General features: G+C 63.4%; 37 protein-coding genes. 24 read left to right on the top strand and 13 right to left on the bottom strand.

From position 1 onward, the window contains the following. Together ACOI1H_RS11520 and ACOI1H_RS11525 are read left to right on the top strand one after the other, a co-directional pair. The coding region (locus ACOI1H_RS11520) for a glycosyltransferase family 4 protein (RefSeq protein ID WP_422437587.1) at window positions 1-702 on the top strand (702 nt) is incomplete at its 5' end. A gap of 89 nt (window positions 703-791) precedes the next feature. Continuing rightward, window positions 792-1730 carry a 2-hydroxyacid dehydrogenase gene (locus tag ACOI1H_RS11525; RefSeq protein WP_422437589.1) on the top strand — a complete coding sequence of 313 codons (939 nt, stop codon included), beginning with the start codon at window positions 792-794 and terminating at the stop codon, window positions 1728-1730. Window positions 1731-1734: 4 nt separating this feature from the next. Here the strand turns inward: ACOI1H_RS11525 and ACOI1H_RS11530 are convergent, their stop codons facing one another. Continuing rightward, window positions 1735-3351, bottom strand: coding sequence for a BCCT family transporter (locus tag ACOI1H_RS11530; RefSeq protein ID WP_422437590.1), 1617 nt, complete (start codon window positions 3349-3351; stop codon window positions 1735-1737). 238 nt (window positions 3352-3589) lie between these two features. Between ACOI1H_RS11530 and nagA the strand changes: the two genes are divergently transcribed. The 5 genes from nagA to ACOI1H_RS11555 all read left to right on the top strand — a co-directional run bounded on the left by nagA (window position 3590) and on the right by ACOI1H_RS11555 (window position 8767). Beyond that, window positions 3590-4717 carry an N-acetylglucosamine-6-phosphate deacetylase gene (nagA, locus tag ACOI1H_RS11535; protein ID WP_422437592.1) on the top strand — a complete coding sequence of 376 codons (1128 nt, stop codon included), beginning with the start codon at window positions 3590-3592 and terminating at the stop codon, window positions 4715-4717. Then, window positions 4693-5637 (top strand): ROK family protein, encoded by a 945-nt coding sequence (locus tag ACOI1H_RS11540; protein WP_422437593.1) that lies wholly within the window; start codon window positions 4693-4695, stop codon window positions 5635-5637. The genes nagA and ACOI1H_RS11540 overlap by 25 nt, the downstream gene beginning before the upstream one ends. A 171-nt stretch (window positions 5638-5808) precedes the next feature. Then, window positions 5809-6651 carry a UTP--glucose-1-phosphate uridylyltransferase gene (locus ACOI1H_RS11545; protein ID WP_422437595.1) on the top strand — a complete coding sequence of 281 codons (843 nt, stop codon included), beginning with the start codon at window positions 5809-5811 and terminating at the stop codon, window positions 6649-6651. Further along, a complete protein-coding gene (gene otsB / locus ACOI1H_RS11550) occupies window positions 6648-7388 on the top strand; it encodes a trehalose-phosphatase (RefSeq protein ID WP_422437596.1) in 741 nt (246 codons plus the stop codon). The genes ACOI1H_RS11545 and otsB overlap by 4 nt, the downstream gene beginning before the upstream one ends. Continuing rightward, entirely contained in the window at window positions 7385-8767 is a 1383-nt protein-coding gene (locus tag ACOI1H_RS11555) for an alpha,alpha-trehalose-phosphate synthase (UDP-forming) (protein WP_422437598.1), read from the top strand. Before otsB ends, ACOI1H_RS11555 begins: the two co-directional genes overlap by 4 nt. A 4-nt stretch (window positions 8768-8771) precedes the next feature. Here the strand turns inward: ACOI1H_RS11555 and denD are convergent, their stop codons facing one another. From denD to ACOI1H_RS11570, 3 genes are read right to left on the bottom strand one after another with little or no spacing between them, the layout of a single operon-like run. Then, window positions 8772-9731, bottom strand: coding sequence for a D-erythronate dehydrogenase (gene denD, locus ACOI1H_RS11560; RefSeq protein ID WP_422437599.1), 960 nt, complete (start codon window positions 9729-9731; stop codon window positions 8772-8774). Further along, complete coding sequence (locus tag ACOI1H_RS11565; RefSeq protein ID WP_422437600.1) at window positions 9728-10057, bottom strand: hypothetical protein; 330 nt, start codon at window positions 10055-10057, stop codon at window positions 9728-9730. Before ACOI1H_RS11565 ends, denD begins: the two co-directional genes overlap by 4 nt. Window positions 10058-10067: 10 nt before the next feature. Then, a complete protein-coding gene (locus ACOI1H_RS11570) occupies window positions 10068-11108 on the bottom strand; it encodes an L-idonate 5-dehydrogenase (protein WP_422437602.1) in 1041 nt (346 codons plus the stop codon). A gap of 103 nt (window positions 11109-11211) precedes the next feature. Between ACOI1H_RS11570 and ACOI1H_RS11575 the strand changes: the two genes are divergently transcribed. From ACOI1H_RS11575 to ACOI1H_RS11655, 17 genes are all read left to right on the top strand, one after another. Next, window positions 11212-11970, top strand: coding sequence for an SDR family oxidoreductase (locus tag ACOI1H_RS11575; protein ID WP_422437604.1), 759 nt, complete (start codon window positions 11212-11214; stop codon window positions 11968-11970). A 12-nt stretch (window positions 11971-11982) separates the two neighbouring features. Continuing rightward, window positions 11983-12918 carry an NAD(P)-dependent oxidoreductase gene (locus ACOI1H_RS11580; protein WP_422437606.1) on the top strand — a complete coding sequence of 312 codons (936 nt, stop codon included), beginning with the start codon at window positions 11983-11985 and terminating at the stop codon, window positions 12916-12918. Window positions 12919-13042: 124 nt separating this feature from the next. Then, the gene (locus tag ACOI1H_RS11585; RefSeq protein WP_422437608.1) at window positions 13043-14824 is read left to right on the top strand and encodes an IlvD/Edd family dehydratase; all 1782 of its coding nucleotides are present in this window, start codon (window positions 13043-13045) and stop codon (window positions 14822-14824) included. A 9-nt stretch (window positions 14825-14833) separates the two neighbouring features. Further along, the gene (locus ACOI1H_RS11590) at window positions 14834-15565 is read left to right on the top strand and encodes an SDR family oxidoreductase (protein ID WP_422437610.1); all 732 of its coding nucleotides are present in this window, start codon (window positions 14834-14836) and stop codon (window positions 15563-15565) included. A gap of 111 nt (window positions 15566-15676) precedes the next feature. Continuing rightward, window positions 15677-16654 (top strand): cytochrome c oxidase subunit II, encoded by a 978-nt coding sequence (locus tag ACOI1H_RS11595; RefSeq protein WP_422437612.1) that lies wholly within the window; start codon window positions 15677-15679, stop codon window positions 16652-16654. After that, window positions 16651-19221: a cytochrome c oxidase subunit I gene (ctaD, locus tag ACOI1H_RS11600; protein WP_422437614.1), complete on the top strand. Its 2571-nt coding sequence runs from the start codon at window positions 16651-16653 to the stop codon at window positions 19219-19221. The genes ACOI1H_RS11595 and ctaD overlap by 4 nt, the downstream gene beginning before the upstream one ends. Continuing rightward, complete coding sequence (locus tag ACOI1H_RS11605) at window positions 19218-19616, top strand: hypothetical protein (RefSeq protein ID WP_422437616.1); 399 nt, start codon at window positions 19218-19220, stop codon at window positions 19614-19616. Before ctaD ends, ACOI1H_RS11605 begins: the two co-directional genes overlap by 4 nt. Then, window positions 19613-20170: a cytochrome c oxidase assembly protein gene (locus ACOI1H_RS11610; RefSeq protein WP_422437618.1), complete on the top strand. Its 558-nt coding sequence runs from the start codon at window positions 19613-19615 to the stop codon at window positions 20168-20170. The genes ACOI1H_RS11605 and ACOI1H_RS11610 overlap by 4 nt, the downstream gene beginning before the upstream one ends. After that, window positions 20167-21231 (top strand): c-type cytochrome, encoded by a 1065-nt coding sequence (locus ACOI1H_RS11615; protein WP_422437620.1) that lies wholly within the window; start codon window positions 20167-20169, stop codon window positions 21229-21231. Before ACOI1H_RS11610 ends, ACOI1H_RS11615 begins: the two co-directional genes overlap by 4 nt. A gap of 80 nt (window positions 21232-21311) precedes the next feature. After that, window positions 21312-21500 carry a hypothetical protein gene (locus tag ACOI1H_RS11620; RefSeq protein WP_422437621.1) on the top strand — a complete coding sequence of 63 codons (189 nt, stop codon included), beginning with the start codon at window positions 21312-21314 and terminating at the stop codon, window positions 21498-21500. 21 nt (window positions 21501-21521) lie between these two features. Beyond that, window positions 21522-24635 (top strand): formate dehydrogenase subunit alpha, encoded by a 3114-nt coding sequence (locus tag ACOI1H_RS11625; RefSeq protein WP_422437623.1) that lies wholly within the window; start codon window positions 21522-21524, stop codon window positions 24633-24635. Next, complete coding sequence (gene fdh3B, locus ACOI1H_RS11630; RefSeq protein ID WP_422437625.1) at window positions 24635-25231, top strand: formate dehydrogenase FDH3 subunit beta; 597 nt, start codon at window positions 24635-24637, stop codon at window positions 25229-25231. The genes ACOI1H_RS11625 and fdh3B overlap by 1 nt, the downstream gene beginning before the upstream one ends. After that, window positions 25228-26487, top strand: coding sequence for a formate dehydrogenase subunit gamma (locus tag ACOI1H_RS11635; protein WP_422437627.1), 1260 nt, complete (start codon window positions 25228-25230; stop codon window positions 26485-26487). Before fdh3B ends, ACOI1H_RS11635 begins: the two co-directional genes overlap by 4 nt. Then, window positions 26484-26627: a hypothetical protein gene (locus ACOI1H_RS11640; protein ID WP_422437629.1), complete on the top strand. Its 144-nt coding sequence runs from the start codon at window positions 26484-26486 to the stop codon at window positions 26625-26627. The genes ACOI1H_RS11635 and ACOI1H_RS11640 overlap by 4 nt, the downstream gene beginning before the upstream one ends. Before the next feature lie 102 nt (window positions 26628-26729). Beyond that, the gene (locus tag ACOI1H_RS11645; RefSeq protein ID WP_422437631.1) at window positions 26730-27239 is read left to right on the top strand and encodes a 2Fe-2S iron-sulfur cluster-binding protein; all 510 of its coding nucleotides are present in this window, start codon (window positions 26730-26732) and stop codon (window positions 27237-27239) included. Next, a complete protein-coding gene (locus ACOI1H_RS11650) occupies window positions 27236-28222 on the top strand; it encodes an FAD binding domain-containing protein (RefSeq protein WP_422437632.1) in 987 nt (328 codons plus the stop codon). The genes ACOI1H_RS11645 and ACOI1H_RS11650 overlap by 4 nt, the downstream gene beginning before the upstream one ends. Continuing rightward, window positions 28219-30414, top strand: coding sequence for a xanthine dehydrogenase family protein molybdopterin-binding subunit (locus tag ACOI1H_RS11655; RefSeq protein ID WP_422437634.1), 2196 nt, complete (start codon window positions 28219-28221; stop codon window positions 30412-30414). Before ACOI1H_RS11650 ends, ACOI1H_RS11655 begins: the two co-directional genes overlap by 4 nt. A 106-nt stretch (window positions 30415-30520) precedes the next feature. On the opposite strand, the gene ACOI1H_RS11660 is transcribed toward ACOI1H_RS11655, so the two are convergent. From ACOI1H_RS11660 to ACOI1H_RS11700, 9 genes are all read right to left on the bottom strand, one after another. Continuing rightward, window positions 30521-32419, bottom strand: a complete 1899-nt coding sequence (locus ACOI1H_RS11660; RefSeq protein ID WP_422437636.1) for an ExeM/NucH family extracellular endonuclease — start codon at window positions 32417-32419, stop codon at window positions 30521-30523. Between the two features lie 17 nt (window positions 32420-32436). Next, window positions 32437-33342 (bottom strand): lamin tail domain-containing protein, encoded by a 906-nt coding sequence (locus tag ACOI1H_RS11665; protein WP_422437637.1) that lies wholly within the window; start codon window positions 33340-33342, stop codon window positions 32437-32439. Then, the gene (locus ACOI1H_RS11670; protein WP_422437639.1) at window positions 33240-34688 is read right to left on the bottom strand and encodes an Ig-like domain-containing protein; all 1449 of its coding nucleotides are present in this window, start codon (window positions 34686-34688) and stop codon (window positions 33240-33242) included. Before ACOI1H_RS11670 ends, ACOI1H_RS11665 begins: the two co-directional genes overlap by 103 nt. Window positions 34689-34881: 193 nt before the next feature. Next, complete coding sequence (locus tag ACOI1H_RS11675) at window positions 34882-36126, bottom strand: M23 family metallopeptidase (RefSeq protein WP_422437640.1); 1245 nt, start codon at window positions 36124-36126, stop codon at window positions 34882-34884. A 178-nt stretch (window positions 36127-36304) separates the two neighbouring features. Then, on the bottom strand, window positions 36305-37129 hold the full coding sequence (locus ACOI1H_RS11680; RefSeq protein WP_422437642.1) for a carbohydrate ABC transporter permease: 825 nt from the start codon (window positions 37127-37129) through the stop codon (window positions 36305-36307). Beyond that, window positions 37126-38013 (bottom strand): carbohydrate ABC transporter permease, encoded by an 888-nt coding sequence (locus ACOI1H_RS11685; protein ID WP_422437644.1) that lies wholly within the window; start codon window positions 38011-38013, stop codon window positions 37126-37128. Before ACOI1H_RS11685 ends, ACOI1H_RS11680 begins: the two co-directional genes overlap by 4 nt. Before the next feature lie 60 nt (window positions 38014-38073). After that, the gene (locus tag ACOI1H_RS11690) at window positions 38074-39348 is read right to left on the bottom strand and encodes an extracellular solute-binding protein (protein WP_422437646.1); all 1275 of its coding nucleotides are present in this window, start codon (window positions 39346-39348) and stop codon (window positions 38074-38076) included. An 85-nt stretch (window positions 39349-39433) separates the two neighbouring features. Next, a complete protein-coding gene (locus tag ACOI1H_RS11695; protein WP_422437648.1) occupies window positions 39434-40507 on the bottom strand; it encodes an ABC transporter ATP-binding protein in 1074 nt (357 codons plus the stop codon). 3 nt (window positions 40508-40510) lie between these two features. Further along, window positions 40511-41982: alpha-N-arabinofuranosidase (locus ACOI1H_RS11700; protein WP_422437649.1), on the bottom strand; the 1472-nt coding region annotated here is incomplete at its 5' end.

Consider the following 41982-nt stretch of genomic DNA (forward strand, 5'->3'; position numbering starts at 1 on the left):
GAGATGTTTCCCTATCTTCCTGTCGATCGCGTGAAAGCAACATATCATTTGCCGCTTCAAAAGATTGCCGTGTCTTCATATATTGCTGAGGCAATAAGAGATCTCGGCGAGACCGAAAATATTTTTGTTGTTCCGAACGGAATTCGGATAGAAGACTTTACCGTTCCATTGCGTAAGAAGGGACCCTCTCCCGTGTTTGGGTTTCTTTATGCAAGCACGCCTCGGAAAGCCGTTGCTCGCGCCATTGATTCATTAGTGGTTGCAAAAGCCAGTGTGCCGGAGTTGACAGCTGTCGCGTTTGGAAATTCCGCCATTCATTCAAATCATGTCTTGCCCGATTGGGTCGAATACCACCAGAGTCCGGAACAACGCAGCATTCCCGAACTCTATGCGCGGTGTGACGGCTGGCTTTTTTCCAGCGATAGCGAGGGTTTCGGCCTTCCCATCCTTGAGGCGATGGCGTGCCGGACACCTGTCATCGCGACGCGGGCCGGGGCCGCGCCAGAGTTGGTCAATGACGGTAACGGCGCACTCGTTGCCTTTGACGCAGCGGATATAGCGGCGCAGATCGTTGCGCTATGCAACCTGTCCGACCAACGCTGGCAGGCCAAGTCGGATGCAGCCTACGCCACGGCGCAGCACCATACATGGGAGAAGGCGACGGACAGGTTGTTGACGCTTCTCACTGACCCGCCGGACTGATGATGCACGCCCGACCCGCGACGGCCGCCGGTTGACAGGCGGGGCGTTTATCGCGACACATCTGGTATACCATTTTCAAGGGATGAGACATGACCAAGACACTTGCCATCGGGTCCTACAATGCGACCGACCGGGCGGCCTTGACCGACGCATTCGACGCGCTGGTCATCGAGGATCCCTCGGCGTTGAGTGGGCTGTCGGACGCGCAACGAACGGACATCACCGCTGTCGCCTACACTGGTCATCACCGGTTTGGAGAGGCCGAGATGGCGTATCTGCCGAACCTTCGCGTCGTCGCCAACTACGGTGTCGGTTACGACGCGATCGACGTGAAGGATGCAGATGCGCGCGGCATCAAAGTGACCAATACGCCCAATGTGCTGAACGACGATGTCGCGGACCTCGCGATTGCAATGTGGTTGATGCAGGGACGAGAGATGCGTTTGGCAGAGCAGCGGGTGCGGAGCGGTGCCTGGGCCAAGGATGGACCTGCGCCCCTGAATCGCAAGCTGTCGGGCAAGACGGCGGGCATCATGGGGATGGGCCGGATCGGACGTGACATCGCCGACCGCCTCGCGGCGTTCAAGATGGATATCCACTATCACGCCCGCAGCGAGAAGCAGACGCCGGGCTGGACCTATCACGCGGACCCCGTCGATCTGGCGCGCGCCGTGGATTTCATGTTCGTGGCGCTTGTCGGCGGACCCGACACCGAGAAATACGTCAGCCGCGACGTGATCGCAGCGCTCGGCCGCGACGGGGTGATCGTCAACATCTCACGCGGGTCGGTGATCGACGAAGAGGCGCTTCTGGACGCTTTGGAGAGCGGAGGGATCGCCGGCGCCGGGCTCGACGTCTTCGTCGGGGAACCGCAGGTCAACCCGCGGTTCCTGAAGCTCGAGAATGTCGTGCTGCAACCGCATCAGGGATCGGCCACCGTTCAGACACGCGCGGCGATGGCGCAACTGCAGCGCGACAACATCGCGGCGCATCTGAAGGGGGCCGATCTGCTGACCCCGGTCAACTGATGCCCTAGCTCTCGAAATCCGCGACGGTCGGCCGCTTGCCTAGGGTGATGTGGTCGATCTCTTCCTGCTGCAGGCCAAGGATGATCGACGGGATCATCAGGCAGACCATCACGAAGATCGGCAGGCCGACGACGGTGATGACCTGTTGCAGGGCCGTGATGCCGGTATCCCCCGCCAAAACGATTAGCATGACTGCGACCAGTCCCTCGGACACGCCCCAGAACACGCGCTGCCTGACCGGTCCCGGCTTTGAATCGCCCGTGCACAGCATGTCGATAACCAATGACGCGCTGTCGGATGAAGTAGCGAAGAAGATGGCCACGACCACCACCGCCAGGCCCTGCACCAGAGGCACGAAGGGAAAGTGTTCGAAGAAGGCGAACATGGCCAGCGGCACGGACTCGGCCACCGCATCGCTGATCTGCCCGGCGCTGTCACCCATTGCTGCACGGGCGGCGGCACCGATGCCGTCGATCTCCATCGCTTGCCAGCCGAAGATGGCGAACCAGATCAGCGTGAACAGCGACGGGGCCAGCAAGACACCGAGGACGAATTCGCGGATCGTGCGGCCCTTGGAAATCCGGGCGACGAACAGTCCGATGAACGGCGACCAGGTCACGGTCCAGGCCCAGTAGAACACGGTCCAACCGCCCTGCCAGCCCCAGTCGTCCGTGACCGGGTTGCCGTCGGCCAGCATGTCGTTCCAGAAGGCAAGGCGCGGCAGGTTCGACAGGTAGAGGCCGAAGGTTTCGACGATGCCGCGCAGAAGGAACAGCGTGGAGCCGGTCAGCAGCACGAAGATCATCAGGGCGACGGCCAGACCGATGTTGATGTTCGACAGCAGCTTTACCCCGCTGTCGAGGCCCGCGACGATCGACACGACTGCCACGGCGGTCAACACCGACAGGATCAAGACCTTGAGTGTTACGCCGTCCTGCCAGCCGAACAATTCCGACAGGCCGGCGGCGATCTGCGACGATCCCAGACCGAGCGAGACCGCCACACCGAACAACGTGCCGAGCACGGCGAAGATGTCGATTGTCTTGCCGACGGGGCCATAGATCCCGTCCTTCAGCAACGGATAGAAGACAGAGCTGACACGGATCGGCAGGTCATAGCGGTAGATAAAATAGGCGAACGCAAGGCCCGGGAGGGTGAAGATCGTCCAGGTGTGCAGGCCAAGATGATAGATCGCGATGGACATGGCATCCTTGGCCGCCGCGGCGCTGTAGGGTTCGACCCCCGGCAGCGGCGGTGCCGAGAAATGAGAGATCGGCTCTGCCACGCCCCAGAACATCAGAACGGTGCCGATGCCGCCGGCAAACAGCATCGTGAACCAGGACAGGTTGGTGTATTCGGGGCGCGAGTCCCGGGGGCCAAGGCGGATGTGACCGAACCGCGACGCGGCCACCCAGATCAGAAAGCCCAGCCAGGCGTTGACCCCGAGGATGAAGAACCAGCCCAGATTGGTGACGATCCACGCGCGTCCCGTGGCGAACATGTCGCCGATCGGGGCCGGTGCCACGATCAGCGCCGCAACAAAAGCGACCATGATGCCAGCTGACATGAAAAAGATCGTGGGATCGGTCCGAAGACCCAGGCGTCGTGCGAGCGTGTCCAATGCACCTCTCCCTCTGAATTGTCGGGTCGGTTGGCACATCGGTGCCGATACCCTCTGCGAGGTGCCCGTCTTGTGATGGCCAACGCGACGTGTCGGACGCGTGTTCCGGACTTTTCGGGAAAGTTCGGATTATACCGGTCGCGACGTGTGTTCACGGGCGATCGCTGCACCCTGCACCTCTGCCAGATCGACTGCGCCTGCCATAGTCGGACGCGGCGTGGTCTGTTAGGTTGCGGCCATGACTGACACAACGGCTTATCACGCACCGCGCATCTTTGACGGAGAGACATGGCACGACATGGCCGCGCTTGTCGTGACCGATGCTCGCGTTGCGCGAATCGTGCCGCAAGCGGATGCACCGGCGGGCATGCGGATCGACCACATGCTGGCTCCGGGCTTTGTCGATCTGCAGGTCAATGGCGGCGGCGGGACGCTCTTCAACGACGCGCCGACACCGCAAGGCATTGCTACAATCTGCGACGCTCATGCGCGCCTTGGCACCACGGCGCTGATGGTGACACTGATCACGGACACCGTCGATGTGACGGTGAAGGCCATTGCGGCAGCCCAAGGCGCGCGGCATCCGGCGTTCCTTGGCTTGCACCTTGAGGGGCCGCACATTGCTGTCACGCGGCGCGGCACCCATGACGCGGCCTTGATCCGACCCATGACTCCGGACGACCTGAAAATGCTGATGCAAGCAGCAGAGGCACAGGCCCATCTGATCTGCACGCTCGCCCCGGAATCGGTGACCCCGGCGCAAATCGCGGCCTTGGTCGGTGCGGGTGCCGTCGTCAGCATCGGCCATTCGGACTGCGATTTTGACACGGCCCGCACCTGCGCCGACGCGGGTGCCACGATGGATACTCATTTGTTCAACGCCATGAGCCCGCTGGGCCACCGGACACCCAACCTCGTCGGCACCGCGCTGGACGACGGGCGCCTGTGGGCCGGGCTGATCGCCGACGGCCATCACGTCGACCCCGCCGCGCTGCGGATCGCGTTGCGGGCCAAGGCGGGGCCAGCGGGGGTGTTTCTTGTCTCGGACGCCATGTCCACCGTAGGCAGCGACGTGACAGAGTTGACGCTGAACGGGCGGCGCATCCGACGGGCCGGCGGCAGGCTGTCACTCGATGACGGGACGCTGGCCGGTGCCGATATCGCGCTGATCGATGCTGTGCGGTATGTGCATCTGACGCTGAACACGCCCTTGGAACAGGCGTTGGCGCTTGCCTCTTCTGCACCGGCGGCCGCATTGGGGCTGTTGGACCGGGGTCATCTGCGGCCGGGCGCGCGCGCGGATTTCGTCGCGCTGACACCTGAAATCACGACAGCGGCGACGTGGATTGGCGGTCGGCCCGCATGATCCTGTGCGGCGACATCGGTGGCACCACGATCAGGCTGGCCGAGGCGCTCAGCCCGCGGGACATCATGCTCCGGCAGCATGTCCCGACACCGACACAGGATTTCGAGGCCTTCGTCGCCGTGCTGCGGACAGCGGTGGTGCAGGCGAAAACCCCGCCGCGTGCGCTCGCGCTTTCGCTGGCAGGCGTCATCGACCCTGACACGGGCCTTGCCACGGTCGCGAACATTCCCTGCCTGTCGGGGCGTCCGCTTCTGGCCGATCTGACGGCGGCTTTGGGCTTGCCGGTGATCCTGGCCAATGACGCCGACTGTTTTGCTTTGGCCGAGGCGCAGATCGGTGCCGGGCGCGGTCATGCCGTCGTCTTCGGCCTGATCCTCGGCACCGGCGTCGGCGGCGGTGTCGTCGTGCACGGGGAACTGATTGCCGAGACCGGTTTCGCCGGAGAAATCGGTCACGGGCCAGTCGCGCAGCGCATCCTGGACGACCCTGCAGTGACGCTGCCCGCCTTTGCCTGCGGGTGCGGGTTGACCGGATGCCTTGACGCGGTCTGCTCTGCGCGGGGCATGGAACGGTTGCACCGGCACCTGCACGGACAGGATAGCGACAGTCGTGCCATCGTCGGGGGCTGGCAGGACGGCGACATCGCAGCCGCCCAGACGATTGCGGTCTGGCTGGCGGTGCTGTCGGGGCCGCTGGCGATGGTTCAGAACGTGCTGGGTGCTGGTATCATCGTCGTCGGAGGCGGTCTGTCCACCGCGCCCGCACTTGTCGCGGCGCTGGATGTGGCCGTGCGTGCCCGTATCCTGCGCCGCACCGACCGACCCCTTGTCGTGCCGGCGCAATGTGACGTCGAACCGGGACTGATCGGGGCGGCGATCCTGGGTCTTGCCTTGGCCGATAAAATCCCACGGCCCGTCTAAGCGCCATTGCCCGTTCCGAGCCTGCCGCAAAATTGCGCGCGATGACGCGATGGGCGGCGTAGCTCCGTTCAAGCTGATCAAACTGCCGCAAGGGTGGAACAGGTGACCCGCTGAAACGTTGTCTGCGTGCATCATGAACATACTCACACCCGTCGCCAAAGGAACATCATCATGTCCGTTCTGGATACCGTCGTCTTTCCAGTCGCAGGTCGTGGCACACGACTTCTTCCGTTGACGAAGTCGGTCCCGAAAGAGCTTTTGCCCGTCTACGACAAGCCGGTCCTGCAATTCGCAGTCGAAGAGGCGCTTGCCGCCGGTGCCAAACGGCTGGTCTTCGTCACCCATGCGTCCAAGCCTGCGATCGGGGATTATCTGCGGCCCGACGACTCGCTGACGGAGACGCTTCGGTCCGACGGCAAGGCCCGTCTCGCCGAAGCACTGGACGCCATCACCCTCGGTCGTGACGTCGAGGTGATCTTCACGGAACAGGACGAGCCTCTTGGATTGGGTCATGCGGTCCTGATGGCAGCCGACCATGTGCGCGGCGATGCCTTCGGCGTAATCCTGCCAGACGATGTAATTCTGGGCGAGCCCTGCCTGCCAGAGATGGCGGCGGCTTATGACAGCGGGCACATGATCGCGGCGATGGATGTGGCAGCGCAGGACGTAAAGAAATACGGCATCTTCCGCCCTCTGACCGACACGTCGCTTGGACGGGTCGTGCGGGCCAGCGCCTTGGTCGAGAAGCCTTCGCCCGAAGATGCGCCGTCGCGGCTGGCCGCCGTTGGTCGGTACATTCTGGATACGCGCATTTTCGATGCGCTGCGCCAGCTGTCCCCCGGTGCCGGTGGCGAATACCAGTTGACCGACGCCATCGCTGCGGACGCGACCTCGATGAACCTGACCGGTTACCGTTTCTCGGGCGAACGCCATGACTGTGGATCGCACGCCGGGTTGCTGGGGGCCGCCAACGCCCGCGCGGCAGAGGTGACGCAGGCTGTGGCAGCCGAATGACAGATGACAGGGCCACGCTTTCAAGGGTGACGCCAGACGATCTTTTCCTGTTCGTCGACTTTGACGGCACGCTGGTCGATCTTGCCGCGACGCCGGACGGGATCGACGTGCCGGATATGTTGCCCGATCTTCTGCGCCGGCTGCACGCGCGCCTCGACGGGCGGCTGGCGCTTGTGTCAGGGCGCGAGGTCGGCACGCTGGAACGTTTTCTGCCGGATTTTCCCGGCGACATCTTTGGGGCCCACGGGGCCGAGGCGCGTCGGGGCGGTACCCTGGTCCGTCACGCTCTGGTCGGAAGTTCGATCGTCGCGCAGGTCCAGCGGCAGGCGCAAGAGGCCGTCGAGGCGACCCCCGGCCTGACGTTGGAAACAAAGGGGACGGGTGCCGTCCTGCACTATCGCGCCGCGCCGCAGTCCGAGGCGGCGGCGCGCGACGCCGCACAACGCATTGCCGACGCGGCTTCGGACATGGAACTGCACGTCTCCAAGATGGCGTTTGAAATCCGGCCCGCCGACGCCAGCAAGGCCGGGGCGGTGCGCCGCGCGATGGAGGGTCAGCCAGCCGGGATCCGCCCGGCGGTGATTGGTGACGACGTCACAGACGAAGAAGCGATGGCCGTGGCACTGGAACGCGGTGGGCTTTGCGTCCGCGTCGGGTCAGGCGATACCTGCGCGCCACACCGTCTTGACGATCCGAAGGCCGTGCGTGCCGTGCTGGCGCAATGGGCAAGCCCATGACCGGGCGTCTGGTCGTCGTATCGAACCGGGTGCCGTCCGACGGACCGCCGTCCGGGGGGCTCGTGGTGGCGCTGCACGATTGCCTGACCGAAGAAGGGGGCACCTGGTATGGCACCTCGGGTCGGATTGCGCCGACGGCGCAAGACGAATTCACGGACGTGGCTGGCGATGGCTATGACATGCGGACCTTCGACCTGACGCAGGCCGAACATGACGGCTATTACCTTGGTTACGCCAACTCGGTCCTGTGGCCGTTGTGTCACCGGCGCGCCGACCTGATGGCCTTGAATTCCGGCGATTATGACACCTATCTTGGCGTCAATCGCCGGCTGGCGCGCATGATGGCGCGCGACTTGAAACCCGACGATCAGGTCTGGATTCACGACTATCACTTTCTGCCGCTGGCCGCCTGTCTGCGGGCCGAAGGTGTGACGGCCACGCTCGGATATTTCCACCACATCCCGTTTCCCGCGGTTCACGATCTGCTGGCGCTGCCGGAACACGAACTCTTTCCGCACTGGATCGCCAGCTTCGATCTTGTCGGCCTTCAGACGCAACGCGATGTCGCCGCGGCGCTCGAGATGTATCGCTCTCTTGCCGGGGCCGAACAGTTGCGCGACGGGTCGCTGCACTATGACAACCGCACCTTCGAGGTGCGCAGTTTCCCCATCGGGATCGACGCCAAATCCTTTGCGCAGGCGGCCGCTCAGCGGGACGGGCGCGACCTGCTGAACCTGGGAGCGAAGGAACGGCTGGTGATCGGCGTCGACCGGCTGGACTATTCCAAGGGCCTCGACAATCGGCTGCGCGCCTTCGGTGCCTATCTGGAAGCGCGAGAGGACAACGACCCGCGCGCCTCTCTCTTGCAGATCGCCCCGCCGACCCGAGAGGAAGTCGCCGCCTATCAGAACATCCGTAACGAGACGGAGCGGATATCCGGTCAGGTCAATGGCCTGCACTCCGATCTGGACTGGACGCCGATCCGCTACATCCACCGCGCCATTCCGCGAGAGACCATTGCACCGCTGTACCGGGCCGCTGACGTGGGATTGGTCACGCCGTTCTGCGACGGCATGAACCTGGTTGCCAAGGAATATGTGGCCGCACAGGACCCGGACGATCCCGGCGTCCTGATCCTGTCGCAATTCGCGGGGGCAGTGGAACAGATGCCATCCGCCGTGATCGTGAACCCCTATGACATCGGAGAGATGGCGCAGGCCCTGCGCACCGTCTTGGCCATGCCCCTTGCCGAGCGCCGCGCGCGGCATGACGACCTGTTAGCAGGGGTGCTGCGCGACGATGTCGGGCACTGGACGCGGACCTATCTCGACACGATGTCGCGACTGGCCGCCAAGCGTCTGGCGGACAAGGGCGACTGACGCCTTAAGGTTTGTCGTCGGCCAGATAGTGGCGGATATTGTCCTGAAAGCTGTCGTCCGCGGTCAGACCAAGACGGGTTGCCTTGCCGGCGTGGATATCCCAGCGCCAGCCAGACACGATGCGCTGTACATCCGGTTGCGGGGTCCAGTCGATCAATTCCGCAGGTGCAGGGCCGGCAACCTCTGTCATGGCGTCGATCATCTGGCCGATGCTCCATGTGCGACCCGGCATCTGCATGACGCGGTTCTGGCCAAGGTCGTCGGCCAACAGGTTCGCACCCTTGATCAGATTCTCGACGCATTTGCGGGGTGACAGGTAGTAGTGCAGGAAATCGGCGTCCACCGGGCAGATCGCCCGCTGGCCGTTCAGCGGTTCGCGAAAGATCGAGGACATAAAGCCCGAGGCAGCACGGTTCGGCAGGCCCGGCCGGACCGAGATGGTCGGCAGACGGAACGCGCGGCCGTCGATGAACCCCTTGCGGGTGTAATCGTTGATCAGGATTTCTCCGATCGCCTTCTGCCCGCCGTATGACGTCTGCGGGTTGGGATAGCTGTGATCGCCCAGCGGATCGGCGGCTTCTCCGCCATAGATCGCGATGGAGGAGGTGAAGACGACGACCGGCTGCGTGCCGAGTTGGCGGCAGCGTTCGAGGACGTTGTAGGTGCCGAAGAGGTTGATCTTCATGCCGGTGTCGAAATCCTCCTCTGCATGAGAGGAAACGATGGCAGCCAGCAGATAGATCACGTCGGTCTGTGGCGTGATGGCCAAGGCCACCGATGCGGGGTCCGCGATATCGCAGACGGTCGTGGCAACGGCAAAGGGCGCGTCGACCGGCGCAGGGTCCTTGATGTCGGCCAGGGTCAGGTGCGCGATCCTCTGGCCCCGCAAGGTGGCGATCCGGGCAAGGCTGGCCGCGAGCTTTTGGCCAACGACACCGCCGCCGCCGAGGATGAGGATGTTCATGGGGTGTCTCCATTTGGGATTGTGGCGGCAAGTGTGAGGCTGACAAACTTGAACCGCGATTCGGCCAAGGCGATCCGCGCGGCAAGGTAGCCGAGGCAGGCAAGAGACAGGCCCATCAGCATCGCGCGTGGCGACGGGACGTCAAGGATCAAGGCAGCAAGGCCGGTGATGACCGCGAGCAGCATGAGGTTCGTGCCGATGAACAGCCCGACGAGGTGGCGTAGCCCGGGATGAATCCCGAAGCCGGAATCGACCCTGACCCTGGACAGCCCGCCGGGACCCGACGGACCGATCAGGGACAGAACGGCTCCGGCATATGTCAGCACGGCCGGGCGGTCAGCATGGGCCGAAGACCAGTTGCACCTTCATTGCGCGCGTTCGGTCGTTGGCCGTGGCGAATGCCTCGGCAAAGTCGGCCAATGGAAAGCTGTGGGTCAGCAGCGGGGCGACGTCGATCAACCCGTCCTGCATCATGCGCACCGCCAGCGGAAAGGTCTCGTGAAACCGGAACGATCCGGTCAGTGACAGTTCGCGGGCGGTGATCATCATCATCGGCAGCGTCATGTCGCCGGACAGGCCAAGTTGCACGACCGTGCCGCGCGCGCGAAGCGTGGCAATGCCAGCGCCCAAGGCCGCTTGTGCGCCGGAACATTCGAACAGGACATCGAGGGTGCCTTTTGTGCCAAGGTAGGGCGACAGGGCGTCCGGGTCATTTGCGGTGTTCAGCGTCACGTCGGCGCCGCAGCGGCGGGCGATCTCCAGCACCGGGGCGGCGATATCGGTCGCGATGATCTGGGCGGCCCCCGCGCGGCGGGCGGCGAGGATCACGAGGATGCCGATGGGGCCGCAGCCCGTCACCAGCACCCGTTTGCCCAGCATGGGGCCGGCGCGGCTGACGGCGTGCAGCGCCACCGACAGCGGTTCGGCCATCGCGGCCTGCGACGCATCGAGTCCCGTCGCCACCACGCATTGCCCCGCCTCGACGATCAGGCTGTCGCGAAAGGCACCCTGTATATGTGGAAAAGGCATGGCAGATCCGTAGAACCGCATGTTCAGGCACTGGTTCGGCAGGCCGCGCAGACATTCGCTGCAGTTTCCGCAAGGGCGAGAAGGCGTGACGGCGACGAGGTCCCCGAGCGAGAGCAGTTCCACCCCCTCACTCAGTTCCGCGACGAAGCCCGCCACCTCATGCCCGAGGATCATTGGCTCGCGTAGCGTCACCGCGCCGAAACCGCCGTGATTGAAGTAGTGCAGGTCGGAACCGCAGATGCCGCCCCGCTGCATCGCGATACGGACCTGACCGGGGCCAAGGCTACCATCGGCCACGTCGGACAGGCGCAGATCGCGGGCGGCATGGGCGAAGAGGGCGCGGGGCATCTGGGCCGTCCTTGCATCGGGGAAAGAATGGTATACCATTTCATCAAGGCGGTTCGGTGGCGCATTGTCAAGGATGCCACCTGACACAGGACGGGGAGGTCCCATGACACTGTTCGATCTGACCGGACGCACGGCGCTGGTCACCGGATCATCCTTGGGCATCGGCTTTGCTCTGGCGCGCGGTCTGGCGCAGGCCGGAGCGCGCGTCGTGCTGAACGCACGCGACGCTGACCGGCTGACGGAGGCGGCAAATCGTCTGCGCGGCGAGGGGTTTGGCGTCGATACGCTGGTCTTCGACGTGACAGATGCCGCAAGGGCGCGGGTAGCAGTCGACGATTATGAAGCCGGGCGCGCCATCGACATCCTCGTGAACAATGCAGGGATGCAGCATCGCGGGCCGCTGGAGGATTTCGCCGTGGATGCCTTTGACCGGCTGATGCGGACCAACGTGAACTCTGCATTCTACGTCGGTCAGGCCGTCGGCCGGCACATGATCGCGCGGGGCGCGGGTCGGATCATCAACATCGCTTCTGTTCAAACCGCCTTGGCACGACCCGGCATCGCGCCCTACACCGCGTCCAAAGGGGCAATCGCCAACCTGACCAAGGGCATGGCGACCGACTGGGCGAAATACGGATTGAACTGCAACGCCATCGCACCCGGCTATTTCGACACGCCGCTGAATGCGGCACTGGTCGCCGATCCCGACTTCAGTGCCTGGCTGGAAAAGCGGACCCCGGCGGGCCGTTGGGGCAAGGTCGAAGAACTGGTCGGCGCGGCGGTCTTCCTGTCGTCCGATGCCAGCAGTTTCGTGAACGGACAGACGATTTTCGTGGACGGCGGCATAACGGCCAGCCTGTGAGGGAGCAATGACATGAACAAGCCGAAGATCGGATTCATCGGGGTTGGGTACATGGGCCACGGGATGGCCAAGAACCTGGTCCAGAAGGGTTATCCCTTGTTGGTCAAGGGGAACCGCAATCGCACGCCCATTGACAGCCTGACCGGCATGGGGGCGGTCGAGGTCGCGACAGCGCGCGAGATGGCGCAGGTCTGCGACATCATCCACCTGTGCCTCGGCAACTCGCCGCAGGTCGAGGCAGTGTTCGGCGGCGACGACGGGTTGCTTGCGGGCGCACGGGAGGGCCTGATCGTGATCGACACGACGACGGCGGACCCCACGTCGACCGCAAGACTGGCCGAGGCGCTAGCCGCCAAGGGCGGCACGCTGGTCGACGCGCCGCTGGGTCGCACGCCGAAGGAGGCAGAGGCAGGCACTCTCGACTGCATGGTCGGCTGCGATGCAGCGACGTTCGACGCGGTGAAACCTGTGCTGGATTGCTGGGCGGGAAACATCACCCACGTCGGGCCGTCGGGGTCGGGGCACAAGATGAAGCTGCTGATGAACTTCATCTCCATGGGCTATGCGTCGCTTTATGCGGAAGCGACCGTGTTGGGCGCTGCGGTGGGAATTCCCCCCGCCAAGGTGCGGCAGGTGATCGGCAGCAGCCGGCTGACGAACGGGTTCTTCGACACCTTCATGACCTACGCGGTGGACCGCGAGGAGGTCCACAAGTTCACCATAGCCAATGCGGCGAAGGACCTGCGTTATGTCGGTGCGATGGCCGATGCTGCGGGGCTGACGACGATCATGGCCTCGGCTGTGAAGCAGTATTTCGCGCAGGCAGAGGCGTCCGGGCATGGCGGGGATTTCGTGCCGTCGATCACTGACCGGGTGGGAGCGCTGAACGGGCTGGACATGCAAGCCGAGGCCGCGAAGGGGCGCGATCGATCTTTCACGAAAGATTAGGGGGCCAGCCCCCCGGCTGCGCCCCCCCGGGCTATTTTCGACCAGAAGTAGGAGCCGGTGATTTGGCTTGCATCTGGTATACCAAATTGCCAGCTTAGAATGACAAGGCAGAAGAGGCATCGCCATGACAGATACACGCGCGCGCAGGCGGTTCCGGTCGCAGGAGTGGTTCGACAATCCGAACAACCCGGGCATGACGGCGCTCTACCTCGAGAAATATCAGAACGGGACGTTCAGCGCCGAGGAATTGCAGGCCGAGCGTCCAATCATCGGCATCGCGCAGACAGGAAGCGACCTTGCCCCCTGCAACAAGATTCACGTCTTTCTCGCCGACCGGATCAAGGCTGGAATCCGCGACGGCGGCGGCATCCCGATGGAATTCCCGGTGCATCCCATACAGGAAACCGGCAAGCGGCCGACGGCGGCGCTGGACCGGAATCTGAGTTATCTCGGGCTGGTCGAAGTGTTGCACGGCTACCCCATCGACGGGGTCGTGCTGACCACCGGCTGCGACAAGACGACGCCCGCGATGCTGATGGGGGCGGCGACACTGGATTTGCCGGCCATCGCGCTGAACGGCGGGCCGATGCTGGATGGCTGGTGGAAGGGGAAACGCGCAGGCTCCGGCACGATCATCTGGGAAAGCCGGCGGCTGCTGGCCGAGGGCAAGATCGATTACGCGGAGTTCATGAAAAGGGCCTGTGCTTCGGCCCCGTCGCTGGGCCATTGCAACACGATGGGCACTGCCAGCACGATGAACGCGATGGCCGAGGCGCTGGGGATGACCCTGACAGGATCATCGGCGATCCCCGCACCCTTCCGCGAGCGGATGAACATGGCCTACGAGACCGGCAAGCGGATCGTACAGATGGTCCTCGACGATCTGAAGCCGTCGGACATCCTGACGCGAGAGGCGTTCGAGAATGCCATCGTCGTCAATACCGCGATCGGCGGGTCCACCAACGCGCCACCGCATCTGGCGGCGATTGCCCGGCACGCGGGTGTTGAGCTGGACGTGAAGGACTGGGAGACAGTGGGGTTCGACGCGCCGCTGCTGGTGAACATGCAGCCGGCGGGGGAATATCTGGGGGAAAGCTTCTTTCGCGCCGGCGGCGTCCCCGCGGTGATGGGCGAACTGGCGAAGGCCGGTATGCTGCACATGGGGGCGATGACGGTCACGGGGCGGACGATGGGCGACAACCTTGCGGGACTCGAGAGCGAGGATCTGGACGTCATTCGATCCGTGTCCGATCCGATGCGCACGAAGGCGGGGTTCCTTGTCCTGTCGGGGAATCTGTTCGACAGCGCCTTGATGAAGACCTCGGTCATCTCTCCCGGCTTTCGCGAACGCTATCTATCGCGGCCGGGGCAGGAAGGCGTGTTCGAGGGCCGCGCTGTCGTTTTCGAGGGTCCGGAGGATTATCACGACCGCATCAACGATCCGAGTCTTGGCATCGACGAAGACACGGTGCTGTTCATTCGCGGCGTCGGCTGCGTGGGGTATCCGGGCAGCGCCGAGGTGGTGAACATGCAGCCGCCCGATGCGCTGATCCGGGCGGGGATCAACCATCTGCCGACGGTGGGGGACGGGCGGCAAAGCGGCACGTCGGAAAGCCCCTCGATCCTCAACGCGTCGCCAGAGGCGGTGGTGGGCGGTGGTCTTGCGCTGTTGCAGACCGGAGACCGTGTGCGTCTGGACCTGAATGAAAGCCGGCTGGATGCGCTGGTGGACGATGCGGAATGGGCGCAGCGGCGCAGGGAATGGGTGGAGCCGGTGATCCACAACCAGACGCCGTGGCAGGAAATCTATCGCCAGCACGTCGGGCAATTGGCGCAGGGTGGGTGTCTGGAACTGGCGACGGCCTATCAGCGGATCGTCCACGACCTGCCGCGCGACAACCATTAGGGGGACGACATGGCGAGCATCATCATTACCGGGGCGGGGTCCGGTGTGGGCCGGGCCACGGCTCAGGCGTTTCTGGCGGCGGGCTGGGACGTGGCACTTGTCGGGCGGCGCGCAGGGCCGTTGCACGAGACGAAGGGCGACAGCAACGCACTGGTCCTGCCCTGCGACGTGACGGACGAAAAGGCGGTTGACGCGGCCTTTGGTACTGCGCGCGACACCTGGGGGCGGGTCGATGCGCTGTTCAACAACGCTGGCGTCAGCCTGAAGGGCGCACCGATCGACGAGTTGGCGGTGGCCGATATCCGCAACCTGCTGGAGGTCAACATAATGGGGGCCGTGATCGCGGCGCGGGCCGCCTTTGGCATCATGCGCAGGCAGGACCCGCAGGGCGGGCGGATCATCAACAACGGGTCGGTGTCGGCTTACGTCCCGCGCTGGGGGTCCGCGCCCTACACGACCAGCAAGCACGCAATCACCGGGTTGACGCGCACATTGTCGCTGGACGGGCGTGCCTTCAACATCGCCTGTGGACAGATCGACATCGGCAATGCGCTGACCGACATGGCCGTCGCCATGACCAAGGGCGTGCCGCAGGCCGACGGCAGCATGGCGGTCGAGCCGGTGATGGACGTGGCGCACGTCGCGCAGTCGGTGCTGCACATGGCAGCATTGCCACTAGGGGCCAACGTGCAGTTCATGACAGTGATGGCCAGCGCGATGCCTTTTATCGGTCGAGGCTGAGGTTCGTTCGCCGACATAAAGTGTCGCTTCAGGCTGGACAATGACGCATCGGTTTCTAGGTTCACGAACAGGTGACCGGAAAGGTGGCACCGCAGCGGGACCGTCGAACACATGAATTTCAAGTTCATCGCCCTGATCCCCGCCGTGATCCTTGGCGGATGTGTCGGGCGTCAGTCGGTACTGGACCCGGCTGGCCGCGATGCAACGACGCTGCTGACGCTGTTCACGGTGATGCTAGTCGGGCTGGTCGTGCTGTGGATCGCGGTGAACGGCATGATGCTGTTCTTCAACAAGCTGAGCCCGCGCGCCTATGACGAAGCCGCCGCGCGCAAGTTGATCGTTGGTGGCGGCATCGTCTTTCCGACCGTCGTGATCGCGGCGCTCTTGGCGTGGGGACTGTCGATCATGCCCGATCAGCGCGCGCCCGGCGACGGCCTGCGGATCGAGGTCATGGGAGAACAATGGTGGTGGCGCGTGGCCTACTGGCCTGAAGGCGCGGAAACACCCATCGTATCCGCCAACGAGATTCGGCTGCCGGTCGGCGCGCGGACAGAATTTACGCTGAACAGCGCCTACGTCATCCATTCGTTCTGGATTCCCGCGCTAGGCGGCAAGATGGACATGTTTCCGGGCCGCGACACGATGATCTCACTCGAACCGACCGAGGCCGGTATTTTCCGCGGCCAGTGCGCGGAATTCTGCGGGGCCTCTCACGCGCAGATGGCGTTCGAGGTCGTGACGCTGGAGCAGGCCGACTTTGACGCTTGGCTGACGGCAGAGGCGGCGGACGCCGTGGTGCCTGAAAGTGCTGTCGCGCTGCGCGGGGCTGAGGTGTTTCAGACGCAGGGTTGCGGGGCCTGCCACGCAATCCGCGGGACGCCGGCCGTGGGACAGGTTGGGCCGGACCTGACCCATGTGGGCAGCCGAGAGAGCCTTGGCGCCGGGATACTGGAACCGACGATCGAGAACATCGCCGCTTGGATCGCCCACACCGACGACCTGAAACCCGAGGTCGAAATGCCGGCCTATGACAACATGAATGCGGATGACCTGATGGCGTTGGCCACGTATCTGAAGGGCCTGAAATGAGATACTCCGGCACCGAACGTCCCCGGCCTGAAGGCCCATGGCCCCCGACCGAGGAGATGCTCGCTGAACCCGTCGACCCAGTCGCGCAAGAGGCGCGCGAGGCGCGGCTGCGCCGGGCGTGGCAGGCACCGAAGGGGCTAGCCTACTGGACGGCGGTCAACAATGACAAGGTCGGTGCCTGGTACTCGTTGACGGCGCTGTTCTTCATGCTGTGCGCCGGTGTCTTGGCGCTTTTCATGCGGGTGCAACTCGCGGTGCCCGAAAACGATTTTCTGGACGCCGATCGATTCAACCAGTTCTTCACGATGCATGGCTCTGCCATGATGTTCCTTTTCGCGGTTCCGATGTTCGAGGCGATCAGCATCCTGATCCTGCCCGCATTCCTTGGCGCACGCGACATGCCGTTTCCGCGTCTGTCGGCCTATGGCTATTGGTGTTTCCTGATCGGCGGCGTCTTTGTCCTGGGGTCGGTGCTGTTCGACGTCGGACCGCGCGGTGGTTGGTTCATGTATCCGCCGCTGACCACGCGGGACGACGGTATTGGTGCCGACATCTGGCTGCTGGGGCTCAGCTTCATCGAGGTCGCCAGCATCGCGGCAGCGGTAGAGCTGATCGTCGGCGTGCTCAAATGCCGCCCGCCCGGGATGCGCGTCAACCTGATGCCGCTGTATGCGTGGTATGTGCTGGTCGTCGGCGGCATGATCCTCTTTGCCTTTCCGCCATTGATTGCAGGCGATTTCCTGTTCGAGATGGAGCGATCCTTCGACTGGCCGTTCTTCGATCCGTCACGCGGCGGGGACCCGATGCTGTGGCAACACCTGTTCTGGATCTTTGGCCACCCAGAGGTCTACATCGTCTTTCTGCCGTCCATCGCGATCGCCGCCATGGTGATTCCAACCGTCGCCCAGCGCCCCATCGTCGGCTATTCGTGGATCGTGCTCAGCGCCGTCGGCGTCGGCTTCCTCTCGTTCGGCCTGTGGGTGCACCACATGTTCACGACCGGATTGCCGAACATCAGCCTCGGCTTCTTTTCCGCCGCGTCAGAGGCGGTGGTGATCCCAACCGGCATCCAGATCTTCGTCTTCGCCGCCACGCTGATGGTCGGCAAGGTGCAGAAGTCCCTGCCGATGCTGTGGATCGCCGGAGCCTTGGCGATCTTCACCCTGGGCGGGCTGACTGGCGTGATGTTGGCGATCGCACCCTTCAACTGGGCCGTTCACGACACCTATTTCGTCGTGGCGCACCTGCATTACACGCTGTTCGGAGGCATGATCTTTCCGGTGATGGCGGGGATCTATTACTTCTATCCCTTCATCCGCAAAGGCAAGATGATGTCCGAAACGCTGGGCCGCTGGTCGTTCTGGCTGACCTTCGTCGGGTTCAACGCCACGTTTCTGCCGATGCACTATACCGGCATGATGGGGATGCCGCGCCGGGTCTATACCTATGGTGAAAGCATGGACTGGGGCTGGCTGAACATGCTGTCCACGGTCGCCAGCTTCGCCATCGCGGCCGGAATTCTCGTCTTCGTCTACGATCTGCTGCGGCCCAAGCGTGATTTTGAAGGTCGCCAGCGCAATCCGTGGAACGCGGGCACGTTGGAATGGTCGCATGACGTTCCGGAACAGAACTGGGGCGTGCGCACAATCCCCTACATCACCTCGCGCTATCCGCTGTGGGACCAGCCGCAGCTCGTCGAGAGGATGGACGTCGGACGCTATTACCTTGGCGACACCGAATACGGCCACCGCGAAACGCTCGTGACGTCCGTGCTGGACGCAGAGCCGATGCATATCCAGCGGGTGACAGGACCCGCCTACATCACGATGCTCGCGGCGGCGTTCACCGGCGGGGCTTTCATCCTTCCGACGTTCCACATCTATGTGCCCGCGATCATCTGCGCGACTCTTGCCGTGGTCTGCGTACTGTACTGGCTCTGGACCTCGACCGCCCAGATCCCCGAGGCACCGACGGGTGACGTCGGGCTGGGGCTGACGCTGCCCCGCTATGCCTCCGGACCCGATGCGCCCGGCTGGTGGGCGGTGTGGATCACGATGCTGGGGGACGCGACGGCCTTTTCGTCTCTGGTCTTCGGCTTCTTCTTCTACTGGACGGCCAGCGACAACTTTCCGCCACAGGGGGCGACCCATGCCAGCGGCGCGATGGTCGCAGGCTTTGCCATATTGCTGGCGCTGTCTTGGCTGGCGACACGGGTCGCGCGGGGCGTGCATAGGGGCGGCAACGTCGCCCTTGCGCGCATCTTGATGGCCGCCGGAATCGTGTTGACGCTGACGGCCGGGGTCGCGGTCTATGGCGCGGTCAGCGCTCTGCGCCCGACGGAACACGTCTATCCCGCTCTGATCTGCGGGCTGGCCGTCTGGCTGGGCGCGCATCTGCTGCTGGGCGTGATCGGACAGGGTTATTGCCTGGCGCGCAGCTTCGCCGGACGCATGACACCGCTTTATGACGCGGACATTCAGAACGTCACGCTGCTGTGGCACTTCATCGCCTTGCAGGCGCTGGTGACGGCGGCCGTGATCGGCCTTCTGCCCGGATGGCTGTCATGAAGGCCGAAGGCAAGACAGAGTTCGGCACCGGCGTCGGGACGCTGATGAAGATCACTCTCGCGCCGACGATCTGGGCCTTCCACTTCGTCATCTGCTACGGTGCCGCAGCGGTCTGGTGCGAAAAGTGGGCCCCGCAGAGCGACATGGCACCGTTGCAAATCTGGCTGATCGGCCTGACGCTGGCGGCGCTGGCGGGGATCCTGATCTGCGGCGTCGCAGGATGGCGCGGGTGGACCTCTGGCGGGATCGGCATGAATCCCCACATCACCGGGCAGGGCGATACCGAAAGCCGCAACAGGTTTCTGGGTCAGGCCAGCGTCTTGCTGGCCGTCGTTTCGTTCATCGGCGTGATCTATGTCGTCCTGCCGATCCTGTTGGTCGGGACCTGCACATGAGGGTTTACGGCATCCTCGGGCTGACGCTGCTGTTGGCGATATGGGTCTGGCCGTGGGAGGAGTGGGTTGGCCTGTTTCCGGCCCACATGGTGCGCCACATGGGACTGGTCGCCGTGGCGGCACCCCTGCTGGTGATCGGCTTTCCGAAACTGACGGCGGTCTTTGCCATTTCGCCACTGGCGGCGACGGTGTTGGAGTTCATCGTGGTTTGGGGGTTCCATCTGCCCGCGCTGCACGAAGGCGCTGCATTCAGCCCACCTGCTTTCGTGGCTGAACAGGCGCTGTTCCTGACAACGGGCCTGTGCGTCTGGGCGGGCTGCCTGCGCAGCGGCGGCCTGGCCGGGGCCGGAGGGCTGCTCTTGACCTCGATGCACATGACCTTGCTGGGGGCCTTGCTGACACTTGCGCCGCGCGTTCTTTACGATCCCGGCTGCGTCGGATCGCTGGCAGAGCAGCAGCTGGGCGGGATGATGATGCTGGCGATCGGCACCCCGGTCTATCTGATTGCCGGGCTTTGGCTGACCGGCAGTGCGCTGAAGGAGGAGGCGGTATGACTCGCGTCTTGCAGACCCTTGCCGCGCTGGCGGTGCTGGGGGTTCTGGCCGGTACGGCGGTGATATTTGGCGGGCTTTACAACGTCTCTGCCCGGGTCGGGCATCTGCCTGGCGTCGCCGCGATCCTTCACACAACGTTCCGCAATTCCGTCCAGTTGCGTGCGCCAGCCGAAAGCGCGGTGCCAGATCTGGACGCCGCAGGCATGGTCGCGCTGGGGGCGGGCCATTTCGACGGCGGCTGCAAGGTCTGCCACGCGGCACCTGGACCGGAACGCCCGGCGGTGTCCGAGTACATGGTGCCTGCCCCGCCCCATATTACCGAAGCGGTAGGCACTTGGGAGGCCGGCGAACTGCATTGGATCGTGAGCGAGGGCGTGAAGATGTCGGGTATGCCCTTCTGGCCTGCGACACGGACCCACGATATCTGGCCGGTCGTTTCCTTCATGCTGGCGGTGCAGGACGGGATGGATGCACAGACCTATGCCGACCTGACCTACAAACCGATCGCACCGGCTGGCGCGCCGGACACTTTGCCCTATTGCGCGATGTGCCACGGCATCGAAGGGCGCAGTGACAATCCGTTGATCCCGCGCCTTGATATCCTGCCGCAGGCCTATTTGGAGCAGACCTTGCTGGCCTATGCCAACGGTACGCGTGACAGCGGGATCATGCGCGTTGCCGCCTCCAACGTGACCGAAGCCGAACTGATGGAACTGGCCGCCTGGTTCGGCGCACAGGCGGCCGTGCCCGGAGCGATGGATGAGATCGCCGACGCCGACCTGATTGCGCGGGGGGCGGTGCTGGCGCGTCAAGGCACCCGCGACGTGCCGGCCTGCGTGTCGTGTCACGGTCCGCAGGCCGGACCGCGCGCGGTCGACTACCCGCGCCTTGCGGGGCAAAGCGGAACCTATCTGAACGAACAGCTTTACCTGTGGCGCGCCGGAGCGCGGGGCGGCGGGCCGAAGGCAAACCTGATGAGAAAAGCCGCGCAAGACCTGAGCGATGATGACATCGCCGCGCTGTCGGCGTGGTTCGCGGCGCTACCTGCGGCAGATCAGTAGCGCAGCATTTGTGAACACCGTGCTGTTGTCGGGCGAAAGCTGTGGGCTAGTGTTCCCCTTATCCTAAATCGGTGATTGCCATGACTGATAAGCCCGATCCAATCCGCCGCCGCCTGCTTGCCGGTGTGCCCTTGGCCTCCGCCAGTATGGCGCTTGGGGCGACGGCTGCCGATGCCGGGGCTCCGGTCAATGCTCCGGTGGACCCGCGGCAGCCGCTGTTCGACACGACGGATCACGTTGCGACCTACTATCGCCTCGCCCGAAACTGACCCCCACGAAGGAAGACTGCGATGCTGCGCCGCCGCACGACACAGACCACCACGCCGCACCTGAAGTCCGGCACGTCACGGCGGGAATTCCTGCGCAATTCCGGACTGGCCGGGCTGGCGCTGGGGTCGGTCGGCGGTACCGCCGGGCGGGTCGCGCAGGCCCAGACGGCTGCGGTGCCGGACATTGGCACCACCTACCACAAGACCATTTGCCAGTTCTGTTCGGTCGGCTGCTCTCTGTGGGCCGAGGTCCAGAATGGCGTCTGGGTCGGTCAGGAGCCAGCCTTTGAGTCGCCGATCAATCAGGGGACGCATTGCGCCAAGGGCGCTGCGATGCGGGAGATCGCCATCGGCGAACGGCGGCTGAAATACCCGATGAAGAAAGTGGCGGGCGAATGGGTCCGCATCTCTTGGGATCAGGCCATTGCGGAGCTGGGAGAGAAACTGCTGGGCATCCGCGACGAGTTCGGCCCGGACTCCGTCTACTGGCTGGGGTCCGCGAAATACAGCAACGAACAAAGCTACATCTTTCGCAAGCTGGCGGCCTTCTGGGGGACGAACAACGTCGATCATCAGGCGCGCATCTGCCATTCGACGACCGTGGCCGGGGTGGCGAACACCTATGGCTATGGTGCCATGACAAACACTTTCAACGACATCCGCAACGCGAAAAGCATCCTCATCATCGGCGGCAACCCGGCCGAGGCGCATCCGGTATCGACGCTGCACGTATTGGCCGGCCGAGAGAATGGCGCGAAGATGATCGTCGTCGATCCCCGTTTTACCCGGACCGCCGCCCATGCCGACGAATACGTCCGCATCCGTCCCGGTGCCGACATCGCCTTCATGATGGGCCTGGTGCGCGAAATCTTCGTGCAGGGGTGGGAGGACAAGGAATACATCAAGCAACGCGTCTGGGGCATGGACCAGATCCGCGAAGAGGTCGAGCGCTGGACGCTGGAAGAGGTCGAGCGGGTGTCGGGCATCCCGCCGGAACAGACCGCAAGGGTCGCCCGGACCATTGCCGAAAATCGCCCTGGCACGCTGATCTGGTGCATGGGCCTGACCCAATCCACCGTTGGCAGTTCCAAGACGCGTGCGGCGTCGATCCTGCAACTGGTGCTTGGCAATATCGGCAAGTCTGGTGGCGGGGCCAACATCTTTCGCGGGCATGACAATGTGCAGGGAGCGACCGACATGGGCGTGTCCTGCGACACCCTGCCCGCCTACTACGGGTTGGACGAAGGTGCGTGGAAGCATTGGTGCCGCGTCTGGGACGTGGACTACGCCTGGATGCAGGGGCGGTTCGCCTCGCAGGAGTTGATGAACAAGGAAGGCATGGCGTTGTCGCGCTACATGGACGCGATCCTCGAACCTGCCGAGAACCTGGACCAGCCCAACCCCGTCAAGGCGATGATCTTCTGGGGGCATGCCGCCAATTCGATCACCCGCGGACCGGAGCAACGCGCGGCGCTGGACAAGGTGGACGTGTTGTGCGTGATCGACCCGCATCCGACGCAGGTGGCAATCATGTCGGACAAGACCGACAACGTCTATCTGCTGCCTGCGTCGTCGACGGCGGAGATCCACGGCACTGTCACCAATTCCAGCCGGTCGGTGCAATGGCGCGACAAGGTCTTCGATCCCCTGTTCGAGGCGAAGAGCGATTACGAGATCACCTATCTGTTCGCGCAGGCCTTCGGCTTTGCGGACGAGATGTTCAAGCATATCGGCGTGGTGAACAACGAACCTATCGCAGAGGACATGCTGCGCGAGATCAACGCCGGCACTTGGACCATCGGCTATACGGCGCAAAGCCCGGAGCGACTGAAGCTGCACATGCAGCATCAGGACAAGTTCGATTCCATCACGCTGAAGGGCATGTCGGAGCCGGTCTTGGGTGATTATTACTGCTTGCCCTGGCCCGCCTGGGGCAATGCAAAGGAAGGGCATCCGGGGACACCGATCCTGTACGACGCCTCCAAATCGGTGGCCGACGGCGGCCTGCCGTTCCGCGCCCGCTGGGGTGTCGAGCATGAAGGCGAGAACCTTCTGGCCGAGGATAGCTGGACGCCGGACTCCGCCATCTCCGACGGCTATCCCGAAGGCACGCTGGGCATGATCGACGCGCTTGGGTGGTCGGATGAACTGACGGCCAAGGAACGGCTCATCATCATCAGCATCGGCGCTGACCGGTTCCGACACGACATGCTGACCATGACCGAGGAGGATGCTCAGGATGTGATGGACAGGCTGACGCTTGCATCGCTGCAAGGGTCAGGCGAAAGCCCCGATGTCATCGACGAAAGCTGGGGCGGCGCGGATGGCGACACCGTGCAAACTGACCCGGACAGCGTCGTGCGACTGTTCGGTGACTATCCCGAAAATGCCTTGACCGCGATCGAAGCCTACCTGGCCGACAATCCGCAGGACAAGACTCCCGATGGCGCGAGCCTGCGCGACAAGATCCAGCGCGTGAACTGGAAGACCGACTTGTCTGGCGGCATCCAGCGGGTGATGATCGCGCACGGGCTGGCCCCATATGGCAACGGCAAGGCGCGGTGCGTTGTCTGGACCTTCCCCGATCCGATCCCGAAACACCGAGAGCCGTTGCTGACCGCGCGGCGCGATCTTTTGCCGGACTACAAGACCTACGAGGATCAGCGCAAATGGCGGGTTCCTGTCCTGTATGAAAGCATCCAGGCCATCGATTATTCAAAGGATTTCCCGATCCAGCTGACCTCTGGTCGGTTGGTCGAATACGAGGGCGGCGGCGACGAGACTCGGTCGAACCGCTGGCTGGCCGAATTCCAGCAACAGATGTTTGTCGAGATCAACCCGGCCGACGCCGGCCGCGCCGGTGTGACCGATGGCAACGATTGCTGGGTGGCATCACCGAATGGCCGGATCAAGGTCAAGGCGATGGTGACACGCCGGGTGGGCGAGGGGACAGTGTTCCTGCCGTTCCACTTTGCCGGGTTCTGGATGGGCGAGGACCTGACACCGAAATACCCGGCGGGAACCGAACCCTACGTCTTTGGCGAGGCGGCGAACACGATTCAGACCTATGGCTATGATATCGTTACACAAATGCAAGAAACCAAGGCGACACTCTGCCGAATCGAGGCTGTCTGATGGCACGTTTGAAATTCCTTTGCGACACGGACCGCTGCATCGAATGCAATGCCTGTGCGACATCGTGCAAGAACGAACACGAGGTCCCGTGGGGCATGGTGCGGCGGCGCGTCGTCACCATCGATGACGGTGAACCGGGCGAGAAGTCCGTAGCCATTTCCTGCATGCATTGCACCGATGCACCCTGCGTCGCTGTCTGTCCGGTCAGCACGCTATATCAGACCGACATCGGGGTGGTGCTGCACGACAAGGATACCTGCATCGGATGCGGCTACTGCTTCTACGCCTGCCCCTTCGGCGCGCCGCAGTTTCCGCGCGCGACCCTGTTCGGCACGCGCGGCATCATGGACAAATGCACCTACTGCGCCGGCGGCCCAGAGGAGAACGGGTCGGAGGCGGAGTTCGCCAAATATGGCCGAAACCGCATCGCGGAAGGCAAACTGCCGATCTGCGCCGAGGTCTGTTCGACACGCGCCCTTCTGGCGGGCGACGGTGAGGTCATTGGCGAAATCTACCGCGAACGGGTCGTCGCACGCGGGTTTGGATCGGGCGCTTGGGGCTGGAAAACCGCGTATTATCCGGAGCAGGACGCATGAGCAACGAGGTGCCAATGGGTGACGAGGTGATTGTCCACGGGCGCGATTTCGTCCGCTATCGCATCTGGGGCGGCATCGTGGCCGCCGTCCTTTTCCTAGCCTTGATCCTACAGGTCTATTTCATCTTCTTCGGCGATACCCGGACGGTCCCGGAAGTCCGCTGGGGCGTCGCCACCTATGAAGGCCGTGACATGGGCATGCAGGACACGGCCAGTGGCCTGCTGACCGGAATGACGTTGGCCGATCGCACCACGCTTCAGGCGGAACGCTACCAGACCGGCCCCGCCCCGGATGAGCCGCGACCCGATTACAGTGTCGTGCCAAACACGATGATGACGACCGCGCCGATGGACGACGGCGGCAAGTACACCGAAAGCTGGTCGATCTATGGCGACGACACCGGTGCGATCCAGCGTCCGGCGCAGCGTATCGTCGGCATTTCGTCCCTGCCCTATCCGAATGCAGCCCTGTTCGAACGCCCCTTCGCGCGCGACTGGCGGTTGGGGATTGCAGACATCGCGACGCATCTGGGCGCAATGGCGATCCTTGGCATGGGATTCCTTCTGGCGCTGATCCTGGCCGTGCGCGGCCGCGTGCCGATTGCGCACGGGCGCAGCGGCGTGACGGTCAAGCGGTTCAACCTGTTCGAACGCACGGTGCATTGGATGACGTCGCTCAGCTTTATTGCGCTGGCGTTGACGGGATTGACCATCGCCTTCGGCACCACGCTGCTGGCTCCATTCGGCGAACAGGTCCTTGGGATGGCGGGGTGGATATCGACATGGGGACACATGATGTTCTTTCCGTCGTTCGCCATCGGCATCGTGCTGATGGCAGTCCTCTGGATTCGTCGGAACATCCCTGAGAGGCGCGATCTGCACTGGCTGCGTGTGCTGGGCGGCATGGCGACGGACGGTGGTCCGAACCCGCCTGCCAAGAAATTCAATGCCGGACAGAAACTGATCTTCTGGTCCGCCGTCCTGGGCGGCGCGCTGATGGTCGCGTCAGGTGTCACGCTGATGTTTCCCTATTACTGGGCGACGCTCGGCACGCTGTCATGGGCCATGTTGGTCCATGCGGTCGTGGGCCTGTTACTGATCGCGATCTTCATCGGACACATCTACATCGGCACAGTGGGCATGCAGGGCGCGTTCTGGGCGATGTGGGGCGGCCGTGTGGACCGCAATTGGGCCAAGGAACACCATGAACTCTGGCTGGCCCGGATCGAGGGACGCGGCGGGAGGGACCTACCATGATGGCCTTTGGCATCGGTGGCGTGACGGCGGTGGTTCTGGCCGCGCTGACCTATCTTGGCCTGCAGGCCGGGACGGTCGCGATGACCGAACGCTTCGACCAGCCGAACCTGCATCTGCATGAGGAACAATTGCCGGATTGACGCAGGCCGGTATTCGCAGGGAACCACGTCGCGGCACGGTGGGTTGGAGGGGAGAGCAGCAGACACCGTCTGCCCCCGACATTCCCAACGAAGGATGGCCCGATGAAGACGAGCCTTACGATCAACGGCACGGCGCATGACCTTGACGCCGACAGCCGGACGACCCTGCTGGACGCCCTGCGCAACCACCTTGACTTGACCGGCACCAAGAAGGGCTGCGATCACGGTCAATGCGGGGCATGCACCGTCATCGTCAACGGACGGCGGATCAACTCGTGTCTCAGCCTCGCCTGCATGCATGACGGCGATGAGATCACCACGATCGAGGGGCTGGGACAGCCCGGCAACCTGTCCGACCTGCAGGCTGCCTTCGTCAAGCATGACGGCTATCAATGCGGCTACTGCACCCCCGGCCAGATCTGTTCCGCGACGGCCATGCTGCAAGAGGTCAAGGACGGCTGGCCCAGTCACGTCAGCGCATCGCTGGACGGCGACTATGACCTGACGCCCGAGGAAATCAGTGAACGCATGTCCGGCAATTTGTGCCGCTGCGCCGCCTATCCCAACATTGTCGACGCCATCCGCGATGCGGCGGGAAAGGGTGACGCATGAAACCCTTCGACTATATCCGCGCCACCGATACGTCCCACGCGACCGAAATCGCCTCGGTCGGGGGGGTCATCATCGCCGGTGGCACCAACCTTCTGGACCTGATGAAGCTGGAGGTCATGGCTCCCGACGCACTGGTCGACATCAACCGGCTGGACCTGAAAACGATTAACCGCACCGACGACGGCGGTCTGCGCATCGGCGCGCTGGTGTCGAATTCAGACCTTGCGGCCGACCGGACCGTCCGCGCCGATTATCCGGCGCTGTCGCTGGCCTTGCTGTCCGGTGCCTCTGGCCAGTTGCGCAACAAGGCGACGACCGGCGGCAACCTGTTGCAGCGCTCGCGGTGCTATTATTTCTACGACACGGCCATGCCCTGCAACAAGCGTGAGCCCGGCACCGGGTGTCAGGCGATGGACGGTGCCACGCGGCTGCACGCCATCCTGGGCACCAGTGAACATTGCATCGCGAGCCACCCCAGCGACATGGCCGTTGCCATGCGGATGCTGGACGCCGAGGTGGAGGTCGAATCCTCGCGCGGTGAAGTGCGAACCGTTCCGCTATCCGACTTCTACACTCTGCCCGGCGACACGCCGCATATCGAGACGGTGCTGAAATCGGGCGACCTGATCACAGCCGTCCTGTTGCCGGCGGCACCCGTGGGTCAGCAAACCTATCGCAAGGTACGCGACCGCGCATCCTACGCCTTTGCAATGGTGTCGGTCGCGGCACGGGTCCAGATGGACGGCGATACAATCGGGGACGTCGCTCTCGCATTTGGCGGCATCGGATCACAGCCATGGCGCGATGCAGACTGCGAGGCGGCGCTGAAAGGCCAGACCGCGACAAAGGACACCTTTGCCCGCGCCGCCGATATCTTGCTGGCCGACGCCGCCCCGCGCCGCGACAACGCATTCAAAGTGCCACTGACGAAGCGGACGCTGATTGCCACACTGACCGAACTTTGCGGAAAGGACACCGCATGACCATTCATCACAAGATGGACAAGCCCGATCACCGCAACCGTCTGGACGACATGGCGCAGGGGCTGTTGTCCACCGGCATGGACCGCCCTGACGGTCCGCTGAAAGTGACAGGCACCGCGACCTACGCCCACGAGGATCACCAGCCCGCCATGCTGCATGGCGTTCTGGCCCGTGCGACCATCGCGCGCGGCACGCTGGATGGCGTTCTGGCCGAAGCGGTCGAAAGCCTGCCCGGCGTGAAGGCGGTGATGTGGGGCGACAAGTTTCCCCGCAATCCCGCACAGGGCACGGCAAACGAGGCACCGGTGCAGGGTTCGTCCGAGATCTATTACATCGGTCAGCCGATAGCCCTTGTCGTGGCCGAAACGTTTGAACAGGCGCGCCACGGTGCCCAAGCGTTGGAACTTCAGATGACGCTCGGAAAGGCGGTCACGGACCCGCACGCCGACGATATCGCCGTCGAGCGTCCGAAGGATCAGCAGACGTCGCAGGGCGACCTCGATGCAGCGATGCAGGACGCGGCCTTCACCGTCGACCGGACCTACACGACGCCGGGCCATAGCTCTGCCCCGATGGAGCCGCATACCGCCGTGGCCTGGTGGGCCGGCGATCAGCTTTTCGTCCGCTCAAGCTCTCAGATGTTGAAGTACAACAAGAACGAGATCGCGGATGCGGTCGGCATTTCGCCCAAGGCGGTGCATATGAAATCGCCTTACGTCGGCGGCGGTTTCGGGTCGAAGCTGGGCATATCACCCGATGCGGTCACGGCCGCGCTGGCGTCGCGTGAACTGGGCGTGCCGGTGTCGGTGATGATGTCGCGTCAACAAGTGTTCGAGGCGACGATGCGCCGGTCCGAGACGGTGCAGCATTTCCGCCTCGCGGCTGACGCTGAAGGGCTGCTGACCGGCATCGGTCACATCGCCCGCGTGTCGCAATTGCCGGACGAGTCTTTTTCCGAACCCGTGACGCAGGCGACGCCTTTCCTGTATCGCGGCGAGAACCGCGAGACGGGCATTGAGATCGTGCGCGTGAATTCCACCTGCGCCGGGTCGGTTCGTGCGCCGGGCGAGGCTGTGGGCATCACCGCGCTGGAAATCGCGATGGACGAGCTGGCGGTTGCCAGCGGCATCGACCCGGTCGAGTTGCGTCGCCGGAATATCCCCGAACAGGACCCCAGCGACGGACGCGCCTTTTCCTCTCATAAGTTGGAGGACGCATTGGACGACGGGGCGCAATCCTTTGGGTGGGCCGACCGTGAAAAGGGTCGGTCGGATGGCGACTGGCTGATCGGCTACGGCATGGCATCCGCCGTCAGGGTCAACATGATCGGCAAATCCGCCGCCCGCGTGACATTGAACCCCGATGGCACGGTCCTGATCGAAACCGACATGACCGACATCGGCACCGGCACCTATGCGATCCTCACCCAGATCGCGGGCGAGTTGCTGGGCGTCAGTCAGGACAAGATCGAAACGCGACTGGGCGACAGCGACCTGCCCGAATCCGCAGGCTCTGGCGGGTCATGGGGCGCGTCATCCGCCGGATCATCGGTGTTCCTCGCGTGCGAGAAGATGCGGCAGGACATCGCGAAAAAGCTGGGCTGTGACGAGGGCGACCTGACCCTGAAGGACGGGATCGCGACCGCTGCCAACCAGCAGACGCCGCTGTCCGACCTGATCGGCGACGCGCCGATGATTGCCGAGGGCGAGATCGAGCCCGGCGAAACCATGACGGCGGTCCGTCAGGCAACTTTCGGTGCCTTCTTCGCAGAGGTGGGTGTGAATTGTGTGACCGGAGAGGCGCGCGTGCGCCGCATGCACGGCAGCTTTGCCGCAGGGCGCATCCTGAACCCGAAAACCGCGCGGTCGCAGTGTCTGGGCGGCATGACCTTTGGCATCGGGATGGCCCTGACCGAAGAGCTGATCCACGACGCCCGCGACGGCCACCTCGTGAACCGCGACCTTGCGGAATACCACATCCCGGTGAACGCGGACGTGCCGCAATTGACGGTCAACTTCCTTCACGAACGTGACCCCTACGCCAACCCGATGCAGGCCAAGGGTATCGGAGAGCTGGGCATCTGCGGGGCGGGGGCCTCCATCGTCAATGCAATTTTTGATGCGACCGGCGTGCGCGTCCGCGATCTGCCGGCAACGATGGACAAGATCTTGCCGGGTCTGCCTGACCTCTGACACACAATCCCGTAGCCCGAAATTGTCGGGCTGCGGGGTCAAGGCAATCGTGTCCCGGCCGACGCAGAAATAAAAATCTGCAAAGTCGACCGGTGCGACAGTGTCGTCAGACGCTGTTCATGTCCGCCGTGGTGCCAAGTTGCAGGCCGATCAGCAGCGGATCGTGATCCGATGCGGAATAGGGATCGGACCCGTTGAACCACGCCGGATCGTCGAATTCCGACGAATAGCCCAGAAAGCTCGGCTCAAGCGAGTTGATGTGCCATTCGGTGATCCCCGTCACCTGATCGGTCAGCGATCCGCTGGCAAGCGCCTGGTCCAGCGCACCGCGCTGTCCGTCGAAGGTATAGCTGAACGCATCCGCGCCGATCAGGCTGTCCAGAAGACTGGTATAGCCAGCCGCCTCGATCGCCTGCACCGGGTCTTCCTTGCCGTAGGCGTTCAGGTCGCCGATGATCAGGTAGTCGGGATCGTCCAGCCCGAAAGGGTCGCTGGCCAACCAGGCGGTCAACTGGTTCGCCGCATCGGTGCGGGTCGCGTTGAAGTTGCCCTGACCGTCGCCGATATCCGCATCATCGCCGGTGCCGGTGCCACCCTTGGACTTGAAGTGGTTGACGGCGATGGTCACGACTTCGCCGTTCATATCCTCGAAGGCCGCCGCGACGGTCGGACGGTTCTGCTGGCTCTCACCCTCTGGCGTATAGTCGAGGATGCCCGATCCCACCACGTTGACCGCGTCGATGCGGTAGATCAGGCCGGTGGTGATCGCGTCGGTGCCGATTTCGGCTCCGGTGCCGGTCGGATCGACAAAGGCGTAAACCTCTGCACCCGCACGGTCGTTCAGGGCGTCAACCAGCGTCGCTATGGCCGATCCGTCGCCAAAGCCGTTGTTCTCGATCTCTTGCAGGCCGATGACGTCTGCATCCAGCGCGGTGATGGCGTTGACCAGCTTCTCGGTCTGGCGCAGCAGATCCTCTGGCGTGGTGGCACCGCGTTCGTTCAACGTCGTGAAGAAGTTCAGCGCGTTGACGCTGGCGACCTGCAACGTGCCGCCGACATCTTCCGGCGCAGGTTCGCGGGCCAGCGTATTCGTCGTCTCGTCGATTTGCAGGATGCTGTCGGCCACCAGTTTGTATTCACCGAAGGCATAGGTCATCACGCCGGTCACAGGCGCGGTGATTTCCGCCCCGATGCGCAGGGTGCCACCGGCGGACAGATCATCGCCGATATCAAGGTATCCGTTGCCGTTGTCTCCGTCCGTCGCATTGGGAATGTAGCCGAAGGACGTCGGGTTCTGCGCAGAATTGCCATCGTCGATGGTCAGACGGTTGGCGGCATTCGCCGCCTGAAGGGCCGCGATCTCAGCCGCTTCCGTCTGCGCATCGTAAAGCTGTGTCGGCTGGAATTGCGCGCCCTCGGACACCACGATCTCGCCAAAGCGGCCAAGTTCGAAGGTTTCGATCACTTGCAGCGGCGCGTCAGGGGTTCCGGTGTCCAGCGACACGCGCATGCCCTCGACGGATTCCAGTGTCGCGTCGTCACCGAAGGGTAGCGACAACCCGGCCGCTGTCGGCAGATTGGCCAGTGGGCCGATGATGTCGAACGTCGCGTCGGTCAACTGGGTAGAGCCGTTGAACTCCGCGACAGTGCCGATGACCGACACCGCGTAGGATACCGTCACGCCGGGCGTGTCGCCTGTAAAGACAAAGATGCCTTCGGACGTCGCCGCGTTGCCGTCCGCGTCGGCGTCTTCTTCCTGCAGGTAGAAGCCATTGGCAGCGACCATCGTGACGACGGCAGAGACCTGAACGTTCTGTCCGACCAGCGCGCTGGCAAAGCCGTCGCCCTGAATGGTCGAGATGAGTGTCGTTTCGGTCGGTGGCGGTGGCGGCGGGGCGACCGTGCCGGTCGCGGCCCCCGGCGTCTGCGCGCCGGGACCGGTCCAGGTGCCGTCGGCCTGCCTTTGCAGCGACAGACCCGGCGCATCCCTGCCATCCTCGACCACGCCGATGTCGGAAGAGGTCAGACCAGCCGCCGGCCATTCGTCGCAGTCATCTGGCCTTCATAGGACAGGAATTCTACGACAGTGCCGCCGGCATCGACCAGCGCGATCCCGTCGGGCGACCCGTTCTGCAAGCCGTTGGCAGGCAGGTTCACCGTCAGGAACCCTTGCCCCGACGTGCCGCTCAGCGTGCCGTCCAGTGCGATGGTGTTGTAGCTGGCACCGTTGCCACCATTGTAGAGGACAAGCGACCAACCGGTCAGATCGGCACCGGCAGCCCCCGCGACCTCGATGAATTCGCCGGTGTCTGTGCCGGCGTTATCGTAGTGGATCTCGTTGATGACCGTGGCGACGTCGGGTGTGTTGTCGGTGCCGCGCGTTTCTGCCGTGGGTGCCGTCCAAGTGTCGTCGTCCAGCCGTTGCAAAGACAGGCCGGGTGCCTCGTCGCCGACTTCGGCGGTGCCGATGTCGGTGGAAATCAGGCCGGCGGCCGGGCCATCGGTTGCGGTAAAGGTGCCTTCGTAGGACAGGAATTCGACCACCTTGCCGGTCGGGTCGACCAGCGCCAGACCGTCTGGTGCGCCGTTCTGAAGACCCGTGAAATCTGCGACGTAGTAGCCCTGCCCCGCGTCAGAGGACAATGCGCCTGTCAGTGCGACGGTGTTGTAGGCCCCGCCGCCGTTGCCGTTGTAGGCCACCAGCGTCCAGCCCGTCAGGTCGCCGCCCGATGGGCCTGCAATCTCGACGAACTCTCCGACATCGGCACCGTCGTTGTCATAGTGGATTTCGTTGATGAAGGCCGTGATTTGCGGCGCGGGCGGTGTCACGTTGTCCGCGCCGGGAGTGGCCGGGGCCGGGGCGGCCCAGGTGCCGTCCGCCTGCCGCGCCAGCGAGAAACCGACAGGTGTGTCGCTGCCTTCGACCACGCCGATATCCACAGAGGTCTACCCGCGGCTGGCCCTGCGGTGGCGGTCAGCGTCCCTTCGTAGGACAGGAATTCGACGACCGTACCGCTGGCATTCACCAGCGCCACGCCGTCAGGCGATCCGTTCTGCAAGCCGTTGGCAGGATAGCTGACGGTCGCAAAGCCCAGCGCACCATCACCCGTCAGGATGCCCGACAACGGGGACGTGCCGTAAACTGACCCGTCATTGCCGTTGTAAAGGACCAGCGACCAGCCGGCCAGATCGGTGCCGACCGGCCCTGCGACCTCGATGAACTCACCCACGTCGCCACCGGCATTGTCGTAGTGAATCTCGTTGATGTAAGCTGTGGCTTCGTCTTCATCCGCCACGGTGACGCTGACGTCTGCCGTGCTGGACAGCCCGCCGGTGTCCGTGGCCGTGACGCTCAGATCATAGACATTGTCGCCGTCTGCGTCCGCCGGTGCCTCGAAGTCGGGGGCCTCGGCAAAGGACAGCACGCCGGTGGCGGGGTCGATCACGAACAAGGCCGCGTCGGTGCCCGAGATGCTGTAGGTCACTGCGTCGCCGTCCACGTCGGTGGCCGCTGCGGTCAGGACGTCGGTGCCGTTCTCCAAGATCAGGGTGTCGGCCAAGGCTAGACTCGGCGCATCGTTCACGCCCGTTACCGTGATCGTGACCGACGCGGTATCATTGCTGCCGCGCCCGTCCGTCACCGTATAGGACAGCGTGGTCGTCGCAGTCTCGCCGTCTTTCAGGCTGTCGAAAAGACCCATCGCATCATAGGCGATGCTGCCGTCGGCGTTCAGCGTCGCGCTGCCCACAAGGTCAGATGTGTCGATGGACGTGATCGTCAGGGTGTCGCGATCGAAATCGAAGTCGTTCGCGGTCAGCCCGGTCAGGACAATCGGCGCATCCGCACTGGTGCCGGCGACATCGTCCCGGGCCAGCACCGCGTTGTTACGCCCGGTCAGGTCGGCGACATAGTCATCGGCGGCGAAATAAAGCGATTCGACGCTGTGCAGACGGTCCGTGTCGCCATCTGCGTCCGTCACCGTGGCTTGGACGGAGCTGAAGCCGCGCGCAGGCTTGACGGTGATCAGATAGTCATCGACGCCGCCTTCAAAGGCGGCCGTGTCCTGGCCGAAGCCGCCAAAGATGGTATCGCTGCCAGCCGCGCCCAGAATGGTATCATTGCCGAAGCCGCCAAAGACGATATCGTTTCCTGCGCGCGCATCGATCCGGTCGCCGCCGGTACCACCAAAGATGACATCGTTCCGATTTGATCCGGTGATTTTATCAGCGCCGAAGCCACCAAAAAACAGACCGATCTTGAAAAATTTCGACATGATGAGCAGCCCCTGCTAGACATTTTTCATTCGCAAAAATTCAACATGGCGATTGTAACAGATCGTCGTTGCCGTTGCGGCAACTGGCGGTAGAGCAGCGAAAAACCTGATCCATGCCAAATTATCGCAGCTTTTGCCTCTTTTTTGACGTCCTTTTGGCATGCTGGCTTCGCAGAGGTTGCTTGACCACACCCTACCCGTTCGAAGCCAGCAGCTTGTCCAGCGCACTTTCCATGTCGTGAACGAGCACCGGCGATCGGGCCGCGCGTCCCTGACTGCCCGTCCCCGTTAACCGTTCATCCGCGAGCGGAGAGACAGGTTTACCGTCGACGCGAATTTCATAGTGCAGGTGCGGGGCGGTCGATGTGCCGGTCGATCCCGCAAGGCCAAGCTCGGTCCCGGCGGCGACCCGCTGACCCACGCGCAGGTCTTCGTCCAGCGCACTCAGGTGGGCATAGCGGGTCTGGACACCGTTGCCATGATCCACTTCCACGATGTTTCCATAGCCGCTGCGCTCACCCATGAAGGCCACCTTGCCCGCTTGCGTCGCCTCGACGACGGCACCTTGGTCCGCAGCGAAATCCAGACCACTGTGCATCCGCATCGTTCCGTGCACCGGGTGCATCCGCAGGCCAAAGGACGAGCTGAGCCGCGCGCCCCTGATCGGTTGGTCAAACGTCTGGATCAGACGACCATCCTTGAATATCCGGGTCCGCCGGGACGTGTCGTCCGGCCAAAGGATGTCGTAGCGCCCGTCGGCAAGATCAAGCTGCGCAAAGTCGATGGTCGGATCTCCGACCACGCGGTCGCCGGATCGATGTTCCCGCCACATCAGGCGAAAATGTTCGCCGCCACTCAACCGTGTGCGCAGATCGAACGTCTCTGCCAGGATCAGTTCAAGGTCGGTCGCAAAGCGTGTCGGAATACCGGCACGGTCCAATGCGGCATAGATGGAACTGCCCACTGTCGCCTCGCCGGCACGGCGGATGCTGTCAAGCCGTGGGGCCAGCTTCTGAACGGTGGGTGCATCGCCGAATGTGGCCTGGATGCGCGATCCGTCCTCGATTTCCAGGGTCACCGTGTCCGGGTCGCCATCGTCGGCCAAGGTCAGGGCAAGGCTGTGCCCCGGTTGCAGCCGACGCAGGTCGAACGCGGACCCCAGGGCACCGGTCACCTCACGAATCTGATCGGTATCGAGTCCCGCCTGCGCCAGAAGCCCCGACAGGCTGTCACCGGGTGCCACGACCCCGGTCCAGGTGATCAGGTCTTTGGCCGGTGCGGGGTTGGTCGGGATCGGGTTCGCCGCTGCGCCATTCCGCACCGACGGTCGGTCCTGCTGCGTGGCAACATCGGCCTTTCCCGCTGACGACACCGCGCCTCCGGCCTCGCTGTCCATGTGCAAGACGATGCCAAGGGCCACGCTGCCGGCGACGAGCATGGCTGTCCAGTATCTTAACCTGATCAACATCCTGCCACCCGCTACGTCGCGTGCCTCGCAAGATCCACGCTCGCGCTTATTGAAGCCCCCGACCCCATTTTGCAAGGGAGGTGGAGATAAACCGGCAGAACCCCGCCACGCTACGTGGCCGGGTCCACGGTTCACTTTTCACAAAACGCTAACCCTTCACACCGGAGGAGATCATCACCGCCTCGGTCACGCGGCGTTGAAAGATCAGGTAGGCCAGCACGACCGGCAGCGCAGCCAGCAGCGCCACCGACATCAGACGGGCATAGGCCAGCCCGAATGCGTCGTTGACCTGCGTGATCCCGACGGGAATGGTCATCATGTCCTCTGACGTGATGACGAGAAAGGGCCAGAAGAAAGCGTTCCAGACCCCGATGAAGGTTACAATGGCCAGCGCGGTCGTGATCCCCCAGTTCAGCGGCAGGAACAGCTTGAACAGGATTGCATAGTCGCCGCCGCCGTCCAGCACCGCGGCCTCGCGCATCTCTCGGGGAACGGAGTCGAAGAACTGCTTGTAGACGATGATCGTGACCGGCACGATCAGCTGCGGCAGGATGATGCCGCCCCAGGTGTTGATCAGCCCGAATTGGTCCATCAGGATGAACTGCGTCACGACCAACGCCTGAGACGGGATCATGAAGCTGGCCAGCACGATCAGATATAGCAGCCGACGCCCCGGAAAATTGATCTGCGACAGCGCGTAGGCGCACATCATGCTGATGACGATCACGACAGCGGTCACGATGAACGCAGTGCCGACCGAGTTGATGTACCAGGTCAGCAACTGCGTGTTGAACAGCGCATCCGCATAGTTGCCGATGTTAAATTCGTCAGGCAGCAGACCGGGGCGCGCAACGACGCGGCTTTCGGATCGCAGCGACGTGACCAACGCCCAATAGAGCGGAAAGACCCAGACCATTGCCGCGATCACCGTCACCCCGGTCAGGACGCTATTTTCGAGACGACGGATGTTCATCGACGCGACCTTCCGATGCGGAGAAGTTGGAACTGAAAGACCGACACCACGGCGATCAGCACGAACAGCACCGTCGCGATGGCCGAGGAGTAGCCGCCGTGGTTCAACTGGAACGCCTCACGGTAGACCTGCATCAGCAGGACGTAGGACGAATTGAACGGCCCACCGGCGCTCAGCAGATAGATCTGGTCGAAGATCTTGAGTTGCAGGATCAGTTGCAGCGTCAGGACAAGGGCGGTCACCGGCCAGATCAAGGGCCAGGTGACGCGGGTGAACTGCTGCCAGCGGGTGGCACCGTCCAGGGCCGATGCCTCATACAATTCGGCTGGGACATTGCGCAGGCCCGCGATGAACAGCAGCACGTTGAAACCGGTGGTCCACCAGATCGTGATGGCGGCGATGACGGGCATGACCCACTCGGGGTCCTTGAACACGGCCACCGCCTCGCCGGTGATCGCCGCGATCGCGGGCTGCAGGACACCATACTGGAAATCCAGCATCCAAGCCCAAATCTGCGTGACGACCGACACCGGCAGGACGTAAGGCAGAAAGAACAGCACCATGATGAACGCCTGCATACCGCCCTTCAGCCGATTGATCATCAGGGCAATGGTCAACGCAATGGCAGTCGTGGGCACCACAGTCAGCAGGATGAAGTAGGCATTGTTCCAGACCGATGTCTTGAACAGCCGGTCGCTGGCCAGCCGGATGTAGTTGTCGAAACCGACCCATTCACCCGCGCCGATCAGCGGCGCATTGGTAAAACTGAGCTGCACCATCTTCAGCGTCGGATAAAAGAAGAATACGCTGAAGACGATCACGAATGGTGCGACCAGCGACAGGGCCGTCAGGTTCCGCTTGCGGCGGTTTTCGATCATCGCCATGGGCAGGTCTCCGGGATGGGCGAAGTGACCCGGCCGCGCGGGCGGCCGGGGCGTTCGGTCTTATTGCATCGCTGCGGTCAGATCGTCCTTGATCTGCTGCACGGCCTCTTCGGGTTCGAAGTAACCGTGGATCGCCGGGCCGATGATGTTCAGGGCCGCGTCATAGGTCGGCAAGGCGACACCTGTCAGCGGTGACGGCGGATCGAAGGCCGCGTTGTTGGCCAGCGACGCATACGTCGCGTTCGGCTCCATCGCCTTGTATTCTTCGCTTTCGGCGACGTGCAGGTAAGCGGGAATGTGGCCCGCGTCAGCCCAGTCAATGGCGTGCTCTTCCATCCAGCCGATCACCGTCATGACCGCAGCGCGCTTCTCGCCCGAGATCGTCTCGGCACCTTCGTCTGGGATGGCAAAAGCGTGGCTGTCCGCCCAGGTCGCCTCTGCGCCCATCAGCGGCGGAATCTCGACTGCGCCCCAGTCAAAGCCAAGTGTGCCGTTGGCTGCAGCATCGGTAAAGGTCGGCACTTCCCAAACGCCATTCAGCTGGAATGCCGATTCACCCGAAGAGAACAGCGCGACCGAGGCTTCGTATTCGGCCTGTTCCGGGGTGAAACCCTGCTCCTGCCAGTTCTTCATCGTGGCAATCGCCGTGGCGGCTTTGTCGGCGTTGTCGCCGGGCAGAACCTCTCCATCGACGATGAATTCACCGCCCTGCTGGGACAGCAGCGTGTAAAAGACGCGCCACAGGCCACCATCGCCGCCGGTCTGATAGGTCAGCGGGGTCGCGACACCGGAATCCTTGAGAGATTGCAGCGCCGTGTTCAAATCCTCGAGGCTTTCGATGCCGGTCAGATTGCCATCGGCGTCAAGGTAGTCGGTCCCCTCCAGCAGCGCCTTGTTATAGTAAAGCACAAGCGCGTGGATATCGAAGGGCACAGCGTAAAGGGTGCCGTCAGACGTTGCGGCATCGATCGCTGCTGGAAAGAATTCTTCTCTGGTCAGGCCGGCAATCGCGAGATCCTCATCCGTGATCGGGCTGAGGATGCCCTCTTCCAGCGCCAGGGGCGTGCGGGACAGATGATAGGTCATCACGTCGGGGCCTTCACCCACGGCGGCAGAGGTGCGGACCTTGGTGTAGAACGGGACGCCCCATTCAAGGGTCGTGCCGGTGATCTTGATGTCGGGGTGTTCGCTGTTGAAGCCGTCGATCAGCGCCTTCATCCGCACGCCGTCGCCCCCGCCCAGAAAGTCCCACCAGATGACCTCTTGCTGGGCAAGGGCCGGGGCCGCACATAACGCCAGCGCGCTGGCGGATAGAATCGTCTTGAACAGTTTCATGTCGTCCTCCCTGATTATGCTGCCGGCACGGTTGCCGGTCCGGTTTCGCTCCTCCGACGCACCCGCCCCTCCCGGACGGATACGCCTATCTCAGTCGTTGGCCGTCGGTGTCGAAGACCAGGACATGCCGTGGAACTGCCCCGATGCCGATAGTCCTGCCATCCAGCCTTTCGCGCGATCCCTTGCGTTCCACGATGATCTCACTTTCGTCAGCCAGGCTTGTGTGAAGGTAGAACACGTCGCCCAATTCCTCTGACACCTCGACCCGCACGGGCATCCCTCCATCGGCAATCTGCCAGTGTTCGGGTCGCACGCCGATGTTGACCGTGGTGCCCGGTGCGGCGTCATGGTCCACGGCGGCCCGAAATTCGTGCGCCTCTGACCCTTCCGTGCGCACCACGAGGTTGCCACCATCACGCCCTGTGACTTTTGCGGGGATGAAGGTCATCGCAGGCGATCCGATGAAGCCCGCGACAAAGCGGTTGTCAGGATCGTCATACAGGTCAAGCGGCGCGCCCGCCTGCTGCACGACTCCGTCCTTCAGCACGACGATCTTGTCAGCGAGTGTCATGGCCTCGACCTGGTCGTGGGTGACGTAGATCATCGTTGCCCCGATCTTGCGGTGCAAATGCGTCAGTTCCAGCCGCATCGCGACCCGCAGCTCCGCATCGAGGTTAGACAGCGGTTCATCAAACAGGAACACTTGTGGATTGCGCACGATGGCGCGGCCGATGGCGACCCGCTGGCGCTGCCCGCCGGACAGGGCCGACGGCTTCTTGTCCAGATGGTCGGTCAGTTGCAGGATGCGGGCAGCCTCTGACACCATCTCCTGCACTTTTGCCTTCTTGGTGCGGGCCAGTCGCAGACTGAAGGCCATATTCTCGAACACGGTCAGATGCGGGTAAAGCGCGTAGCTTTGAAACACCATCGCAACGCCACGGTCCGACGGTTCCACCTGCGTCACGTCACGGTCGTCGATCAGGATCGCGCCGTCGGTCGTGTCCTCCAGCCCCGCGATCATGCGCAGCAAGGTGGATTTGCCGCAGCCCGAGGTCCCGACGAACACCGCAAAGCTACCCGTCGGGATGTCCATCGATACGTCCTTGATAACGCGGATGGCTCCGAAATCTTTGGCGACCTTGTTCAGTCGGACTCCCATGCCTCAGCTCACGTCGATGCGAATGACGTGGTAGGACAGGGGCGACAGCTTGCCACGGACTTTCCCGTCTTCGACACCGACACCGGACCCACGGGTCGGCACGATGCGGTCGGGGTTCTGGGCGTCGTTGCCAGTGCGCAGGTCGTGGCCCTCCATCACCAGATGTTCTGACAGCTTGGCCCCCGGAAAGCCGGTCAGCGTCACGTCCAGATCGGCGTCTTCGGTCAGATGCCGGTTCAGCATGAACAGGGTCACGGTCGTGCCAGCCTCGTCCAGCACACCCGCCACGTCGAGATATTTCACCTCGTCCGCGACCCGGCAGTCGTAGGTCTCGGATTCCACCGCCACGTTCAACGCCGTGCCGCGCCCGTAAAGCGAGGCGAACTGATAGGGATAATAGATCGTCTGTCGCCAGGCCGGGCCGTTCTTTTCCGCCCGGATCGGCGCGATGACATTCACAAGCTGCGCGATGCACGCGATCTTGACCCTGTCCGACCGGCGGATGAATTCGTTCATCAGGCCCGCGACGAACAGCGCATCCTCGAAGTTGTAGGTTTCCTCCAGCAGCGCGGGTGCCTCTGGCCAGTCCCAAGACTTGATGTTCTTGGTGTCCTGTTCGCGGATGTGATACCAGACGTTCCATTCGTCGAAACAGATGTGGACATCGTTCTTGGCACGCTTCTTGGACTTCAAGTAGTCGATGACGCCGCCGATGGTCTGGATGTAGCGGCCCGTCTCCTCGATCTTGCCGAAGAAGTTCAGCGTGTCGCGGCTGTTGTTGCCGTAATACTTGTGAAGCGAGATGTAATCGACGTTCTCGTAGCATTCCTCCAGCACCTGCCGTTCCCAGTCGGGATAGGTCGGCATGGCATCGTTGGAACTGCCGCAGACCACCGTCTCGATGCTGGGATCGAACCCCTTGAAAGCCTTCGACGTCTCGTTGGCCAGACGACCGTATTCCGTCGCCTTCTTGTGACCGATCTGCCAGGGGCCATCCATCTCGTTGCCAAGGCACCACATCTTCACGTCGTAGGGGTCGGCCACGCCGTGTTCCCGGCGCAGGTCGCTCCAGGTCGTGCCGCCCTTGAAATTGGCGTATTCGAGGAAGTTGCGCGCGTCCTCTAGCCCGCGAGAGCCGAGGTTGACCGCCAACATCATCTCGATGCCAGCCATTTCGGCCCATTTGCCGAACTCGTTGATCCCGACCTGATTGGTCTCTTTCGACCGCCACGCCAGATCGAGGCGCACCGGGCGCTTGTCCTTCGGCCCGATGCCGTCCTCCCAGTTGTAGGCGGACACGAAGTTGCCGCCTGGATAACGGATCGCGGGAATCTTCAGGTCCTGCACGAACTTCAGGACGTCCGTACGAAACCCGTCGGCGTCGGCATTGGGGTGACCCGGCTCATAAATGCCGCCGTAAATCGCGCGGCCCATGTGTTCGATGAATGCTGAATAGAGCCTGTCGTCGATGCGTG

The organism is Loktanella sp. DJP18 (genome assembly GCF_049310965.1).
Classification (GTDB): Bacteria; Pseudomonadota; Alphaproteobacteria; order Rhodobacterales; family Rhodobacteraceae; genus Loktanella.

Excerpts from the sequence above, each read along its gene's own strand:
- ACOI1H_RS11525 (WP_422437589.1), top strand. The coding sequence starts at position 792 with ATGACCAAGACACTTGCCATCGGGTCCTACAATGCGACCGACCGGGCG.
- nagA (WP_422437592.1), top strand. The coding sequence starts at position 3,590 with ATGACTGACACAACGGCTTATCACGCACCGCGCATCTTTGACGGAGAG.
- ACOI1H_RS11545 (WP_422437595.1), top strand. The coding sequence starts at position 5,809 with ATGTCCGTTCTGGATACCGTCGTCTTTCCAGTCGCAGGTCGTGGCACA.
- otsB (WP_422437596.1), top strand. The coding sequence starts at position 6,648 with ATGACAGATGACAGGGCCACGCTTTCAAGGGTGACGCCAGACGATCTT.
- ACOI1H_RS11555 (WP_422437598.1), top strand. The coding sequence starts at position 7,385 with ATGACCGGGCGTCTGGTCGTCGTATCGAACCGGGTGCCGTCCGACGGA.
- denD (WP_422437599.1), bottom strand. The coding sequence starts at position 9,731 with ATGAACATCCTCATCCTCGGCGGCGGCGGTGTCGTTGGCCAAAAGCTC.
- ACOI1H_RS11570 (WP_422437602.1), bottom strand. The coding sequence starts at position 11,108 with ATGCCCCGCGCCCTCTTCGCCCATGCCGCCCGCGATCTGCGCCTGTCC.
- ACOI1H_RS11575 (WP_422437604.1), top strand. The coding sequence starts at position 11,212 with ATGACACTGTTCGATCTGACCGGACGCACGGCGCTGGTCACCGGATCA.
- ACOI1H_RS11580 (WP_422437606.1), top strand. The coding sequence starts at position 11,983 with ATGAACAAGCCGAAGATCGGATTCATCGGGGTTGGGTACATGGGCCAC.
- ACOI1H_RS11585 (WP_422437608.1), top strand. The coding sequence starts at position 13,043 with ATGACAGATACACGCGCGCGCAGGCGGTTCCGGTCGCAGGAGTGGTTC.
- ACOI1H_RS11590 (WP_422437610.1), top strand. The coding sequence starts at position 14,834 with ATGGCGAGCATCATCATTACCGGGGCGGGGTCCGGTGTGGGCCGGGCC.
- ACOI1H_RS11595 (WP_422437612.1), top strand. The coding sequence starts at position 15,677 with ATGAATTTCAAGTTCATCGCCCTGATCCCCGCCGTGATCCTTGGCGGA.
- ctaD (WP_422437614.1), top strand. The coding sequence starts at position 16,651 with ATGAGATACTCCGGCACCGAACGTCCCCGGCCTGAAGGCCCATGGCCC.
- ACOI1H_RS11605 (WP_422437616.1), top strand. The coding sequence starts at position 19,218 with ATGAAGGCCGAAGGCAAGACAGAGTTCGGCACCGGCGTCGGGACGCTG.
- ACOI1H_RS11610 (WP_422437618.1), top strand. The coding sequence starts at position 19,613 with ATGAGGGTTTACGGCATCCTCGGGCTGACGCTGCTGTTGGCGATATGG.
- ACOI1H_RS11615 (WP_422437620.1), top strand. The coding sequence starts at position 20,167 with ATGACTCGCGTCTTGCAGACCCTTGCCGCGCTGGCGGTGCTGGGGGTT.
- ACOI1H_RS11620 (WP_422437621.1), top strand. The coding sequence starts at position 21,312 with ATGACTGATAAGCCCGATCCAATCCGCCGCCGCCTGCTTGCCGGTGTG.
- ACOI1H_RS11625 (WP_422437623.1), top strand. The coding sequence starts at position 21,522 with ATGCTGCGCCGCCGCACGACACAGACCACCACGCCGCACCTGAAGTCC.
- fdh3B (WP_422437625.1), top strand. The coding sequence starts at position 24,635 with ATGGCACGTTTGAAATTCCTTTGCGACACGGACCGCTGCATCGAATGC.
- ACOI1H_RS11635 (WP_422437627.1), top strand. The coding sequence starts at position 25,228 with ATGAGCAACGAGGTGCCAATGGGTGACGAGGTGATTGTCCACGGGCGC.
- ACOI1H_RS11640 (WP_422437629.1), top strand. The coding sequence starts at position 26,484 with ATGATGGCCTTTGGCATCGGTGGCGTGACGGCGGTGGTTCTGGCCGCG.
- ACOI1H_RS11645 (WP_422437631.1), top strand. The coding sequence starts at position 26,730 with ATGAAGACGAGCCTTACGATCAACGGCACGGCGCATGACCTTGACGCC.
- ACOI1H_RS11650 (WP_422437632.1), top strand. The coding sequence starts at position 27,236 with ATGAAACCCTTCGACTATATCCGCGCCACCGATACGTCCCACGCGACC.
- ACOI1H_RS11655 (WP_422437634.1), top strand. The coding sequence starts at position 28,219 with ATGACCATTCATCACAAGATGGACAAGCCCGATCACCGCAACCGTCTG.
- ACOI1H_RS11670 (WP_422437639.1), bottom strand. The coding sequence starts at position 34,688 with ATGTCGAAATTTTTCAAGATCGGTCTGTTTTTTGGTGGCTTCGGCGCT.
- ACOI1H_RS11675 (WP_422437640.1), bottom strand. The coding sequence starts at position 36,126 with ATGCTCGTCGCCGGCAGCGTGGCCCTTGGCATCGTCTTGCACATGGAC.
- ACOI1H_RS11680 (WP_422437642.1), bottom strand. The coding sequence starts at position 37,129 with ATGAACATCCGTCGTCTCGAAAATAGCGTCCTGACCGGGGTGACGGTG.
- ACOI1H_RS11685 (WP_422437644.1), bottom strand. The coding sequence starts at position 38,013 with ATGGCGATGATCGAAAACCGCCGCAAGCGGAACCTGACGGCCCTGTCG.
- ACOI1H_RS11690 (WP_422437646.1), bottom strand. The coding sequence starts at position 39,348 with ATGAAACTGTTCAAGACGATTCTATCCGCCAGCGCGCTGGCGTTATGT.
- ACOI1H_RS11695 (WP_422437648.1), bottom strand. The coding sequence starts at position 40,507 with ATGGGAGTCCGACTGAACAAGGTCGCCAAAGATTTCGGAGCCATCCGC.